We start from the raw sequence: 56,849 nt of genomic DNA, 5'->3' as shown, positions 1-56,849 counted from the left end.
GGTTCCACCGCAGGCCGCGCTCGCGCTTCCACTCCAGCCGTCGCGCCAGCAAGCCCAGCACGAGCGCGGGCGCCACGGGACGGGCCGCGGTAGCCACCGCGCCCAGGAGCACCGCGGCCACCAGGTGCCCACGCTCCAGCAGCAGGAACGCGCTCACCACCAACAGGAGGAACAGCGCGTCCGAGTACATGGGCCCGTAGAGAAAGAAGGCCAAGGGATACAGCGCCAGGATGAGCCCCGCGTCGCGCGCCACGGCCTCGTCCGCGCGCGTGCGAGCCCAGCGCGTGAAGACGAAGAGCGCGGAGATGCCGCACGTCATTCCAATCAGCACGCCCGCCAGGTTCGTGTTCAGCCCGAGCCAGCTCACGGCGCGCACCGTCAACGGATACGCGGGGAAGAACGCCACCGGGCTCTGCTGGCCGGGCGTGTAGCTGTAGCCCACCGTGGCGATGTGGGCGTACCAGCCCGCGTCCCAGCGCACCCAGCCCTTGAAGAGCGCCGAGCCGAACCAGTCCTGCGGCGGCAGCGGCGTCAGTTGCCACGCCATCGCCGCGAGCGTGGCGGTGGCGGTACAGACGAGGAGGGCACCAAGCCCGGTGAGCAACACGGTACGGGAGGCGGAGCGTTCCATGGGCAGGTCTGCCCTTGGTCCACTTCCGCCCCGCCGTCAAGCCACCCGCCCCCTGCCGCGAGGGAAAGCCCTCGCGACGGGGGACATCGCCTCAGCCGCCGTGGAACGACTTGCCTGCGCGGACCTGCTCGATGAGGAACGGCGCGGGCGTGAAGCGCTCGCCGAACTTGTCCTGGTAGTGCTCCAGCTTGCGCAGGAGTTGGGCAGGACCCAGGCTGTCCGCGTACCGGAACGGACCGCCGAGGAACGGCGGGAAGCCCAGGCCGAAGATGGCCCCGACGTCGCCATCGCGCGGGCTGCGCAGGATGTTCTCGCCCAGGCAGCGCACGGCCTCGTTCACCATCTGGAGGGCGCACCGCTCGGCCATCTCCGCGCGCTCCATGGGCTTGCGGTCCTTCCCGTGGGGCAAGAGCGCGTAGACGGTGGGGTCCACGTCCTTCTTCTTGCCGTTCTCGTAGAGGTAGAAGCCCTTCTGCGTCTTGCGGCCCAGCCGTCCGTCGGCCACCACGCCGTCGAGCGCCTTGGGCGCCGCCATCCGCTTGCCGAAGGCGCCCTCCATGATGGGCCCCACCTTGTGGGCCACGTCGATGCCCACCTCGTCGAGCAGGGTAATCGGCCCCACCGGGAAGCCGAACTCCACCAGCGCCTTGTCCAGCTCGGTGATGTCCGCGCCGTCCGCCAGCAGGTACGCGGCCTCGTTCATGTACGGCGCGAGGATGCGCGACGTGTAGAAGCCGGGCCCGTCATTGACGACGATGACCGTCTTGCCCTGCTTGCGCCCCACCTCCACGCACGTGGCGGTGACCCACTCTGCGGTACCGGGGTGGGTGATGATCTCCAGCAGCGGCATCTTGTGCACCGGGCTGAAGTAATGCATCCCGATGAGCTGCGCGGGCCGCTTGCTGCCCTTCGCCAGCTCGGAGATGGGGAGGCTGGAGGTGTTGGACGCGAAGATGCAGTCCTCGCGCGTGACAGCCTCGACCTCCGCGATGATGCGGTGCTTGAGCTTCAGGTCCTCGAACACCGCTTCAATGACGAGGTCCGCGGTCTTGAAGCCGCTGTAGTCCGTCCCCGCGGTGACCATCGCCATCTTGGCGACGGCCTCGCGCGAGGTGAGCGAGCGCCGCTTCACGCGCTCGTCCAGCACGGTCTGCACCTGCTTGAGCGCGCGCCCCGCGCCCGCGTCGTCCTTGTCCTTCACGCGCACGTGCACGCCCTGGAGCGCCGAGGACACGTAGGCGATGCCGCCGCCCATGAGCCCGCCGCCCAGCACGCCCACCTTCTTGACCTCGCGCGCCTTCACGCTCGGGTTCGCGGTGCCGTTCTCCTTCTTCAGCGCCGTGGTGGCGAAGAAGATCTCCACCAGCCGCCGCGAGACATCGGACACCACCAGCTCGCCAAACGCCTTGGCCTCGGCCTCCAGGCCCGCGGCGTGCCCGGACTCCAGGCCCACGCGGATGACCTGCAGCGCCTTCTCCGGCGCGGGGTACTTGCCGCGCGTCTTCTTCAGGAGCTGCTTGCGCGCCTGGTCGAACAGGACCTTGCGGCCCAGCGGGTTGTCCTCGAGGGCGACCTCCGTCCACAGGTCCTTGTTGGCCAGGCCCTTGAGGAAGCCCGCCAGCCCCTTCGCCTTGCCATTCGAGGCCACGGCCTTGAGGCCCTGTCCGTGCGAGCGCGTCACCTTCAGCGTCCCCGCCGCCAGCTCCGCGGCGCGCTGGAGCGCGAGCGAGCGAAGCAGCGGCACGGGCACCACCTCATCCACCAGCCCCAGCTTCTTCGCCTTGGCCGGCTTGACGTTCTTCCCGGTGAGGATGAGGTCCAGCGCCTGCTGCGCGCCGATGAGCGCCGGCAGCCGCTGCGTTCCGCCCGCGCCCGGAATCAGGCCGAGCTGCACCTCGGGCAGACCCAGCGTCGTCTTGGGGCTGTCGGTGGCGATGCGGTAGTCGCACGCGAGCGCCCACTCCAGGCCGCCGCCCAGACACGCGCCGTGGATGGCCGCCACCACCGGCTTGGGAAAGGCATCGAGCTGCTCGAAGCCCTGCTGGCCGTTGCGGCTGAGGGTGGTGGCCTCCTCGGCGGAACGGAGCGTCTGGAGGAAATCGATCTTCGCGCCAGCGACGAAGTTGTCCTTCTTGCCGGAGATGAAGACGACGGCCTTCACGGTCGTGTCGCCCTCCGCGTGGCGCATCAGCGCGGTGAAGGCCTCGCCCGTCTCGGGGGACAGCGTGTTGACCGCCGAGTCCGGCAGGTCGAACGTGATGACCGCGACGCCGCCCTCGACCTCGTAACGGAAGCCCTGCTTCGCCTCGACCTCGTCAAGCTTGATGGCCATCACGCACGCTCCAGAATGACCGCGGCGCCCAGGCCGCCAGCGGCGCAGACAGTGCACATCACCGTGTTCTTGTTGCGACGCTTCAGCTCGTTGAGGGCCTGCGTGACGATGCGCGCCCCCGTGGCGCCGAAGGGATGCCCGATGGCGATGGAGCCACCCGTCACGTTGAGCCGGTCGCGGTCCACCTCGCCCACCGGCGCGCTCCAGCCCGCCTTCTTCGCGAAGGACTTGGAGGCCAGGGCCTGGAGGTTGCTCGCCACCTGCGCGGCGAACGCCTCGTGCATCTCCACGAGGTCGATGTCCGCCAGCGTCAGGCCCGCGCGCTTGAGCGCCACGGGCACCGCGTACGCCGGGCCCTGGAGCAGCTGGTCTCCCGGATCCGTGGCCGCGAAGGCGTGCGAGCGAAGGAAGCCCAGCGGCTCATAGCCGAGCTGCCGCGCCTTCTCCTCGGTCATCAAGAGCAGTGCGGCGGCGCCATCCGTGAGCGGCGAGGCGTTGCCCGCGGTGACCGAGCCGTACTTGCGATCGAACACCGGCTTGAGCTGGGCGAGCGCCTCCAGCGTGGTGTCCTCGCGGATGATGTTGTCCTTGGGCACCACCTGCTCGTACTTCGGCGGCACCACGACGTGCATGACCTCGTTGTCGAAGCGGCCGTCCTTCCACGCCCGGGCCGCGTTCTGGTGCGAGTTGAACGCGATGCGGTCCTGCTCCTCGCGGGTGATGCCGTTCTCCTTGGCCATCTTCTCCGCGCTCTCGCCCATCGTCTGGCCCGTGGAGAACTCGGCGATGGCGGGGGGCACCGGCAGCAGGTCCTTGCCCTTGAGCTTCTGGAAGGGGCGCAGCTTCTCCGGCAGGGTGCGCCCCTTCGAGGACGCCACGAGCGCGTGCGCCAGGGGACGGCTGGTGAAGATGGGCGCGTCCGACATGGACTCGGTGCCGCCCGCGATGATGACGTCCGCCTCGCCCACCGCGATGGCGTTGGCCGCCGTCGTCATGGCCTGGATGGACGTCGCGCACGCGCGCGCCACCGTGAAGGCCTCGATGTGGCGCGGCAGCCCCGAGGCCAGCACCACCTCGCGCGCGATGGAGGGCGCGGTCAACGTGGGGATGACCTGCCCGAACACCACCTGATTGATTTCGTTCGGGTCGAGTTCGGCCCGCTGGACCAACTCCTGGACCACCATGCGGCCCAGGTCCAAGGCCGTCAGCCCCGAGAAGACGGTGCCCGCCTTCACGAACGGCGTCCGCAAGCCGCGGACGATGGCCACCCGGCGGTGGCCGTTTCGCTTCTCGCTTGCCATGTGCCTCACCCTCCTACGACGAGTGAAGCGCATCTAACGAGCGCTGATGCGCCGCGTCAACCTCGGATTGATTCTTGAGTCAACCGGAGGCCCGTTGGCCCTACGGGTTCGCGGACGCCTGGCGGAGCGCGGCGCCGTGGCGGTGCACGGCCTCCACGAGGAACTTCGCGGCCTCGGGGTCGGTGGGGGGAAGGATGCCGTGGCCGAGGTTGAAGATGTGCCCGGTGGGGCCAGCACGACGGAGGATGTCGAGCACGCGGCCCTCCAGCTCGTCGCGCGGAAGGAAGAGGTGGAGCGGATCCAGGTTGCCCTGCACGGCCACGTCGGGACCGAGCACGCGGCGGCCCTCGTCGAGGGGAACGCGCCAGTCCAGGCCGATGACGTCCGCGCCCGTGCGCTTGAGCAACGGCAGGTGCGGGGTCATGCCGGTACCGAAGACGATGACGGGGACGCCCGTGGCCTTCAGCTCGGAGACCATGCGCGTGAGGTACGGGAGGCTGAAGCGCTCGAAGTCCCAGAGGGACAGCTCGCCGCCCCACGAGTCGAAGATTTGAACGACCTTCGCGCCGGCCTCCACCTGCATCTTGAGGTACGGGATGAGGGTGTCGGTCAGCTTCTGGAAGAGGCGGTGCGCCAGGGCGGGCTGCTCGAACATGAGGCGCTTGATGAGGATGTAGCTCTTCGAGCCGCCCCCCTCCACCATGTACGCGGCCAGCGTGAAGGGCGCGCCCGCGAAGCCGATGACGGGCACCGAGTCATTGAGCGCGCGGCGCGTGCGCCGGATGGCCTCGGCGACGAAGCCGGTGCCCTGGACGGGGTCGGGCACGCCCAGCCGGTCGATGTCCGCCCCGGTCCGGACCGGATTGGGGAAGTGCGGACCCTTGTCCCCCAGCTCCAGGTGGATGCCCATGGCCTCCACGGGGATGAGGATGTCCGAGAAGATGATGGCCGCGTCCACGCCCAGGCGAGTCACGGGCTGGACCGTCACCTCGGCCGCCAGGTCAGGGTCCTTGCAGAGGTCGAGGAAGGCGATGTTGCCGCGGATGGCCCGGTACTCGGGCAGGTAGCGGCCGGCCTGGCGCATGAGCCACACCGGGGTGGTGTCGGTCGGCTGGCGGCGCGCGGCCCTCAGGAGTCTGTCGTTCACGTCGTGTCCCTGCTGCGAGGGGGCCCCTGCCTCATGAGGGAGGGCCCGGAAGGTGGCTGCCAGAAGAAGGGGGCCAGAAGAAGGGTGGAAGAAGCCCGGCACGTCACCCGCTCTCGGCCCCCCGCATTCACGGGCGGGTCATACTGGAGCGAAGCGCATCCGTCATGTCCGGCGCGATGCCACGCGGACGATGAGTGCATACCCATGAGGCCATGAGTGTGATCGCGCGGAGACGGGTTCGGAGCCTCCAGAGGAGGATGAGAGGGGGGCCAAGAATTGATGCGAAGGGCCCGCAAACAGGTGCTTGACAGTGTGGGGCAGCGCCTATAAAAGCCCACCTCGTTGCAGCGCGGCGGACCGCCGAGGGCGGATAGCTCAGCGGTAGAGCGTCGCCCTTACAAGGCGAGGGTCACAGGTTCAATCCCTGTTCCGCCCATGGTTATGGGGAGTTAGTTCAGTTGGTTAGAACGCCGGCCTGTCACGCCGGAGGCCACGGGTTCAAGTCCCGTACTCCTCGCCACTCAGACCCCAGCAAGTCTTCGGACTTGCTGGGGTTTTGTTTTTTCTGGCTCCCGCTGACACACCCTTCCTGTCACATCGAACCAGCGCGCTCCGCCTCGCGCAGCGAGCTCTGAGGAGTCCCCACGTCGCATGTAGGACTCTCACAGCAACGGGGGGCCCGTCAGCCTGCCCCAGGGGATGAGGCAGGTGTCCGACTCAGGACATGGGTCCCGGTCGGCGGGTCGACGCCTGGATGCCCGGGGTCGGCTGAGGAGAACCGATGGGGCGAGGGGCAAGGGACTTGAACCCGTACCTCCGCGTGATGGGCCTGCATGCGTCAGGAAGCGGGCCCTCCGACCGCACCTGAAGGCTCCGCCACCGGCCCCTGGTGAGTTCTGACCCACAATTGCTTCTGACTGAAGGCGCTGCCCCAGTTCCGGACCTGCCCGTCCGCCCACTGCCAGCGGTTGCGCGTCGGCATCACCCGCCATCAGCACGCAGTGGGCATCGTGACCGCGATGAAGGAGCTGCGATGCCGTCCTGCCCAAGCGCACGGAGCCCAGCAGGCCCCAGTAACCTTGAGGTTCCAGCAGGCGTCATCCCATCGGCAGCGCCCCGCCTCGTCACAGGGCCGCGAGGGCTCGGTAGATAATGGTCAGGGGTCGCCGGAACGCTGTGTCACCCATGCCCCTCCCAATGCCCCTCCAAGACCCGAGCTTTTCACGGGTCGCCCCCCATGCAGAGCCTCTTGATTCTGGACCTTGATGAGACGCTCATCCATGCGCGCGAGACGCCGCTGGAGCGAGACGCGGACTTCCGCGTGTTCGACTACTTTGTCTACACCGGTCCGCATCTCGCCCAGTTCCTGGCCGAGTGCTCATCCCTGTTCCGCCTTGCCGTCTGGTCATCGGCCTCGGATGACTACGTGAGAGAGATTGTGAAGCGAATCATCCCGAGTGAGACAAGGCTCGAATTCACCTGGGGCCGGAGTCGCTGCACGTTCTCGCTCGATCGCACCCGACTCGAACACGACGGCTACCTCGATCCCTCCTCGCACTACGCCTACGCCAAGAAGCTCCACAAAGTGAAACGTCGAGGGTACTCGCCCGCGCGAACCTTGATTGTCGATGACACCCCGGCCAAGTGCATCCACAACTACGGCAACGCCATCTACGTGCGCGAGCACAAGGGACAAGAGGACGACTCCGAGCTGCTCGACTTGGCGAAGTACCTCGCAGCCCTCTCCTCCGAACCGGATGTCCGGAAGATCGAGAAGCGCGGATGGAAGAACTCTCCGCGATGAACTTCCAGGCGCGACTCGAGGCGCTCACGCACCAACTCCGGCCCTGGGCCCCACTCTGGTCCCGCTCCATCCTCCAGGGCTGGCCCGAGTCCGGCGCCGCCTATCCCGAGGAGTGGTTGGCCTATGCCCGGTCCCTCGATGAAGCAGGCGAGCGGCGGTTGGATCAGGGGGCGCTCATGGGCATCCCGCCGCCTTCGCTGGTCGCTCTCCTGGGTTCACTCAAGGACCTGACGGAGTTGCCCTGGCACGAGGGTCGTCACGCACTCACAGTCACTCAGACGCAGGGCCTCAGCGCCAAGAAGACCCACGAACTGGAGCAGGTGCTCGCCCTGCTCGCGCCGAGGACACACTCCATCCGGCAGGCGGTCGATATCGGCGGCGGCATGGGGCATCTCGCCCGACTCTGTGCGCGGACGTTCGGGTGGACATTCCACAGCATCGACCGGGATGCCGCGCTGCAGGACAAGGGCCGGCAGTGGCTGGCGAGAACCCGCTCCTCGGACGAGGACTCCCTGTGTTTCGTCCAGGCCTCCGTCGCCGACGAGCCCCAACCCCAGGTCGATCCGCTCTTCTCCGGCAGGGACCGGGCTTCCATGGGTCTGCATACCTGCGGGCCGCTCGCCCTCACGCAGATCCGCAAGAGCCAGGAGGCAGGCTTCATCCTGAACATTGGCTGCTGCTACGACAAGCTGGAGGTCCCTCGGGATTACCCCGTCTCCCGCTGCGGGGGCGCGCATCCGCTGCCCTTCACTCCGTATGCATTGGCACTGACGACGCGAGGTCGGCAACACAAGACCGAGGAGGAGTTCTCGCGGATGAAGCGGGTCTACGCGTGGCGATTCGCGTTCCACCTCCTCGCGAGGCGGCACTTTCCCGGGCACAGCTTCGTGAGAGCAGGAGATGCGCCCCGGGCGCTCTATGCCGGGAGGTTCGCCGACTACGCGCTCGATCGGCTGAAGCGACTGGGTCTCAAGCTCAGCCTGACGGACGCCCAACTGGATGCCTTTGAGGTGTCCGTTCGCGCCGAGACACGAGACCTCTTGCTCTGCCATCTGCTGAGGGATCGCTTCGCGAGAGCACTGGAGGTCGTGCTCCTGCTGGACCGCGCGCTCCTCCTGGAGGAATGGGGCTTCCAGGTCGAACTCCTCCAGCTCTTCAACCCGAGTCTGTCTCCGCGCAACCTCGCGCTCATCGCGTCACGGAGCGCATGAACACATACCAAGCCACCCCACGCCCCGAAACATTCACAGACAGCCGAGTTCCATGGCGCGGAGGACGGCGCGGGTGCGGTCCCTGACTCCCAGCTTGGACAGGATGCTGGAGGTCTGATTCTTCACGGTCCCTTCGGCGGTCCCGAGCGCATCGGCGATCTCTCGGTTGGACAGGCCTCTCGCGATGAGGCGCAGCACTTCCACTTCGCGGCGCGTGAGGCCATCGGGCAGCTCCGCGTGAGGGAAGTCTCGCGGCAGCTCCGCCAGCCCTCGCGCCACTCGCTCCGCAACTCCGGGCGGCAGCAAGGTCTGTCCCGCGTGGACTCGGCGGATGGCATCCGCGAGTTCGTCCAGGGAGACATCCTTGAGCAGGAAGCCCTGCACCCCCGCACGCAGTGCCTCAATGATCGCGGAGTCTTCATCGAACGTGGTGAGCAACACCACGCGACGATGTGGACTCTCACGGCGCAGCACACGCAGGGCCTCCAAGCCCGTCATGCGCGGCATGCGCACGTCCATCAACACCACGTCCGGCTCCAACTCCGCGACCTTGCGCAGCGCTTCTTCTCCATCCACCGCCTCACCCACCACCCGGAGGTCCGGGGTGAGGTCCAGCAGACTTCGCAGGCCCTGCCGCACCAGCGCATGGTCATCCGCCAGGACGAGCCGAATCATGCGGTCCCCCTCACACTCGCGGGCAGCCAGGCCTCCAGCTCCCATCCGCTCCCCGCCTCCGCCCGCCATGACACGTCTCCACCCAGTCGCGTGAAGCGCTCGCGCATTCCCAGGAGCCCCGCCCCCGGCGTCGGCGTCGTTGCGCCCCGGCCATCATCTTTCGTGACGACGCGGACTCCACCTTCCGCGGTGGACTCGACGCGGATCCACAGCTGCGTGGCGCGTGCGTGGCGCAGCGTGTTCGTGATGACTTCCTGAACACAGCGAATGAGTGAATGGGTCGCCTCGGACGAAGCGAGCGTGAGGTCTTCCAGGATGTCGAGATGGACCGTCAGGCCCGGCGTATTCCCCACGAGCGCCTGGAGTGAGGCCCTCAGCGGAGGCGGGGTGTCGCGTAAGGCAGACACGGTCTCTCGCACCTCGGAGAGCAGTGTCCGGGCGGCCTCGCGGGCGCGCCGTAAATGATCAGCCGAGGGTGTGTCCTTCGCGGTGTACGCGGCGGCCTCCAGATTGAGGGACAGGGCCGTGAGGTGATGCCCCAGCGAGTCGTGTAGTTCTCGTGCGATGCGCAATCGCTCCCCTTCTCGCTCCCGAGCCGCCAGCAACATCTGCGTGGACTGAAGCTCCGCGTGGAGCCGAGCCAGCTCCCGCCGCGCCTGCGCCTCACGAACCACGACGGTGGCCGAGGCCAGAGTGAACCCCTGAAAGCCGATGAAGATGAGCCCCTGAACCAGGGCCGATGCGAAGGGCAGGATCCACAGATACACCCCTACCAGCACCGCCGACTGCGCGGCGACCCAGAACACCGCGCGACGCTGGGACAACAGCTCGGGCACCTGGGCCGCGACGATGGCGAGCAACGCGCCATCCACTCCCGTGCCACTGGTGCCGACAGCGACCAGCCCCGTGAGACTCTGGAGCACCAGCGCGGGCACGCTGCCGGCATCCTCGGCGATGGCGTTGCGACAGTACGCCGCGCCAAAGCCCACGAAGGCCACCCACCACACCAACGCCAGGGGCGAGGCGTCTCTCGTTCGCACCATCCCCTCGACATGAGGCGAGCCGACGACGGCCCACGTCAGCAGCCCGGCGGTGAGCAGCAGTCGCCGAGTGGAGGGGGATTTCGCAGCGCCATGCCTCTGGGCCATGTGCCTCAGCATAGGGCGCATCACGCGACGAGCATGTGCCGGAAGTCACACGGGCGCGATGTGACTTCCCGCAGATGTGGGCTCGCTCGCCCTTCCGTACCTTGGCCACCGACTCGCCGTTCGTCGGAGGCACACATGACGTTCTACTCGCTTGCCCGTTCGGTCCACATCGCCGCCGGCATCGTCGGATTCATCAGCCTGTGGTTGCCGCTCGTGGCTCGAAAGGGCGGCACGCTGCACCGGCGCGTGGGCTGGGTGTACGTGAGCGCCATGGGTGTTGTTGCACTGACGGCCCTGGTTCTCTCGGGGACGCGGTTCATCGTGGAACCGGCCGCTCGCTCCAGCGCCCTGTTCTTCATCTCGCTCAGCGTCCAGAGCGCGGCGGCGGCCTCGCTGGGAGTTCGGGTGCTGCGCGCGAAGCACCGCACCGCCGCGCATCGGAGCCTCTACGACCTGGGCATTGCCAGTCTCACGCTCGGCATGGGGCTGGTGACCTTGGCCTGGGGTGTGGTGATGCACGCGCCGCTGCTGTGGGGTTTCGCGCCCGTGGGGATCCTCGCGGGTGGCTCGGCGCTGCGCTACTGGCTCAGCGTTCCTGGAGAGCGCATGCACTGGTGGTTCCAGCACATGGGCGCCATGGTGACCTCGGGCATCGGCACGCTCACGGCGGTCCTCGTGGTGAATGCCCGGAACCTGGGCATCGAGGGAATGCAGCTCGCGGTGTTCCTCGGCCCCACGGTGGTCGGGCTCACGGGTCTTCGGCTCTGGGTGCGCTACTACCGACAGAAGTTCTCACCTCCGCCCAGGACGCTGTCGAGCGCCCCCTCCGCCCGCGCCGAAGGCTGAGCACCGCGCACCGCCCCTCGGAATGACTCATGCCCAGCACACACTGGTCATTCCTGAAAAGTCTCGGCACGGTGCAACGCCAGTTACGAGGGGAAATTCATGAATCGCAGCACCTTGATTTCGATCAAGCTGGGGCTCATCGGTTTCGTCGTGCTCGCGAAGGTCTGCTCCCGCCAGGAGCAGCAGGCGCAACAGGCGCAGATCGAACAAGTCCGAGAGGTCGAGCAGGCCCGCCTGATCGCTCGCGGCGCGGTCACGGAAGACGAGGTCGAGGCGGCAGAGATGGGGAGGCCCATGACCCCCATGGAAAAGTCTCTCCTCAAACGCAACCCGACGTTTTATGACTCGCGAGAGCGACATCCGAAGCGCCAAGGCAGTTGCGAAGAGGGACAACGCGCCCTCGGCGGGTCGTGCTGGAAGGAAGTCGTTCCTTTGAAAAGGACCGTCACTCCCAACGACTTCACGGAGTTGGATTGCGGTGAGCAGAATATCCGGTACGGGAATCGGTGCTACACCCGCATCGGAAACGAGCCGCAGGATCCCTGACGCGGCACAAGCAGATGCATCCAGGAGCTCGGACACACGCGGTCCGGGCTCTTTTCATTTGCGCAACAAGGCATCGAGTCTCAGCCAGCGTCTTCAATCTGCTGCACCGCCTGGCAAATGCGGAGCAATCCCTCAGCACACTGACGTGTTTCACGGGCTCGTTCACGAGGCATGGGTATCACCGCGCGACAGCCCCATGCCCTCTCTTGCCGCCAACCTGCCCAGCGGGCTCAACCTGGGAGCGGGCGGGACCTTCGCGCTCCCGACCGCTTCGGACCTGCGACTCGGGGCGGGGAAGCTGTCACTGGGCCCGTCCGCTTTGGGTGTCTATACGCACGGCCCGCTCGTGGCGGGTCTGCTCGCCACCCAGGTCTTCTCCGTCGCCGGAGACTCCGAGCGCTCCGATGTGAGCATCCTGACCCCAAGACGCAACCCCAGGGCTGACGTGCCCGCATGACAGCGCCTCGCGTGAAGGCGCGCACACCACGCGATGGTTTCCCTGGACATGGGAACGCTCCGCGCGGGAAGACGCGTGGCTCTCCCTTTCGACGGGCGCGGAGCCCGTGGTCGGCGCCCATGACCTCTTCCATTGCCATCCGTCCCGAGACGTCCGCTGATGCGCAGGCCATCGAGGCGGTCACCATCGCCGCCTTTCGCGAGGCGCCGCATACGAGCCACACCGAGCAGGACATCGTTCGTGCGCTGCGCGAGGCCGGCGCGCTCACCGTCTCGCTGGTCGCCGAGGACCAGGGAGTCGTCGTCGGCCACGTCGCCATTTCCCCCGTGTCGATCGCCGATGGCGCCTCCGGCTGGTTCGGTCTGGGACCCATCTCGGTGGTGCCGGAACGACACGGCACGGGGATTGGCGCCGCACTGATGCGGGCTTCGCTCCAGCGACTGCGCGACCTGGGCGCCTCAGGCTGCGTCGTGCTGGGAGAGCCCGCGTACTACGGCCGCTTCGGCTTTCGCGCGGAACCTTCGCTCGTCTTCCCCGGCGTGGAGGCCGCGTACTTCCAATCGCTGGCCTTCACGGGGGACCTGCCTCAAGGCGTGGTGACCTACCACCCTGCCTTCTCCGCCTCAGTTCGTTGAAGCGTCAGCGGGCGCGGGCGGCGGGGTCTTGGGCACGACCGAGATCTGCCCATCCTTCTCCTGAAGCGTGTGCGTACTCCCCACGGCGTACTGCTGGAACTCCTCCAGCGTCGCGGGTGTGTACGTCACGGGAGGCTGCCCTCCCCCTTGGAACACGACACGGTACTTCGCGCTGCGCGAGGTGCGCTCCTTCTGTCCCTTCGCCAAGGGCTGCGCGGGGCGAAGCTCCACATCCGATGGCCAGGAGGTCTCGAGCGTGCTCCCGCTCTTCTTCACCGTCCGGTCGTGCGCCCAATCCCATTGCGTCCAGGAGTACCAGGTCGCATTGCGTGGCACGCTTCGATAGTGGGGTTCCTGCCGCGAGCGACGCACGTCGACATAGCGCGGGTTCTTGCGCGTCTTGGTCACGGAGCAATAGCGGGTGGAGCACCGTCGCTCGCCTCCGGTGCAAGACGTCTTGCACGTGGCAAAGCCATTCTTGTTGCTCGTGCACTTCTCACTGCATGAACGCGGCGTGGTGCTGCAGTCCTGCCCGCAGGCCTCCTGCTCGCGATAGGACTCCGTGGTGTATCCGTCTTGCTTCTGCTCCGTGTAGTAGACGGTCTCGTAGCCATCGAGGACCTGCTCGTCGTGATGATGGCGGGAGCCGCGGGACTTCACCTGGATGGCGTTCTCCGGGCGATCCTCCTCGAACCCTTCCTCCTGAGCGGCGCGGTAGCGCTCCACGTCCACCAGGTGCTCCCAGGAGACCTCCTTCACCTGGAGGGCCAGGGCCCAGCCCGCGTCTGGCGTCCCGGCATCCTGGGAACCCGGCGCCGCCTTCTTCACCCCGGTCAAGATGCCGACGCCCATCGGGCAGCAGCACCCGAAGAACGCCAGGCCCAAGAGGACATAAAGACAGCCTCGCATGAACGAGACCGGCTTCTTCTGCGCGCGCGGCAGCACGGCTCCAGCGGGCTCAGGGCTCGGGGGCGCGGAGGCACCGCAGTTCTCGCAGTCTCCGTTCAAGGCCCGCTGGTCGCTGTCGCAATAGGCGCAACGCCAGTTGGGGCCCGCGGTGGCCATTCGCAGGAGCGCCGCGTCGGTCACCGTCGCCGCGGACGCCGTGTCCTCCGGCATCTCGTACGGCTCGCTGCCATCCTTGGCCTTCTTGCAGCGCTGACACACCCTGTGGCGGCCGAGGTTCCTGTGCTGGCAACTCGAGCACCGCCAGAACATCTCAATCTGCCGCGTCGACATTCGTGCGCTCACCCCTGGGACGAACCCGCGCAAGTCGGCTCTGATGTTCAGAGGCTGTCCTCCCCACGAGGACACCTCTTCCCCGCGTCACGCCACCGCGGGGACGAGCCTGGACGTCACAATTCCTGGGCTATTCAATCCGCCGCGCGCGACTCAGCCGTCGAGGGGCTGGAAGTCTGCCTTGTCCGCGCCGCACTCGCCGCAGGTCCACTCCATCGGGATGGACTCGAAGGGCGTCCCCGGAGGAAAGCCGTCCTCCTCGATTCCCTGCTGGGGGTCGTAGACAAAGCCGCAGCCCTGGCACTTGTACTTCCGCATGAACGCCTCCCGTGGTGTGCCGGCACTAGAAGGCGATTCCCCTCGGGCGTCCAGGGAGATTCCTCCCGACGCCCGAGGGGCCATGCTGTCCGACTGGGCGAGCCACGCCATCCGTGCGGCTCATCCCGCGTGATGGGGCGAGCCCCCACCCCGCCGCTCAACGAACGGGGCTCGCTCGCGGGCTCACGGAACGATGAGCCCACCGCTCACGACGAGGCCGTAGTCCGCGTCCACCGCGGGCGTCTCCACGTGGGCGTCCTGGACAATCTCATCGCCGAGCACCTCGACCTTCCACGTGCCCACCGCGGGGTTCTGGATAAAGACGTTCTCCACCGTGTCCATGGTGTTGGACGTGCCCCCGGAGGTGGAGAAGTTCCCCGCCGTCAGGCCGTTGTTGCCCCAGTAGACGGTCCCGTTGGGCGCCGTCACGCGGAGCGACAAGTCATTGACGCGCGCCTGCGCCGCGCCCACGGTGCCCATCGGGTCCGTGTAGACCATCGTGACGTTCAGCTCGGTGGAGCCCGTGGCGACCGAGACGTTGTAGCTCTTGACGCCCAGCGGCGTGATGACATCCGTCTCGTCAATCACGCTCGTCACGGGCGCTCGGTCCAGCAGGCGGCGGAGATCCGACGTGCCCCACCCCTGCTTGTAGCGGTCCAGGTCCGAGTTGGAGCCGCCCGCCAGCCAGTTGTAGCGATAGGCATTGTTGATCATCAGCGCCTTGGCCGTGGCCATCTGCGGACGGCTGGCAAAGACATCCGCCTGGCCCCCGAAGCCACTCCACACGCCCTGATGCCACATCTGGAAGAGCAGCCCGAAGTGCCCCGACGTCTGCGGCGTGGCGGAGCTGGTGCCACCGAACTCCGTGTAGCTCGCGGTGCCGGTGCCCGTGGCCGAGTGGATGTTGTCGTAGAAGAACGACAGGTCCGGCTTGATGCGTCCATCCGCGGCCGGGCCGATGCTGCCGCTGGAGCTCCATCGGTCATCCGTGCGCGCGACGGTCCCCTGGTGATTGAAGCCACCCACCGACACGATGTTCTTCGCCCAGGCCTGGGGCCGCGAGTCCTGGCTGCCCGCGTTGCTCTGCGACTGCGTGCTCAGGATGGGGTACTTGAACAGGTAGTCATCCACCTCGGCGGACAGCGTGGTGTACGTGCGCACGCGAGCGCTGCCCACGCTCGAGGTCTGGAAGACCGCCCGGTACGTCCCGTTCGGATCCGTCAGCTCGCGGTTGATGTCATAGCGAGACTTGGTGCCACCAAACTGGGTGGACTCGCTGTAGCGGAAGAAGATGCCTTGCGCGTCCGGCAGCATGCCGCGGGCGAGCGGATCCACGCCCTTGGCGAAGTTGTTACTGTAGCAACTCGTGCCGTGGTACTCGGAGCCGGTGTTGCCGGTGCTCTGGATGATGGGAGCCTTGCCCCATTCCCGATGCGTGGTGAGCAGCTCCGTGTCGAAGACCTCGCCGCGCACGCCTTGGCCGGTCCACCCCTTGACCGACTGCAGGTAGTTGGCGCCGCCGACCTCGCGGACAATGTCCATGTCGACCTCGCCCGGCCCGCCCCAGCGGTCGATGAACTGAATCGCGTTGGAGCGAACGGTGGACAGGAGCTGGTCAGCGCTCAGGGTCGCCTCGACGCGCAGGCCGCCCGGCTCCACGAGGTCCACCGCGCCACCCAGGCGCTGGACCAGCGCGATGACCTCCGCCTGCCGAGCCTTCCCCGCCTCGCCCAGCATGAGCGAGTAGCGCTGTCGCGGCAGGGCGGGCGCCAGGCCCACGAGCGCGTCACGCAGCTCTCGCTCCAGCCGGTACTCCGGATGGTAGGGCCCCACCCAGCGGACATACGGGAGCGACTGGACGCGCTTCTGGGCGTCCGCGTCCATCTCCACGACGAAGGTGTGGTCCGTGAGGAAGCGCAGCACCTTGCCGCCCGCGCGCTCGATGGCCTCGCGGAACTCGGGCAGCGGCGTCCCGAGGAACTGGACCAACTGCAAGGTGTTGTCTGCATCCGCCGCGAGCAGGTTGGCCGCCAGGGGCTGGGTGACCTGGAGCGGATCGAACTGCGCGCCGTCCAGCCGCACCAGGTAGCTGGTAGGCCGAGCGCGGCCGAGCAACACCGCGCCGTCCCGCGTATAGGCCGTGAATGCCTGACGCGTTCCATCCGCCTGCAACTCCTGCCACGTATGGAGTTGGAGGGTGGTGTCTGGAATGGCGAGGCTGCGCAGCGCGGAGACGGGCTGCCCGGTGCGGTGGATGACGAGTCCGGATGCGGTGGTCAGGACATAGCGCCCCTCACGCTCGGCCACCACGCCGCTCTCTGTCACGAGCTTCGCGGGCACCAACCGGACAGCGCCCGGAGCCGCGGACCGGGTGGGCCCCGCCTCCGAGCTGGCGGCGAGAAGGGACCCAGGCGCGACGAGCGCGCACGTCAGGACGACGGTCTTCAGCGGGCGCCACTGGCCCGCCGACCACGAGGACGTCTTTCGCATGTGTCGGTGCTCCCTGTATTCGAGTGCCTGGAGACGTCTTCCCAAACGTCTCCAGCGCTGCCGCACCTGGACACCCGCTCCCACGAATGACTCGCCGACACCCAGGCGCAAACAGGCCATTCACGACAGAAGCGATTTACCTATATTTCAAGCAAATCAAGAATGCCAATGAAACGGTCGAGCGCGCGCGTTCACTGTTGCGTGCTCGACACAGCGCCGCTGGCGCGCGGCCGTCACGGCTCCAAGGTCGCCAGGCCGTTGCGCACCGCGTCCGCGAGGGCGTCGCGTGAACTCTCGTCCTGGAGCTTCTCGGTTCGCAGGTAGATGCCCATCAAGCGATCGAACAGGCGGACCGGGTTCTTCTCGAGGCCCAGCGCCACGCCCGTCGCGAGCAGGAACTCGGGCGTCCGGAGGAAGCGGAAGCGCGGATCCGTCAGCTCCTCGAACAGTTGCGCGGCGGAGAACAGCGTCGGATGGCGGCGCATGGCCACGGCGCGCTCCTCGTCCGTAAAGGACTTCTGCGACGGATGGATGCCCAGCAGCACCTGCGCGGTGCGGCGGCGCTCGGCATCGGCGCGGACATCCTGCGTGGGCGCGGGCCCGACGCGCACCATCAGCTCCAGAAAGTCATCGGCGAGCTTCACCGGCCTGGCGCCCTCCTTCATGGAGTCGACGCGATAGACCGTGGGGTTCAGCGTGGCGGAGGCGCCGCCCTCGCCTTGTTGCCAGCGTTTGATGCGCAAGACGAGGAGGTCGGACTGCCGACTGCCCACCAGGAGAAGGTCATTCTCGAGCGGATGGTCCTCGCCCGAGATCCACGCGAGCTGCTCGGGCGCGCGGACCTCCACGTACTTGGCCCCAGGCGCGTACTGCTTCCGGTCGAGTGCCCAGGTCCGATACTCGGGCGGGAGCTGCACATGGAGGCGTGACTCGGCGGCCTCCACGGACTCGGCGGGGTTCTTCTTGCTCGAGGCCTTCTTGTCCGCGGGCTTCTTCGCCGCGGGCTTCTTGCTTGCGGCGTCCTTTGGGTTCGTCGGCTCGTCGAACGGCGTCACACCGGACTCGGAGAGGTTGAACAGCTCGAACGTGAGCGGCTTGGGCGCGCCCGAGTCCACCTCGCGAATCCGCTCGCGCATCCGCTCGCGGGACTTCACGTCGCCCTTGGGAAAGATGACGAGCGATTGGCGATGAGGAATGGAGACCAGCAGCTCCGGCGTCTTCAGCACGCGCGCGGAGAAGGTGTGCAGGCGCGGCAGGACGATGCAGGTGGCGACGAGCCACGGCCCCGACAGCACGATGAAAGGCAGGCTCGGGTCGTCCGAGTAGAGGCGGGCCTGGACCTCCTTCGAGAAGAACGTGTCGAGCTGCGCGAGGGCCTGTTTCCATGCGGCTTCGATGGAGTCCGCGCCAAGTGACGCGAGGTCCGCCGGCTGGAGTCCCGTGACCATCCCATCCAGGTCCTGGACGAGCACCGCCCAGATTCCATGCCCGAGTTCTCGGGCCAGCCCCGGGACGATGGGGTACGTCGAGGGCACCACATAGGGAACGATGCGGGTCGCGCTGTCTTTCTGTTCCACACCCCATCCGTAGCACAGGCGTGCTGCGCCTACAGCCGATTCCTTGGAATCCGGACTCGCGACTGCCCCTCGGCGCGTTCTTGGAAAGCAGGACTCGCGTACGAAAATGGGACGTCACGCCCATGGGGCAAGGTGGCTGGGCAATTCCGCACGACTCCGGGGAAAACTGTCATTTCCAGACCGCGCTTACCTGAGCTGCGCTGGCGACCGCGGCCCGCAATGACAATCATTGTCATGGAGGATCAAGGCTCGGGTCCTCCGAACTCCCCCAGAGCCTCCCCCGAGGTCCCATGACATCTTGCTTCAAAGGACTCTGCCTGCTCGCGGTTGGGAGCGCGCTCGCATGGGGTTGTGGCCCCGCGACGCCGCAAGACGAAGTCGCCTCCGATGAATCCGAAACCTCCTGGGCCGCGGCTCCTCAGGAGGACGAGGTCGAGGACAGCGCCATCTGCTGCAACGTCCAATGCAATGGGACCTGGTATGGCCCCTTCCCCAAGGTCAAATACAATCTCTGCGCTGAGTACGGAAATTATTTCTGTGGTCAGAAGCACCTCCCCTATCGCGGCAACGTCTGGAAGAAGTGCTGAGTCCTCCATGAAGACTTCCTATCGTGACGTGGTGGTGATTCTCGCGAGCGGTGTCTCGCTGTTCGGCTGTGGCGGCGAGGCACCCGACTCCGCCGTGGCGCAAGGGGAGCCATCCTCCCGACTCGAAGTCCTCCTCGGGCGGCCGTCATCGGCTCCGGACGACGCGTCGAGCACGGGCGAAGTGGGTGAGTTCAAGGCGTGTTGCTACATCAAGTGCAAGAACCAACCGTTGGCCGGGCCCTACCCGAATGTGGAGTACGGCAACTGCACCACCTTCGCGAAGTATCAGTGCCGAGTCCGAAACTCCGTGTACGAGAGCGCAGCCTGGAAGGACTGCTGAGCACACGAACACGGAGCCCTTCGGCGGGTGACTCAGAAGCCCACGTAGGTGGGGGGCGTGGTGCTGGTGAAGAAGTTCGCGTACGTGGCGATGTAGTAGGTGCCGCCCGTTCCCGTCTGTCCCGGGAACGGGCCCGTCTTCGTCCCCGAGGCCGTCAGCGTCGTCCCATCCCCCGAGATGGAGAGGCTGCACGAGTTGACGTTGCCCGCGCCGAAGTTCACCACGAGGTCCGTGTCACGCACGATGCTCAGCGTGTCCGGGGCAACATGCTTGACCTTGCACTGGATGTTGCCGGCCGGGCTCGGGCTGCCTCGGTAGGCGAAGCTCACCGCCACTCCCAGGTCATTGGCCGCCAACGAGATGACCGGTGTGGTGTACGAATAGCCCAACGTCACCGTGTCCGCCGTGCACGTCGCCGAGGCCGCGCGCGCCAGGTCCACCCGGTAGTACGGCGGGCTCATCGACAGCGCGGTCGAAGCGATGGTGAAGGAACAGCCCTGCGATGTCCCGGTCGTCAGTCGCTGCGACTGGGCCGCCAGTGTCTGGGAATCCTGCGGCTCGCCCTCGGAACCACAGGCGGACAGAGACAGGACGGCGAGCAGACCCACTGCGCACTTGAATCCTTGCATGGCATGACTCCGTGTCTGGGATGAGCACTGGAACCCAAGGAACTGTCCCTGATCTCCTTTTGAGAAATCAACTTCACGGCGCGCCTTCGTGCGCGCGGTCCCGCGCCCCCTCCTTCCTTGGAGGCATGGACCGCTCGCCTTGCGCCACCGCGCCGCAGGGCCATCGAGCAAGTGTTGTCATTCATCGCCCAGGCGGGGCCGCGCGCACCCGTGTCCTTTCGGCCAGGGTCCGGCGCACCCGGGCCCGGCGCACGGTGGGAGGTCCGCTCTCACAGGAGCGCCCCGCCCCACCTCTGGGCACTCGGCCTGGAGCCCCCCGCGACGACGCGCCTCAGGATGAGGCCTCTCTTCAGGGGTTCCCTGGGCGCTCGGCGGCGGCGTTCCCTTGCGTGAGACGTCGCGCGAGCACGCACGGCTGCTCGTTTGCGACTGATTCCAGACGGGGTTGATGGAAGACAGCGTGGACTGAGCAGCAAATTCCAGGTGTGTCCACGTCTCGCGGCAAGCATTCCATCTCATTCTGTGTCGAGCACCCGATAGGGAGGCTTTCCTCGTGAGACCGTGACGCCTCGACTCGGCGATGAAGGGCCCGGGATGAGGCTCCTCCACAGAAAAGGCTCACACCCAGCCGCCCCATCCCATCCACCGGGTGAATTGGAGTCCACATGAGCAAGCGTCAGAGCATCACGCTGTCACGTGTCCTGGGTCCCCTCCTGGCCGCTGGCTTGCTGGGTGCGTGGGACAGCAGTCCCGCCGAGCAGGATTACGTGTCCGATGCCCCGCCTCCCGAGGAGTCCAGCGAGGCGTTCTCCCTCACTCCGGGTGGCGATCCCTACGCGGACGCCATCTCCCCCGCGACGACGTCCGTCGTGCTCAACGCGTTCAACGTCCTGGGCGCCCCCGACGGCCTCACCGCCACCGTCGTGGGCCTGCTCAATACTGCGCTCGTGCTCGACATGGGCGCGGGCGAGGAGGGCAACGGCAACCTGAAGATCTACTACAACGGCCTCAACGTGGCGGTGTTGGCGCAGGTGGACTTCATCAGTGCGTCAGGCCACGTGCTCGCCACCACGCCTGCGAATCTGCTGGAGCTGGGGCTGGGCTCCCATGTCGCGGTGGTGCACTACCCGGCGTCCCCCCAGGCGTATCGGTACGTGCGCATCCGGGGTGTGGTGGCCTCGGTCTTCACGATCGACGCGGTGGAGACGGTTCGCCCCGTTGTTTGCGGTGACGGCTACACCTCGGGTGCCGAGCAGTGCGACGACGGCAACCAGCTCTCCGGCGACGGCTGCAACAGTGTCTGCGAAATCGAGTCGGGCCACTCCTGCCACGGGCAGCCCAGCATCTGCGGTCTCGGTACCCGCTGACGCATCCTCCCCCTCCCCCCAAAGCCCCCCGGTTTGACGACCGCCTTCCTTGCCCCATTCCTGAATCTGGGTTGAATGGGCAGCAGGCGCCCGCGTCAAGGCGCTGACTCCGCGGATGCGCTCGCGGAGTCATTTCCACCAAGGAGCATGCATCCATGATCCGCCTCATCCGGGGCCTGGCCCTGTCGTCCCTGTGTCTGTCGCTGGCCGCGTGCGGCGCCAGCAAGTACTACTCGCTGCCGGTCGACTCCAGCCGCGCCACCGAGACCCGCTCGAACCTCGCCGCCTGTGCCACCCAGCAAGGTCTCGAATCACAGCCCATGGACCCGGACGGCGTGAGCGTCCGCTACGACGCGGCCTCCACGCTCTACTATCGCTACGACGGCAGCGACACCTACACCCTGCAAGTCGTGGTGGATGACAAGGCGGTCCCCGCCCCCGAACTGGATGCCCGGTTCACGGCGGCGCGACAGAAGGGCGAGGCGCTCTACGCCTGCGCTCAGGACCAGCTCAACACCCGACTGCTCGTCACCGCCGCCGCCCCCACCGAGCCCACGGCCACCGCGTCCGTGACCGCGGGCACCGCGACGGCGTCCATCACCGGCGGATCCGCCACGGCGTCTGTCTCGGGCGCTTCCACCTCCGCCTCCGTGCATGTGAACGGCGGCACCTGCGCGCAGGCCACCGAGTGCTACGCGCGACTGGCCCGAAGCGTCTGCGAGGGCGCCCAGGAGTGCAGCTTCAAGGTCAGCATCCAGGGCAACGACGAAGCGAACTGCCGTGACGCCCTCCTGCGCGTCCCGGATCTCCTCCAGCCGTTCAAGCTGATGCGGCCCGACCTCGCCGCGCCCGCCATCTGCAAGGTTGATTAGTCCCCCGTGCCTCCCCCACCCGCCCCCGGATCATCGCCGGGGGCGGGACGGGCCCAGGTGATAGAACCCCCGCCATGCCCTCCCTCGGCGCGCGCGCGGCCCGCTGTCCCTCCTGCAAGGCCCCCTTCCCCCTCGTCGCGGGTCAGACGCTCTACACTTGCGGCTACTGCGGCGCCTCCATCGACCTGAACGGCGCCCCAGCTCGGGCGCCCCGACCTCCACCCCCCTCGTCGTCGTCCGTCATGGGAGTAACGGTCGCTGCGATCGTGTTCGTCGTGGGCGGCGCTGGCGCGGTGGCGTTCCTCATCCAGAGCCCCGGCAACCCTCCTCCGCGGGCAACTCCACCTCGCGTGGCGACGCGCCCCGTGCCTCCGCCCAAGGAGCTCCCCGTGGAGAACATCCACTGGGACGCGGCCAACGGCCCTGTCGCCATGGACCTCAACGGAGACGGGACGGAAGACATCATCGGACCCGTGCGCGCCATCCCGCTGCAGGCCGGTGGGACCCTGCGCGAGCTGGTGGCCGCGTTCGACGGAAAGACCTTCGCGAAGCTGTGGGAGGTGGCCCCAGAAGGACCCGCCTCCGACGTGATGTCGAGGACCTGGGTCGCGAAGCAAGCCGGGCGGCTGGTGATGACCGAGCCCGGAGCGCTGCGCATCTTGGAGCCAGCGACGGGCCGGACCCTCGGGCGCGTGCCGCTGTCAGACAAGCCGAGCTACCTGTGCGTCCCCGCGGGCGACCTCCACTCCCTCTGGGTGGAGGTGGAGGATGGTCAGCATCTCCAGCTCGACGTGCCGAGCGGCACGTCCCGTCCCGCGCCCAAGCCCCCGCCGTCCTGCGCGAAGCAGCCCCTGGGAGAGATGACCTGCTCCATGTTCCGCCCGCGCGCGCTGTCCACTCGCTGTGAGGCGCCGCGCAAGGTCCCCGACATCGCCGGCTTCGAGCCTCGGATGGTCTACCGGGTCGGAGACCTTCGACTGGTGATGGGCTCTCGCTCCCCCGGCTCCTCGGTCCCCATGGCGGCCGTGTTCGAGGCGCAAGCGCCGAAGCCCCTGTGGCATGGACTGGTCGCGGACATGAATCCGCTGCTGCTCGCGGAGAGTGTCTCCGAGGCGGTGGAAGTCACGCCGGACGCGCTCTACCTCGGGTACGGCCTCAAGGCGGGAGGCATGCGACTGACTCGCCGAGACATCCGGACCGGCGCCGTGGTCTGGGATGTGCCCATCCCGGGCTCGAAGGACGGCACCCCGCCCAACGCGCTGTGGCTCCAGGGGGGGCGCCTGTACGTCCCCCATTGGACCTGGCTGGACGTCTTCGACATCCAGACAGGTCAGCTGCTGGGCACGATCGGGAAGTGGATGTGAGCGTGCCCCACCGAGGCCGCGTCAGTTGCGCAGCATCTGGTTGGCGGACTCCTTGAGCTGTTGCATCAGCTCGGGCTGGCGCAGCGCCGTCTGGTCGGCGCGAATCGCGGCGTTGAAGCTCCACGGCTGGCTGGACAGGTAGAAGATGCGCTCCTGTCCTCCCGACACCACCAGGAGGAGCTTCGCCTGCGTCTGGGCCTGGAGCACGAAGCGCAGCCGCGCGCCCGGCTGGGCATACTTGGCCGACAGCCCATCCAACGCGGTGGCCAGGTCCGACTGGCCAAAGCCCGCGAACTGCCAGACGCCGTCCAGCTTCGCCAGCCACATCACCAGCCGCGTCTTCCCATTCACCTTCACCGGGAAGTACAGCTCATCCATGGCGGTGAGCAGCGGCGCGATGGCGGCGCCGGGCGCATAGGCATTCAGTCCCGCGGGGTCCAACCGGAACGCCTCGACGGGCGCCCCGACGCTCAGCTGCTCCAACTCGCGGGCGTCCTTCAGGCCGAACTCGGCCAGTCCGGACGTGTCGCGAGCGAGGACGCGCTGCATCTCCTTGAGGCCGTACCCCACCTGCTCATCAATGCGGGACTGCTCGGCCCCGGCCGCCAGGCTGGGCACACCCGCCAGCATCACCAAGCTCACACACGTCGACAGGAAGGTCTTCATCGCGTTCATGGGTCTCACCTGTGAGTGATGGGAGGACTACTTGTGGATGTTCCAGACGGTGTGCGTCCAGGTCCAGCTGCTGTTGCTCTGGAAGTACGCATACGTCACCCAGCTGGAGACTCCACCCGAGCCCACGGGCAGCGGGTTGTTGTAGCGCACGTACTGCGGCCCCGAGTCATCCACGGCGCGAATCACCATCAGGTGGCCGCCGCCGCTCGTCCAGCCAATGCGCGGGATGAAAGGCCAGCCGGAGCTGTACACGTTGGAGAAGGACTGGGCGAACGTCAGCGGCGCGTACGCCACGCTGCACGCGTACCCCATGGACTGCAGGCCCGTGCACGTCTGGCCGATGCTCGCGGTGGGGCTGTTCGGACACGTCGTGCCGCCGAACTCGCGCTTCACGATGTCACACTGGGTCCAATAACTCTCACCCCAGTACGTGGCAATCATGTCAATGGAGGCCGCGTGACACCATTGGTCATACTGCTGGCCAATCAGCGGCACCGACAGGTCCGTATAGGCCGCGGAGGCCGTACCAGACACCAACAGGGCAGCCAGCCACATCTTTCTTCTGAGCATGGAATGACCCTTTCAAGGGCGCAGGGCAAGACGCTGCGCCCGCCGCATCATGCCAGGAATTAAATGTGGATAATTGGTAATTCGCGAATGCTTCACGAAATTGACAAAGGCCTCTCAGCCCGAGGAAGCGGTGCGGGAATGTCGCCGGGGACGAGGTTCGCGCGTGACGCGGAGCGCCGGGCCCCGCAGAGTGCGCCGCGTGTCACGACGCACCTGTGAGTTCATCTTCGGAGTCATCGCGGCCCTGGCGCTGGGAGCTTGCGCCACGGTCCGCCCACCACCGCCGCCCCCCGGTCCCGCCGACGCGGCCCAGGCCTATCTCCAGGTCTGGAGCACCGGAGACCTGTCGCGGCTTCGCGGTGCGGTGCTCGCGCCTCCCGCGGACTTCGAGGCCCAGCACGCGCGCTTCCGCGATGGGCTGCGCATCGTCTCCTCGCGCTTCGAGTTGGGCGAGGTGACGTGGCAGGGAGGAGACAGCGCCGTCGCGCATTTCCGCGCGTACCACTGGCTGCGAGGCCTGGGCGAATGGCCGGTGGACGGGGCCTTGAGGCTCTCGCGCCGCGAGGGTCGCTGGGGGGTGCGCTGGACACCCGCGGTCCTCCATCCGGACGTGCAAGGCGGCGAGCGGTTCTCCCGCACGCGGGCCTGGGGGGCGCGCGCCGACCTGCTCGATGACGCGGGCCGGACGCTGACGCACCTGGGCGACGTCATCACCATCGGGGTGAATCCCGCGCGCGTGCGCTCACGCACGGCGGTGACCTCCGCGCTGGAGACCCAGCTCGGCATTTCCCCGGAGCGAGTGGAACAAGCCCTGGGGCCCGCGGGCGCCACCGTGACCGACGGGTTCGTGCCCATCGTCGACGTGCGGCCCGAGCGCTATCAGGTGGCTCGGCCCGCGCTGGCGCCGGTGCCGGGCATCTTCTTTCGTCGCAAGAGCGCGCGGCTCACGCCCGCGGAGGGCTTCGCGGCGCACACCCTGGGTCGCGTGGGTGAAGTCACCGCCGAGGCACTCGCGCAGTTGGGCCCGTTGTATCAACCGGGTGACGTGGTCGGGCTGTCTGGACTGGAGCGGGCCTATGAGCGGCAGCTGGCCGGCAGCCCCTCCGGAGACGTGACGGTGACACGCGCGGCGGGCGACACGCGCGTCCTCTTCCACTTCGAGGGAACCCCGGGGGCGCCCCTGCGCACCACCCTGCGCCCCGAGGTGCAGGCCGCCGCCGAGGCCGCCCTCGACGGGGTGGTGGAGCCCGCCGCGCTCGTCGCGGTGGACAGCGCCACGGGCGCCATCGTGGCGATCGTCAGCCGCCCGCTCGCGCAGCCCGCGCACCGTGCCCTCACGGGCCGCTATCCGCCTGGCTCCACGTTCAAGATTGTTACCACCGAGGCGCTGCTCGCCGAAGGGCTGGAGCCCCGCACCCCGGTGGCCTGCCCCCCCACCGTGACGGTCGGAGGCAGGACCTTCCGCAACTTCGAGGATGAGTTCCTGGGCACCACGTCCTTGCGTCTGGCTTTTGCCCACTCGTGCAACACGGCGTACGTGGCGCTGGCGGAGCAACTGGGCCCGGAGCGACTGGCCGCGGCGGCGCACCGCTTCGGCTTCGACGTGCCGTACCGCGCGGGGCTCCCCACGCCGGGCGCGTCCTTCCCGCCGCCGCGCGACGTGGCCGAGCTGGCGTCCGCCGCCATCGGACAAGGCCGGGTGCTGGCCACGCCGCTGCATCTGGCATCGGTGGGAGGGGCCGTGGCAGCCGGCCAGTGGCGCGCGCCCTATCTCGTGAAGGAGCAGGAGCCGGGGCCTCGCGAGTCACTCGCGCCCGGCACCTCGGGGCCGCTCGCCGCGATGATGCGCGCGGTCGTCACCGAGGGTACGGGCCGCGCATTGGCGAGCGTGCCTGGCGCGGGCGGCAAGACAGGCACCGCGGAGTTCGGCACCACGCCGCCGCTGCCCACCCATGCCTGGTTCGTGGGCTTCCACGCGGGCCTCGGCTTCGCGGTCTTGGTCGAGGGCGGAGGCGTGGGTGGGCGTGTCGCCGCGCCCATTGCCGCGAGGTTCGTGAGCGCCGTGAAGTAATCGCCGACCCCCCGGAGGCGAATATCTACCCATGCAATCATTTCCGAAGAATCTGCTTACTCACAATTCAACGGAAGACAAGTGTTGGATACACTCCAAGTGCGACCTCGGGACGACTCGTTCCGGGCGCATCTGGGGGTGCCAATGTACAGAAACATCCGTCATGCCGTGACAGCATTGTCGTTGGCTGGAATGTTTGTTGTCACAGCGGGCTGTAACGCCGGCGCTGAGCAGGGAACAACTCCCGCGTCGGCTCAAACACAACCACAACAGAATAATCCTGACTCGACGGCGCAAGCCGCGACGAACGAGGACCCGGAGCCAGAGACCACCATCGAGGCGATGTCGACACTGCCGATGGTGGACGCCGCGAAGTCCGCGGACACGCTCATCCAACGGCTGAGTGACAAGACGGCGCTCAGCGAGAACACGGCCGTGCACGTCCGGCTGCCGGCGCCGTCCAACGACAAGCTCAAGGACAGCCTCATCCGCATCGTGGGCTCCGAGTCGAGCCCGGTGGTGATGTTCCGCTCGGACGCGCTCGCGCAGATGGGCCTCATCAAGTCCAGCCCGGGGCCGGAGTTCTTCACCTCGCTGTCGAACTTCGACGACAAGGAGATCGACACCCGCCTGGAGAACGAGGCGGGGCTGCTGTCAGGCAAGTTTGGTGAGACGACCCCGGAGACGGTCCTGTTCGAGGGGCGCTCGCCGGTATCGATGGCCAAGGGCCTGTCCTTCGACCTGGCCTCGCTCAACGCGGGCATCGCGGTGCCCGCGATGCTGTGCCCGGTGACGCCCGCGTCCACCACGGCCGCGTGGGGCAAGTCGCTGCTCATCACCGCGCCGCAAGTGGTGCAGGACCCCACGCGCACGTGGGACCCGTGCACGGGCGCTGGCACGCAGGGCGGTGTCTGGACGTTCGCGCACCTGATGCGTCAGCTCGCGACGAACTCGGGCAACACGCCGGACATCTTCGTGCAGCGCTGGCTGGAGACGTGGCTCAACCCGCAGGTCATCAACAATGACTCGGTGGCCCAGCGCCTCAACATGTTCAACCAGGTCATCCAGCCGTGGGCCACCGCCAGCGGTGGCACGGCGACCCTGGTGGTGGACGGGTCGGGCCGGCTCGGCGTCAGCCTCACGGCGCCGCTCAACCTCAACATCGCGCCCTTCCGGCTGCTGGCCATCGTGAACCGCGTGGACCTGGGCCGCACGGTGAACGGCCCGGCGGGCTACGGCGGCGGCACGACGAGCCAGCCGGTGAACGCGGGCGAGCTGCGCTTCATCTTCGGCGTGACGCAGAAGGTTTCCGCGACGAACTGCGGCCTGAAGCAGTTCACCACCATCTTCGAGTACGGCGTGCCCATCACGGGCTGCTCCAACGTGGTGGCCTGGGCGCGTGACTGGCTCAACCTCAACAGCTTCGCCACGTTCAACAGCGGCTACCTGACGGCGCTGCAGGGAATCACGCAGCGCGTGGTGATGGCCAACCTGGCGCCCACCAAGGGCAACAAGAACGCGCTGAACCAGATTCGCACCAACGAGATTTCCCTGGCGACGGACGGCAAGTGGGAGCTGCGTGAGTTCACCTTGAGCGCGGAGAACTTCGTGACCGGCACGGACACGCCGGTCAGCGGCCTGTTGCGGCCGCACACCGTGGCGCAGAGCCCGGATGACGGCCTGCACCCGGCGGCGAGCAGCCCGCTGGTGGACCAGTACGTGCGCAACGTGGTGCTGCCCACGGTTCCGGCGGGCTCGGGCCCGGCGCCCGCGCAGTGCTCGTCCAACTACACGGTGCCCTACTCGTTCCTGAGCACGCGCTTCCGCGGTGGCAACTCGCTCATCCCGCCCAACTTCTGGAAGGCCACCAGCATCAACCCGGCGCTTCCCAAGGAGCTGTGCGCGCGGCATGACTTCTCGCTCAACACCTGCCAGGGCTGCCACCGCAGCGACACGGCCACCGTGTTCACCCACGTGAAGCCGACGACGGGCATCCCCGCGGCGCTGTCCTCGTTCCTCACCGGCGGTGGCCCGGGCTCGTTCATCTCCGTCTCCGACACGCAGTTCCCGGCCAGTGGCGCCAAGTGGCGCTTCGCGGACCTGGACCGTCGTTGGCGCCGGCTGAACCAGCTGGCCACGTGCACGTTCTGCTCGCGCTTCCCCGTCTTCTCCGGCGGGCTGGTGGACGCCGTGGGGCAGCTGGCCGGCGTGGTGCCCATCGATCCGGTGGGCCCGCTCAGCTCGGATCCGAAGTTCGAGGTCGGCCCCATCACCGACTTCGCCGTGGTCAAGAAGGTGCTGGACACCCGCGCGCAGTTCTTCGTGGGTGAGACGGAGGAGCCGCTGAACGTCGTCCGCCCGGCGGAGTCGTTCACGCACTGACGTCTGGCCGCACCACCGCTGCGCGCACGGGGCCTTCTTGCCCGTGCGCGCGCGGTCCCTAGCGGGGCTCGGGTCCGGGCATGAGGAGCCGGATGCTCACATCGAGCTGGCTCTGGAGCTTCTCGAGCAGGCTGCCCAGCTCCGCGACCTCCGTGCCCACCCGCGCGGCGAAGCGCTGTCGCGTCTGGAGGAGCAACCACTCGCGAGCGCTCGCCAGCCAGCGCTTCACCGAGGAGCGATCCACGCCATAGAGGCGGGCAATCTGCTGGGTCGTCAGCCCCTCCACCACCTGCATGCGCAACAGCGTGCGGGAGCGCGGCTCCAGGTCCGCCAGGGACGCGCGAAACGCCTCGTTGAAGTCCGCGCCGTAGCGGTCCTTGAGGTACCCCAGCTCCACGTCCTCCGCCGCCGTGGCCAGGGCTTGCAGCCGCGAGTCGTCCGGCAATGCGACCGCGCGGGGCTCATGCGCGAGGCTCCAGGCGAGGCGCAGCGCCGTCATCCGGAGCCACGCGGACAAGGGACCTCGGCCTCCGTACTCGGCGATGCGCGGCGGCCCCTCGCCGTCCTTCACGAGCACGTGCGAGCGCAAGCGCTGGACGACCTCGTCGACGTGGGCGGGTGCCACGCCTCGCCGCGACAGGGCCGAGCGCACCTGCGGGACGAAGCGCGCCTCGAACTCGGCGAGCGCGACGGCGTCGCCTTGGGCGCAGGCCTTCGCGAGCCGCAAGTCGTCGAGGTGGTCCCCGGTCTCGGGTGCCTTCGCCATCTCGACGAGCCTACACTGGCGGTATGGCGTGTCCCAGCACCGAGACCCTGCTCGCTTTCGTCCGCGGGCTTCTCCCCGAAACCGAGGCGGCGCCTCTGCGGGCGCACCTGGACGCATGCGCCCAGTGCCGCACGCTCGTCGCCGAGGGCGTGGCCTCGGAGGATGGACACTCGTCGCCGTCCTCCGATGGCGTGACCGCGTCCAGGTTCTTCTGCGCGGGAGCGACCCTCGGGCGCTACGTGGTGCTCGAGCGCATTGGGGCGGGCGGCATGGGGGTCGTGTATGCCGCGAGGGACCCCGAGCTGAACCGCCGTGTGGCGCTCAAGCTCATCCGGGTGGAGGTCCACGCCCCCGAGCGGCGCGCGGAGGCCCAGGCGCGACTGCTGCGTGAGGCCCAGGCCACCGCGCGCATCGACCATCCCAACGTCATCGCCATCCACGACGTGGGCCGCATCGACGACATGGTCTTCCTGGCCATGGACCTGGTCGAAGGCACCACGCTGGGCGCGCGCATGCGCCAAGGCCTCCTTCCCTGGCGCGAGGCGCTCGAGCTGTTCATCCAGGCCGGACGCGGCCTCTCCGCGGCGCACGAGGCGGGGCTCGTGCATCGCGACTTCAAGCCCGACAACGTCCTCATCGGGCCATATGGGCGGGTGCGCATCACCGACTTCGGGCTGGCGCGGCTCGTCACCAGCGCGGAAGAGGCCGTGGCGCAGAGCCCAGGTCTCCCCTCTCCCACCGCGCAGGGTGAGGCCATCACCCAGACAGGCACGTTGCTTGGGACGCCCGGCTACATGTCGCCGGAGCAGGCGCGCGGCGAGTCTCCTGACGCGCGGAGCGACCAGTTCAGCTTCTGCGTCGCGCTCTACGAGGCGCTGTATGGCAAGCGCCCCTGCGTCGCGCCCGGGCCCGCGACGGCGCGCAATCCACGCCCCCTGTCCCGAGAGCCAAGCATCCCGGGATGGCTCCATCGCGCCGTCATGAAGGGGCTGTCGCCCGAGCCCAGCGCGCGCCATTCGTCGATGTGCGCGCTCATCCAGGCACTGGAGCAGACGCCCCGGCGACACTGGCGCAAGCTGGCGGTGGCGCTCGCGGTGGCGACGCCGCTGGTCGCGGTGGGCGCGGTGCGACACCTCCTCCCGCCGAGGGACCCGTGTGGTGGCGCCGAGGTGGCCTTCGCGGGGACCTGGGATGCGCCGCAGCACCTGGCCGTGAAGACCGCGCTGACGCACAGCCCGCTGCCCATCGGCGGCGCGGCGTGGAGCGAGGTGGAGCGAGCGCTCGACGCCTATGCCACGAGGTGGAGAGGCGCGCACCGGCAGGCGTGCGAGGCCACGCGCGTGCAGGGGCGCCAGACCGAGGGCATGTTCGAGCGACACCTGCTCTGCCTGGACCAGCGCAAGAAGGACGTGGCCGCGCTGGTGGAAGTGCTGAGCGCGGCGGACGACTCCGCCGTGCGCAACGCGGTGCGCGCGGTGCATGGCCTGGAGGACGTGGCGCGCTGCGCGGATCTGCAATCGCTCACCTCGCCTCGGCCCCCGCCCACGGATGCCGAGTCCCAGCGGAAGATGGAGGAACTGCGTCGCGACCTGGGCCGCATGCGCGCGCGCTTCGAAGCAGGCCAGCCGATGCCCGCCCTGGAGCTCGCCAACGCGGTGCTGCCGCACATCGATGGACTGGGTTATCCCCCGCTCGAGGCCGAAGCCCTGCTGGGGGTGGCCGAGGCCCAGGGCCGGGCCACGCAGGACCGAGACGCCGTGCAGACCTTGCATCGGGCCATCCAGGTCGCGGAGGCAGCGCGGTTGGATCGGCAAGCCGCCGAGGGCTGGGTCCAGCTGGTGCGATTGACGAGCTTCCTGGACGCCAAGGACGCGGACCCCAGCAATCAACTGCCTCAACACGCCGCCGCCGCGATCCAACGACTGGGGGGCGATGCGCAGCTCGAGGCCATGCTCGCCGCGAACACCGGCAGTTTGTTGTTCGCCCAGGGCAAGCTCCCGGAGTCACTCGCCCAGTCCCTGCACGCCGTCGAGCTGGCTCGAAAGGCCTTTCCGCCAGGCGATCGACGCACCGGCACGGCGCTGCTCGGCGCGGGTCAGATGATGGCACGCGCGGGCCGCCACGCCGAGGCCATCCCCCTGCTTCGCGAGGCCGAGGCCCTCTACACGGCGGCCATGGGCTCCGAGCACCCGAACGTGGCCATCGTCGTCGAGTCCATCGCCGTCCAGGAGATCTACACCGGCAAGCCCGAGCAGGCGCTCGTCGATCAACGACGCGCCCTGGCCCTCTTCGAGCGCGCGTTCGGCGCGGAGTCCGCCGAGGTGGCGTCCTCCCTGAAGAACGTGGGCAACATGCTCGGAGACCTGGGCCACCACGCCGAAGCCGTGGCGACGTACGAGAAGGCGGCGGCGATCCAGGCCAAGGTGCTCGGCCCGCAGCATCCCGACCATGCCTCCACCCTCTCCAGCATGGGGCAGGCCCTGCTCCGGCTCGGGCGCCATCGCGAGGCCGTGGACACACACCGGCGCGCGCTCGCCATCCGCGAGGCGGCCCTGGGCCCCGAAGCGCTGGAGGTGGCCTACGACCTGGCGATGCTGGGCTCGGACTTCTTGACGATGGCCGAGCCGCGTCAGGCCCGCGACTACCTGGAGCGCGCGCTGCGAACCTACGAGCATGACGCCGTGGGGCAGGACGAGCTGGTGCTCGCGGACATGCGCTTCCTGCTGGCCGAGGCCCTGGTGAGCGAGCCCAGCCAGCGGGCCCGGGCCCTGCGGCTCGCGAACTCCACGCTCGACATCTACCGGCGCTTCCCGGGCGCGCGAAACAAGGAGACGACCGAGGTCGAGCAGTGGCTGGCGAAGAGACACTGAGCGCCAGGCACCGCGCCGCTCACGGAGGCGCGCCGCCCGACTCCGTGGAGGGTCGCACCGCGGCGTGCGCGCGGACCGGGAGCGAGACACGAAAGGTGGAGCCGCGCCCCAGCTCGCTCTCCACCCAGATGCGACCGCCGTGGCGCTCGACGATGTCGCGGCAGATGTAGAGCCCCAGGCCCAGCCCCCCGAAGCCCGACACTGGCGAGTTGTGCGCGCGGAAGAAGCGATTGAACAGGCGCGCCTGCTCCTCGGTGGGAATCCCGATGCCCGAGTCCGTCACGGACAGCACGGCCGCGGTCCCCTCCCGAGTCAGCGTGATGCGCACCGCGCCGCCCAGCGGGCTGTACTTGATGGCGTTCTCCACCAGGTTGGACAGCACCTGGGTCAGGCGGCCTCGGTCACCCTGGACGATGAGTTCTTCGCTGGGCGCCTCGTACGTCACCACGTGGCGCTCGCTCGCGTCGCGGAAGTCGGACGTCACCTCGCGCACGACGTCCTGGAGCGGCACGGGACCACGCTGCATCTCCAGCCGACCGGCCCCCACCAGGGACGCGTCCAGCAAGTCATTGACGAGCGACGCAAGCCGACGCACCTGCCCGAGCGCCTTGTCCACGCGCTCGGGAGTCACGGGCTGGCCGGCGACGAGCGCGTTGCGCAGGGACTGGAGCAGCAGGCGCAATGGCGTCAGCGGCGTCTTGAGTTCATGCGAGGCGATGGAGAGGAAGTCGTCGCGCACCTGGATGGCCTCGTGCGCTTCACGCAGGAGACGCTCGCGCTCCCGGGCCGCGCGCACTCGCTGGGTGACATCCCGGAAGCTCCACACCCGCCCCGTGATGACACCGCCATGGCGCTGTGGCTGAGAGGAGCGCTCCATCACCCGCCCGTCGTTCAGCTCGATGATGTCGAAGCTGTCCGCGTCCGGCGTGTCGTACAGCGCGCGCACGCGGGCGACGAACTGCTCGGGGTCCTTCACCTGCTCACTCGCCGTCCGCAGCATCCGCGCGTCCTGCCCCCCCTTCAGCAGCTCCTCGGACACCCCCCACATCCGTTGGAAGCGGCGGTTGTAGGCCGTGAGTCGCCCCTCCCGGTTCACCACGAGGAGCCCGTCCGTCGTGGCATCGAGCGTGGCCTCCAACAGCGACACCGTGCGCTCCAGACGCTCCTGCGCGCCGCGCTGCTGGGTGACGTCCACCATGATGCCGCGCAGCCGATGGGGCCGGCCCGCCTCGGTCAGCACGGTGACCAGGTCGCGCAGCCACACCACGCGGCCATCGGCCGTGAGCATCCGATACTCGAACTCGTGCGGCAGACACCGCTCGGCCGACTCACGACAGAACGACGAGGCCCAGTCCCGGTCATCGGGGTGCAGGTGCTTCACCCAGAAGCCCGGGTCCTCGACCCACTGGCGCGCGGGATATCCGAGCAGACGCTCTGCCTGCTGACTCACGAAGGTGAAGCGGAAGCTCGCATCGGCCTCCCACACGATGCCGTCGATGCTGTCGATGAGTTCCTCCAGCTCGCGCCGCGCACGCGTGAGCTGAAGCTCGGCGACCTCACAGCGCGCCGTGGCGGGGTCGGGATCCAACGCCGTGTCCCCCGCCCCCAGCACCTGCACCGTGCCCAGCACCTGTCCCGCGTCGTCCGCCCCTTCCACGAGACTGAGCGCGATAGAGAGCCGCAGCACGCCGCCCTCGGGGCACGTCACGCGAGCATCCACCGTCGCCGGAGCACGCGAGTCCACGACCGAGCGCCACGCGTCTTGCAGCCCAGGCAGGTCCCTGGGGTCCACGATGCGTTCGAGCAGCGAGGGCTCCCAGGCCTCGCCCTCACGGCGGCCGAGCACCTGGGCGAGCGACCGACTCAGCCAGCGCAGGCGCGGCGGCTCGCGCTCCCCCATCCAGAGGAGGGGCGCCACCGGCAGGAACGGCTCGGAGGGGCTCGCGCGGTCCGACGGTGTTCGGCTCATGGCCCCTCCTTTCCTGGGACGTGGTGTCCGGTGGCACGGGCTCCATGAAGAAACACCGCACACCCCCTGGGCGCACCGACGAACCCGAGGCTCCGCGCGCCGCGCCGGGGCCCAGGCGGGCGGCCTTCAGCGGAAGGCGTCCGGGTCGCCGGCGTAGAGCCGCAGCTCCTCTTTGAAGAGGCGCGACTCATACCCAGGCACGATGCGGCCCCCAAAGTCAGTGATGGGGACTCCGTCATACGTGACGTGGGCCCGCTGCTTCTTGGCCTGCAGCTCATCGCGCGCAGCGGCGTCCTTGCCGATGTCCTTCTGGACGAAGGTCACGCGCTGGGTCGTGAGGAAGGTCGCGGCGTCCCGACAAATCTCACAGCCTCCTCGGACGTAGAGGATGATGGGGTACGGGCTGGGGGCCGCCGCAACGGTCTCCGGGCGCTGCGACTTCGGCGCATCCGCCGCGGCGCCCTGGGCCGCTGCGAGGTGAGCGTCCATTGCCTCCAGTTGCCCGCGGGCCTTCTTGCTGGACGCTTCTTGCTGGGCCGCGTCCTTGCGGAGCGCGCGCCACTTCGACTGAGCCGGCTTGGCCAGCGACGCGGGCACCTCCGCCGACAGCAGCGTGAGGACGCGAGACCACTCCGCCTCGCCGCTGGCGATCTCCGCGCGCAGCAGGCGCGCCGCGGGCGCGGAGTTCGTCACGCGCAACCACTTCTCGCAGGTGTCCTCCGCGGAGGAGATCTGCTTCTCCGCGAAGTAGGCGCGCGAGGCCACCTCGAGCGCGGCGGGCTGCTCCGCGTCGTAGCGCAGCGCCATCTGCGAGAACTGCAGCGCGAGCATGGTGTCCTTCTTCGCGAGCGCGGCGCGGCTCGCGTCCGCGAGGACCGCCGCGGCGGGAGCGCGCTCCTCGGCGGACACGTTCTGTCCATCCAAGGCGAAGAGGACTTCGTCGAGGTGCCCCTTCTTGAGGTGACCCCGGGCAACCTCCACGGGCGAGGCCGCGAGCGCGGGAGCAGCGAGCGACAGCAACAGCACGAGTGCAAGGCGCATGGCGTGCGCAGCCTAGGCCAGCGCCTCACCTCGCGCAGCAGGCACGTGGGCGGCCGCGGCCAGGTCCGTCGTCACCCCGAGGAAGTCCTGGGAGTGCGCCTGGCACCAGGCCTCGAAGCTGCGCGGACGCTGGCCCGTCATCTGTTCAACGGTGGGCGTCACCACCGCTGCCTTGCCTGCTCTGACCTGAGCGGAATCCTGCACCACCGCCTCAGCGACCAGAGGAGGGCAGCCCGTCTTGCGGATGAGCGAAGCGGCGGCCTCCACCGACAGGTTCACCCCTCGCAGCGGACGGCCCAGCACCGAGGACAGGATGCGCACCTGCTCGCCCACGCTCAACAACTCCGCGCCGGTGAGTTCGTATGTCCTGCCCTCGTGGCCCGGCTGCGTCAGCGCGGTGACCGCCACCCGAGCGATGTCGCTCGCATCGATGGGCGCGACCCGTCCGTCTCCCGTGAAGTGATACACCGCGCCCTCCGCGCGAATGGAGGCCGCCCACTGGAGCGCGTCCGACATGCAGGCGCCGGGGCGGATGGCGGTCCACGCCAGACCCGAGGTCTCCAGGAGCTGCTCGCGGTCGCGGTGCCATTGCCCCAAGAGGGACAGCGGCGCCATGCCCGCCGACAGCGCGGACAACGTCACCACGTGACGCACACCCGAGTGCTTCGCCGCATCCAGCGCATGCGCCGCGGGCACCAGCGTGGGCCCCGGAGTCTGGAGGAACAGGCGCTCCACGTCGCGCATGGCGGCGGGCAGCGAGTCCGGCTGGCCCAGGTCACCCCGCACCACCTCCACGCGCGCATCGAGCCCCATCGGCCGCACGCCCTCCCGAGAGAGCACGCGGACGTGCTCACCCGCCGAGAGCAACTGCGTCACGACGGCGCGCCCCACGCGGCCCGTCGCGCCCGTTACGAGAATCATCGTCCACCTCGCAGCTTGTCCACGCCGGCATCCTCGGGGGCGTGCATGAAGCCAACCCCCTGGGGCGTGTGAAGAAGTGCAAAGCAGCGGGCGTTCTCAGCTGAAGCCCAGGCGCGGGCCCCTTCAGAACGCGAAGGTGTGCGCGATGATCTCCTTCATGACCTCGGACGTGCCGCCCCCGATGGTGAGCATGCGCACGTCGCGCCACGCGCGGGCCACCGGGGTCTCCTCCACGTAGCCCATGCCGCCGTAGAACTGCTGGCAGTCATAGGCCACGCGCTGGGCCAGCTCGCTGGTGAGCAGCTTGGCCATGGAGATTTCCTTCACGGGCTTGGCCTTGCGGCTGCGCTCGTACAGGTCCACGGCGTGGTACGTCAGGCGCCGCGCGGCCTCGAGCATCGTCAGGTGCTCCACGAACTTGTGGCGCCACACCTGGAAGTCGATCAACCGCTGACCAAAGGCCTCGCGCTCGCGGCCGTACCGCAGCGCGTCCTTCAAGAGCCACTCCATCACCGCCACCGTGTTGAGCGCCGTCACCAGGCGCTCCGAGTGGAAGCTGCTCATGATGTACGAGAAGCCGTCGTTCTCACGGCCGAGCACGTAGCGCGCCGGAATGCGGCAGTCCTCGAAGTAGAGGATGGCCATGTCCGATGCGCGCTGCCCCACCTTCTCCAGCTTGCGCGACACCTGGAAGCCCTTCACGTCCGTGGGGAACGTCACCAGCGAGATGCCCGGCGCACCCGGGCCTGCCGTGCGCACCGCCAGCACGAGGAAGTCGGCGCTCGCGCCGTTGGTGATCCACGTCTTGGAGCCATGGATGACGTAGTCATCCCCGTCCCGCCGCGCGGTGGTGCGCAGCTGGGCCAGGTCCGAGCCCGCGCCCGGCTCGCTCATCGCCAGCGCGGCGATGCGCTCGCCCCGAAGCGCGGGTGCGAGGAACTCGCGCTTCTGCTCCTCCGTGCCCAGCTCGTTGAGCACCGGCGTGGCCATCTGCCCTTGCACCAGCAGCGCCATGCTCACGCCCGCGTTCTGGCTGCGCGCCAGTTCCTCCGCGAACGCCGCCACGTACCAGTAATCCAGCCCGCTGCCCCCGTAGCGCGGATCATGGTTGATGCCGAAGAACCCCAGCGCGCCGCACTTCGTGAAGACGTCGCGGGGAAAGCCCCCTGCGCGCTCCCACTCCAGCGCGTGGGGCGCCAGCTCCCGCTCCACGAACTGCCGCACCGTGCGGCGGAAGGCGTCGTGCTCGGGGGTGAACCGCTCGTGCATGGTGCGAGTCCTCGGGAACTGGGTCCGCCCGACTCGCACGATACTAGTCGTGTCTAACGGGTTCGTCAGGACTTGACGGACCCGCCGCCCTGGCACCCGTCATGGGGTGCCGAGGGCAGGATGGCCCGCCTCAGAAGAACGGGAGCCAGACGAAGCGCACGCCCATGGTGAAGGTGGCGTGGAAGCCGTCCTTCACGGCGGACACCTGGCTCTCGATGGGCTCGGTGTTGGGGACGCTCAACGTCACGGTCTGCGTGCCCGTGCGCACGGTGTAGCTGCCCACCGACGCGGTGAAGGCAGGGCCCGCCGCCACGTAGCGACCGAGCCGGAAGTCACCGCCGAAGGAGAGCCGCGCGAAGGTGGGGCCTCGGTCCGTGACATGCGTCTCCAGCTTCCCGGGCACCGCGCCCACGCCGGCCACGGGCACGGAGATGTCTCCCTTCACGCGGCTCTTGAGGAACTCCATGCCCACGCCCAGGCCCACCCAGGGGTCGAACATGCCGAGCGCGAAGTGGTAGCGGGCCTCGACACCGAAGCGCCATTGCCACGTCGCGCAGTCGAAGTTCTCGGGACAGGAGAGTGGGTTGCGCTTGGTGAAGACCTCCTCGTAGGAGCCGTAGGCACCGCCGTACAGGTGCGGCGTGACGCGATAGCCCACTTCCAGGATGACGGGCAGCGAGGCCTTGGCGGCGTCGGTGATCTTGAGGTTCTCCAACTGGCCCGTGCGCGACGTGCCCTCTTTATAGACGAAGCCCGCGCCCAGGCCGCCGTTCACGCTGAGCGCCATCTGGAAGCCGGTGGTGTTCTTGACGGCCTCGATGCGCGCCGCCTTCATCCGGGCTTCCATGCTCGCTGCATCGGATTCGGGTGGAGCCCCTTGCGCCTCCGGGCTCTCTTGGGCCGCCGCGGGTGCGGCGAGTCCCAGCGTGAACAGCACCGACAGCGTCCAGCAAAGCCTTGCAGTCCTCAGCATGCGCCCCTCCGTGAGCAGAGCGGCGGCGACTGTGGGCGCGGCGCAGAGGGCAGGGAAGGCGAAGAAGGGCACAGCGTTGGAGGACGACAGTGGCCGCGCTCGCAACGTCAAACACTGTAGCAATTCGGCCCGCAAAACCAACGGGTTGACCTGCGCCGGCCCAGAGGTCACCTTGCGCGGCCGACGCGGAGCCCAGGCACGACGCCTGTGCGCTCGCCGTCGCGAGGAGCAGACCATGGGCCAGCCCGAGCACGAGCTCTCCGTGGAGGATCGCGCGCTCATCGCGGAGGAGGAGGCGCTGCTGGAGCGCGTGCGACAGGCCATTGGCGTCGCGCGGCAGGCGGCGGCGGGACGGGCGCTGGACACGCGCGGCCTGGTGGCCCAGCTCGCGGTGCTCCGCGACGATGCGTCCACGGCCCACGAGGCGGACCTGCCGCACATCTTCACGCAGATGAACGAGGCCCGCGCGCTGATGGAGCGCCAGACGCCCGTCACGCTGCCGGACCCGCAGGCGCCCTACTTCGCGCACTTGCGCCTCGACGGCGTCACCGGCGAGCGCGACTACCTCTTGGGCCGCACCACGTTCGCGGATGTGAGCGCGGGCGTGCGCGTCATCGACTGGCGCTTCGCCCCCGTGGCGCGCGTGTTCTACGGCTACGAGGAAGGCGACGCGTACGAGGAGTCCTTCGGTGACCGCCTGTCCGAGGGCACCGTCACCGCGCGGCGGCTGGTGGTCATCGAGCGCGGCGTGCTGACGCGCGTGAGCCTGGGCGCGCGGGTGCTGGAGCGCACGCCGGACGGCGCATGGCGGCGCGCGGGGATGAGCGCGTCGTCGCTGCTCGCGGGAGGCACGGGCAAGGCAGCGCGCCCCGAGTTCCTCGGCGTGGGCAAGGGCACCGCTCCCAACGCGGATGCCTTCGGAGTGACCGCGCTCCTCGACGCCGAGCAGTATGAGGCCGTCAGCACCGGCGCGGACGAGCCCCTCCTGGTGCTGGGCAGCGCTGGCAGCGGCAAGACGACGGTGGCGCTGCACCGGCTGGCGAAGATTGCCTTCGACGCGCCCGCGAAGTACCCGCCCGCGCGCACCCAGGTCATCGTCCCCGAGGAGGGCTTGGCGCGGCTGTCGCGGCGACTGCTCGCGCCGCTCGGGCTGGGACGCGTGTCCGTGCAGACGCTGGAGGCGTGGTCGCTGGCGACGGCGCGCTCGGTGTTCAGCGTGCCGGGCATCAAGCTGGCGCCGGAGACGCCCGCGCTCGTCTCACGGCTCAAGCGCCACCCGGCCCTGCGCCGCGCGCTCGCGGCCCGCATGGGCGTGCCCAAGAAGTCCACCTCGGTGACGCTGGACCGCCTGCGCACGCGGTTGACGGACGCGTACATGGACCGCCGCTTCCTGGAGAGCGTGGTGAGCGCGGCCCGGGGCGAGCTGCCGCTCACGGCCATCAACGAGACGCTCGAGCACACCAAGCTCCAGCTCGCGGTCCCGCTCTCGCGCGCGCTCAAGGACTATGACCCGGAGAGCCTCGTCACCGTGGACGGCAAGTCCATCGAGGCGGACACGCCGGACGCGCTCGCCGAGACGCTCGACCTGGACGACCTGCCCATCCTGATGTTCCTCAAGGGACAGCACGGCCCGCTGGGCGCGGACCGGGTGGCGCACATCGTGCTCGACGAGGCCGAGGACTTCTCCCTCTTCGAGCTGTACGTCGTGGGCCAGCTGCTGGGCGCGGGGCGAAGCTGCACGCTGGCGGGCGACGAGATGCAGCAGACGACCTCGGGCTTCGCGGGCTGGTCCGCCGCGCTGGGCGAGCTGGACATCCGCGACGCCGCGACGTGCCGCCTCCAGGTGTCCTATCGCTGCCCCAAGCCGGTGGTGACCCTGGCGCAGCACGTGCTCGGGCCTCTGGCTCCAGCCGCGCCCGCGCGCCCCGGTCGAGATGGCGCGCCCGTGGGCTTCCACCACTTCCCGGACGAGGCGCAGACCTGGCTCTTCTTGGGCGACGCGCTGAGGGACCTCGTGCTGCGCGAGCCGCACGCCTCCATCGGAGTCATCGCCAGCAGCCGCGACGCCGCGGCGTCCTTCTATCGCGTCATCGCCGACATGCCCTGGGCTCGGCTGGTGCGCGACGGCGAGTTCTCCTTCGAGCCGGGCGTGGACGTCACGGACGTGGACAACGTGAAGGGGCTGGAGTTCGACTACGTGCTCCTGCCCGACGTGACGGCGCGCGCCTACCCCAGCGAGGACGATGCCCGCCGCCGGCTGCACGTGGCCGTCACCCGCACGTCCCACCAGCTCTGGGTGCTGTCCTCCGGCGTCCGCTCCCCGCTCGTGCGCAGCTTCGCCCCCTGAGCCGCCCGTCCGGGCAGGCGTGCGCCCGACGTTCCGATGCACAAAGACGCGCCCAAACAGTCCAGGCCATGCACAATCCCGGGGCATGAACGTCACGCTCGAGCAGGCCCGCGCGCTGGACGCGCTCGCCCGCCACCAGACCTTCGCCGCCGCGGCCGAGGCGCTGCACAAGGGCCACACCGCGGTGCTGTACGCGCTGCGGACCCTGGAGGAGCAGACGGAGTTGGTGCTGTTGGATCGGCGTGGCTATCGGACCCGGCTGACGCCCGCGGGAGAGCGGGTGCTGGAGCACTGCCGCCGGCTCTTGGCGGCCGAGCGTGAGCTGGCGGCGGCCTGCGCGGAGATTCGCTCCGGCTGGGAGCCCAGCCTGCGCGTCATCTTCGACGGCATCTTCCCCGCCGAGCCCGTGCTGCGCGTGGTGAAGCAGCTTCGAGCCGAGGGCGCGGGCACGCGCTTCCACGTGTCCACCGAGTTCCTCGCCGGCGTGGAGGCGGCCTTCACCCGCGACGAGGCGGACCTCATGGTGTCGCTGCTGCCGCCCGCGCTCCCCGGCCTGCGCTCCTACGCCCTGCCCGTGCTCAAGGCGGTGCTCGTCGCGCACAAGGACCACCCGCTGGCCCGCCGTCGCGGCCCGTTGCGCGACGAAGACCTGGAGCCCCACCTGCTGCTCACCGTGCGCGGCTCGGACCCGCGCCTCCAACTGAGCACGGGCCCGCTGGAGACGCGCTCCACGGTGCACCTCAACGACTTCGCGTCCAAGAAGGCCGCCATCATGGAGGGCCTTGGCTTTGGCTGGCTGCCGGAGCACCTGGCCGGGCGCGAACTCAAGCGCGGCGTGCTGCGCGCGCTCAAGTTGCCCGGAGGCGCCATCCACGCCTTCCAGCCTCGGTTGCACCACCGCGCGGCCACGCACCCCGGGCGCGCCGCCAGCCGCATGGTGCGCGCGCTCACCGGCGTGGACCCCGTGGTGTGACGCGGACGCGCGCTCAGTTCCCGCCGCGCTGACGCCACTCGCGCTGGCGCTTCGCCGTCGCCTCGTGGCGCGCGAGCGCCTCGTCCGTCTGCCGCGGCATCTCCTGCAGCCGCGTGGTGTGCATCCGGATGCTCAGCTCGTAGAGGCCCCGGTCCTGAGCCGGCAGCGAATCCCCGTACTCCCCCAGCACGCCCTGGGCGAACGCGATGGAGTCCTCCGAGAGCTTGCGGCGGTAGTCGAAGTAGCGGTGGATCTCCTCCTCGGTGGCCTCGCCCGTCTGCACCTTGCCGAAGACGACGTTCCACTGACGCTCCGCCTCGGCCCGCTTGCGCAGCACCTCGGGGTCCTTCGTCGGGACGCCCACCTCCCAGTAGAGGTTGTCCGGCATGCGCGCGCGCAACCGCTCCAGGTCCACCAGCGTTCGCGCGGGCCCCTCGGGATCCTCGGGCAGGTTCGCCACCGCCGCCGCGACCAGGTCCGGCCCGCCACCCCTCGCGCGAGGCGCCACCGCCGTCGACGCGGGCGCCGGAGCGGGCTCGGACGGCCTCGGGGCCTCGCTCGGGGGGACAGGCGCGTGGCCAGGCGGCGCGCGCAGCGTGTCCACCGCCACGAACACCCCCGCCACCAGCAGGACCGACGCGGCGAGCAGCGGCAGCTTCCAACGGGCCTTGTCGCTCATTCCGACTCAGATTGCCCGCGCGCCCCGCGCCACGCAACCCACGCGCCAATCCATGCCGCATCGCATCAACAGTCGTCTCCCCGGAAGTCGATGCGCAACCTACATTTCTGAACTTACCGGACCTACAAATATTCCTGCTTTCCGCTGATACATTGTATCATCAGGGGCTTCACCCAACCCGAAGTCCCCTGGAGAAGCTGGATGCGACGCACTCTGTTGATGAGTCTCCTGGCGCTGATGGCGCCGCTGAGCGCCGCGCGAGCCGAGGTCATCGTTTCGGGCATCGTCGATGTGCTCGTGGACGGCGGCAACAACTACAACTGGCAGAAGGTGGAGCTGCCCGGGACGAAGTGTGGCAACGGCTCGCAGTACAAGTTCTTCATGCGCAAGACGAGCTCGCCCAACCTGCTCTTCCTCTTCGAGGGCGGCGGGGCGTGCTGGGACTACGACACGTGTAGCGGGCGCGCGGGCGTCCTGGGCGCGGCCAATCCCAATGGCATCGCCGACGACTACATGACGCAGTTCACGGCGAAGTACGTGTCGCCCATCGTGAACGGCGCGGATCCGGGCCTGCCGGGCCGCAGCAAGAAGGACCTGGTCACCAAGGACTGGAACATCGTCTACATGCCGTACTGCACGGGCGACGTGCACATCGGCAACAACACCGCGACCTACGTGGACCCGACGGGCGCCAACCCGCCGCTGACCTGGTCGCACTCGGGCTACACCAACACGCTGGCGGCGGCGAACTACGCGAAGACGCAGTTCCCCTCCGTGCAGAAGATGCTGGTGACGGGCTACAGCGCGGGCGGCACGGCGACGTCGTCCTCGTACTACTTCGTCCGCAAGATCATGAACCCGGCGAAGGGCTACTTCATCAACGACTCCGGCCCCATCTTCCTGGCGCCGAACGTGGATGCCCTGTCCCGCCCGCTGCACGACAAGATTCGCCAGTCGTGGGCGCTCAACTCGGTGTTCAGCCTGCTGCCCTCCACGTTCAACCAGAACGACTTCGGCAGCATCAACCGCATGGTGGCCCTGGAGTTCCCGAACGATCAGCTCGCGTACACGGGCTACACCATGGACTACAACTACTCGCGCTTCTCCTATGAGCGCTTCCGCACGCCGAACGACGAGGCGGCCATCCACGCGTACTGGAAGGTGGACCAGGACAAGCTGGTGACGGAGCTGAACAACTACAACAACTTCAGCTACTTCATCCCCCACCAGCGCGCCATCAACGCCAGCCACTGCAGCACCATCATCACGTTCATTGGCAGCCACGCGTGCCAGCGCATGGAGAAGAAGCACTACTGGTACGAGTACATCCCGGAGCCGTGGCAGAGCTACAAGTGCTACAGCGAGTTCGTCCCGATGGAGACGTTCCTCGCGCGCTTCATCAATGACAATCAGCGCGTGCGCATCTACGAGCCCGCCAACGGCTACAACGCCGAGGACCCGGGCATGGGCATCGTGGCGCCGCTCATCAACGGCGCCATCGGCGGCTAGCCACTCCGGCTGACGCACCACCGACGGGAAAGGACGGGAGCGGGGTTCGCCAGCAGCCAGGGCACCCGCTCCCGTTCGCTTTTCCAGGGGACTACGTCAGGCCCGACAGCGTGCCCGTGTAGTCCGGGTGGCCGAAGCGGTCCACCTGCACGCCGAACGCCTGGGCAATGGAGGTCAGCAGCTTGTTGTGGGCGACGGCGCCGGGCAGCGGCTCGCCCACGCCCTGCCAGTGGGCCAGCGGATCCGTGCCCGGGCGCAGGCGCAGGAAGCGGCCCATGCGGAACTTCCCGCCCGCGCCGCCCGCGAGCACCGTGGGGATGGCCACGTTCATGTGGCCCGAGGCGTCTCCCAGCTCGTTGCCCCAGAGGATGAGCGTGTTGTCCAGGACGGAGCCGCTGCCCTCGGGCGTGGCGGCCAGCGTGTCCATCAGCCGGGCCACCTGCTCGGCGTACCACTGCTGCACGCGGACCATCTTGAGGCGGATCTCCGTGCGCAGCGGCTCGGAGCTGATGTCCGTGCGGTGGGCGATGTCGTTGTGGATGTCCTCGGAGATGCCAATCCACGGCATGGTGGGCCCGGGAATGGTCATGGTCACCACGCGCGTCAGGTCACACGCGAAGGCGCGGGCCACCAGGTCCAGGTGGAGCTGGGTGAACTCAGGCATGCGGTCCACGTCGCCCAGCTCGCCAATGCCATACGCCTGCGGCTCGTCTGGCTTCACACACCCGAGCGCGCCCGCGTTGGTCAGACGCCGCTCGATGTCCCGGAGCGCGGCCATGTGCGTGTCCAGCTTCTGCCGCTCGGTGCTGCCCAGCCGGTTCTTCAGGCGGGTGGCGTCCTTGATGAGGTAGTCCATCAAGCTCTTGCGCCGCGCGAGCTGCTGCTTCGCCTCGTCGCTGGAGCCCGCCATGGAGCCGAACAGGCGCGTGTAGACGTTGGCCGGGTTCAGCTCGAAGGGCACGCGCGTGCCGTTCGCCGTGAAGCTGATGCTGTTGTAGACGTGCTGCGCCCCGTACTGCTCGAAGGCGTGGAGCTGGAGCGAGCGGAACTGGGTGGCGCCGCCGATGTTGTCGCCCAGCACCTGATCCAACGAGGCGCCCGAGGGCAGCTCCTCGCCGCTGTCGGCCACCACCTGGCTGCCGGTGAGGAAGGTGACGGGACCGCCCTCGTGGCCGGTGCGGCCGTGCTCGTAGAGGACCTTGTAGTCCAGCCCGTCCAGGACGAGCAGCTTCGAGCGGTGGCGGTCCAGCGGGGACAGCACCGAGTTCTCGAAGGAGATGTCGAAGTCCGTCTCGCCGCCGCGCGGGGTCCAGTACTCCGGCAGGCTGCCGTGGGGCGTGAAGAGGGCGATGAAGCGCAGGGGGCCCGCATCCGCGGCCTCCGCCGCCGAGCTGGTCAGCAGGTGCGCGAAGGGAGCGGTCAGCGCCGTGCCAGCCAGCGCCCTCAAGATGCTGCGTCGGGAGAAGTCACGAGCCATGGTCGAAGTGCTCACCGGGAAGGAACGCGTCGCTGGGTGAAGGAGGGGGCCCGAACGAGGCTGACGAGCGCCTCGGTCACCTTCAGGCGCTCCGAGCGGAACGCGCCGCCTCGCATGGCGGTCAGCGCATCCGCGTCCGAGGGCCGCTCCTCACGGCCCATGGCGTAGCGGAACAACTGCAAGGGCACGCAGTCCGCCACCTCGTTGCTGGTGGACAGGTAGCGCGAGAGCTGCGCGCCACCGGAGAACGAGAACCGCGTGCCGTCCGGAGCGTCGAGTCCGCCCGACGCGTCCACGGGGAAGCCGTTCTCCTCCGTGCGGTGCGCCCCCAGGCCATCGAAGTCCTCCATGCCGAAGCCGATGGGGTCGATGACCTTGTGGCAGCCCGAGCAGGCGGGGTTGTTCGTGTGCGCGGCGAAGCGGTCGCGTGTGGTGGTGTCTGGCCGAGGCGACGGCGAGATGATGACCACCGACGGAGGCGGCGGTGAGACCGTGCGGCACAACAGGCGCGTGAGGATGAACTTGCCGCGCTTGATGGGCGAGCTGGAGTCGAAGTGCGCGTAGGTGGCCATGACGCTGGCCTGGGTGAGGATGCCCGCGCGATCCGCCGGCAACGTGATGCGGCCAACCCCTGACGCATCCAAGGTCGTCGGCGCGGACACGCCATAGAAGTTGGCCATCCGCTCGTCCGCCACCGAATAGCCCGCGCCCAACAGCTCCGTCACCGAGCCGCCCGTGCGCGACAGCACATCGTCGATGAAGGCATCTGTCTCAGCTTGAGCGGACTCGCGGAACTCCACGCTGAAGTCTGGATAGACCTGGTTGTTCTTGTTGATCTTGCTGACACCCGTCAGCCCCAGCCACTCCAAGACGAACTCGTGAAGCTGGCGGCGCGCCGCGGGGGTGGCGAGCAGGCGGCGCACCTGTCGCTCGCGCTCGTCGGCGGAGGACAATGCGCCGGAGTCAGCGGCGGCGAGGAGCGCGTCATCGGGGGGACCCGCGGTGACGGCATAGGACAGCGCGGAGGCGACCTCGTAGGGCGTCATCTCCACGAGCTGCCCGGGGCGGCCACGCTCCGGCCCCAGCTCCGTGCGATAGACAAACGAGGCCGAGGAGAAGATGCCCTGGAGCACGAGCTTGGCGCCATCGGTCGCGGTGGCCCCGGTGGCCCCGGCGTTGTAGAGCGCCAGCAGGTCGTTCTCCTCCTCGGTCGTCACGGGACGTCGGAACGCGCGGGCGCCCACCTTCCGGATGAAGGCGCGCGCGCACGCCTCGGGCGTCTGCCCCGGACACGTGAGGAGGCCCTTGAGCTGCGTGACGCCCACTTCGCTCAGGTTGACCGCGGCGGTGTCCAGCTGATCCGCCAGCAGCGATGTCACCTGGAGGCGCTCATGCGTGGAGAATCCGAGGATGGAGTCCTCGGCGGCGAAGCCTTGACCCACGGTCTGCGGCGACCCCAACACCGCGGACACCGAGTTGTCGTACTCGTCCCGAGTCAATCGGCGAACGCGCGCGGGTGCAGCGGCGCTCTCCGGGGCTTCATCCTGCCCGCCGATGTTGCCCGTCATGCAGGCACCAGAAGACAAGGCAAGCGCCGAGGCCAGCAAGAACCGACGGAATCTCATAGGTGTTCGAATTCCTCGCACCCGCGCGCGGCGACCGGCCTGTCACTCGGGCCTCCGCAATCTATACGGCCCCGTCCCGGGTTTCAGTGAGGAATTCGTTTCCTGCCCTTCAGGGAGGCACCGTCATTCCCCGAGCAGACCACCATGCCTCACCGTAGCTCACGCATATCTGTTCGCCTGGGTAGATGTCGCGCAATGCGTGGAAGCGGAAGACATCGCGATCCGAGGCGCGCGTGTAGACGGCGTTGGGCTCGTTGGAGTGGTTGTAGATCATCCCGTACCCCATCACGAGGGCGACCCAGTTGCCGGGGCGCGGCTCCTCGTGGCGGTTCCAGCGGATCTCGAAGACGTAGTCATCGAGCGGCTCTCCGCGGCACTGCTTCTGCGGGACCTTCAGGTAGTGGCACTCCTCGATGAGCGCGCCCGCGGCGATGGGCTCGTCGGCGAAGACCCCCATGCCCCATTCGCAGGGACGAACCTTGACCCCCGGGTGAAGAAACAACGCGGGTCCCAGGTTGTTGACGTCGTACTCCATGGCATTCAACCCCAGCGGCGAGAGAAACCCCGATTGAGCCCCGCCGCGGCCAGCAGGTAGAGCATCACCAGGCCCATCAAGGCCAGGAGGACCTGAGGGGGCAGCGGCACAAAGCCGAACGAGCGCCCCAGCGGGAGATACGGCAGCGCGAGCGCCACGCCCACCGCGCCCAGCGAGGACGCAATCAGCCACCCCGAGGGCCGACTGCGCCACGGCACGCCCCGCGTCCGGATGATGAAGATGACGAGCACCTGGGTGATGAGCGACTCGACGAACCAGCCCGTCTGGAAGAGGGGGGCGTCCGCGCGGAAGACGACGAGCAGCAGCACGAAGGTGGCCGCGTCGAACACGGAGCTGAGCGCGCCGAAGAGGGCCATGAACCAGCGCACGTGTCGCAGGTCCCACCGGGTGGGACGCGAAAGCTGCGCGTCGTCCACGGTGTCCAGGGGGATGGCCAGCTCGGACACGTCATAGAGCAGGTTGTTGAGGAGGATCTGCAGGGGCCGCATGGGCAGGAACGGCAGCACCACGGACGCGCCGGCCATGCTGAGCATGTTGCCGAAGTTGGAGCTGGTGCCCATGCGGATGTACTTCATGACGTTGCAGAAGGTGCGTCGCCCCTCGAGCACGCCCTCGTGCAGCACGCCCAGGTCCTGGCGCAAGAGCAAGAGGTCCGCGGCCTCGCGGGCCACGTCCACCGCGCAGTCCACCGAGATGCCCACGTCCGCCGCGCGCAGGGACGGTGCGTCGTTGATGCCATCCCCCATGCAACCCACCACGTGGCCCGCCTGCCGCAACGCGCGCACCACGCGGCTCTTCTGGGCCGGGGACACGCGCGCGAACACCGTGGTGCGCTCCGCGCGCGCGCTCAGGCCCGGCTCGTCCAGTCGCGACACCTCCTCGCCCGTGAGCACGCCCTCCACGGTGAGGTCCAGCTCGCGGCACACCTGCGTGGCCACCCGCTCGTTGTCGCCCGTCACCACCTTCACCGCCACGCCCGCCTGGATGAGCGCGGCCAGGGCCTCGCGCGCGCCCTCCTTGGGCGGATCCAAGAAGGCGGTGAAGCCCGCGAAGACGAGCCCCGACTCATCTCCCACGTCCGCGCGCTCGACCTCTGGGGCGGCGTCGCGCCACGCCACCGCGAGCACCCGGTAGCCCTCCTCGCCCAGCGCACCGAAGCGCGCGAGCAGCGCCCTCCGCCGCCCCGCGTCCATCTCCCGGACCTGCCCCGCGGATTCCTCCAGGTGGACGCAGCGGGTGAGCAGCTCCTCCGGCGCGCCCTTGACCACGAGCACGCGGCGCCCCGCCCGCTCCAGGAGCACGGAGACCCGCCGGCGCACGAAGTCGAACGGCACCTCGTCCACCTTCCCCCAGCCATCTTCGGACAGCTCCGTGTGCGCGAGGATGGCCTCGTCCATGGGGCCGCGCAGGCCCGACTCGAAGTGGCTGTTGAGCCAGGCCCAGCGCAGCACCGAGTCGCTCCGCGCCCCCGACGCATCCTCGTAGCGCTCCAGGTGGATGCGCGCCTGCGTGAGCGTGCCCGTCTTGTCCGTGCACAGCACGTCCATGCTGCCCAGGTCATGCACCGCGCTCAGGCGCTTGACGATGACCTCGCGCGACGCCATCCGCAGCGCGCCTCGCGCCAGCGTCACCGACACCACCATGGGCAACAGCTCCGGCGTCAGCCCCACCGCCAGCGCCACCGCGAAGAGGAACGACTCCAGCAGCGGGCGATGCGCCGTCACGCTCACCAGCAGGACGAAGAGCACCAGCAGCACCGTCAGCCGCATCAACATCAGGCCAAAGGCACGCATGTCCCGAGCGAACGCGGTGGACACCGCGGGCGCATCCAGCCCTCGCGCGATGTCCCCCACCGTGGTGCGCGCCCCGGTGGCGAAGACGAGTCCCCGCGCGGTGCCACTGATGACCGCCGTGCCCGCGAACACCGCGTTGCGTGCCTCGGTGAGGCGAACGTCCGGAGAGACTTCGCCGGTCTCCTTCTCCACCGGATAGGGCTCGCCCGTCAGCATCGCTTGATTGACGTAGAGGTCGCGCGAGGCGAGCAGCCGCAGGTCCGCCGGCACCAGGCTGCCCGCCGCCAACAGCACCACGTCCCCGGGCACGAGCGTCGCGGCGGGGACCTCGCGCTCCTCGCCATCGCGGAGCACACGCGCGCGCAGGGCGGCCCGGCCTCGCAGGCGCTCCGCCGCGTTGCCCGCGCGGTGCTCCTGCACGAAGTCGAGCGCCACGCTCATCAGCACGATGGTCGCGATGATGGCGGAGCTGGTCAGGTCATGAACCACCGCCGACACCGCGCTGGCCAGCAGCAGCACCAGCACGAGCGGATTGCCGAAGCGCGCGAGGATGTCCCAGGCGAGCGACCGGCGATGGGGCTCTGCTCGATTCGGGCCGAGCCGCGCCAAGCGCGCCTGGGCCTCCGGCTCGCTCAGCCCCACCGGCGCGCTGCCCAGTCGCGTCAGCAGCGCCGCCTCCGTTCCACTCCAGGGAGGTGGACCCTCGGTCCTCGCGCGTGTCTCGCGCCGCTTCACGCCCCTGCCCTCCTCAGTCCGGTTGCTTCTCCATGCCCGGCGGGGACCCGGCCTCGGTGGGCGTGCGCATCTCCGGAGGGTGCGTCGTGAACGTGCGCCGCAGCAGGTAGAGCCCCGGCACCATCGGCAGCCACAGCGTGAAGCCCCGCAGGAGCAAGGTGCCCGCGAGCGAGACCTCCACGGGCACGCCCATGAAGTTCAGCATCCCCACGGACACCGCCTCGTAGGTGCCCACGCCGCCGGGAATGATGGAGACCGTCTCCGCCATCGACGCCACCATGAAGCTGACGAACACCGTGCTCGGCGGCACCTCCTGCTGCCCGAGCGCGCGCAACATCGCGCCCAGGGTGGCCGCGTCCAGCACGTAGACGGAGAGCTGCAGCGCGATGCCGCGCACGAGGAGGCTCGGGCTGCCCAGCAGACCGGGCGGGACTTCGGCCAGGGCCTTCACCAGCGCCTCGAGCCCGGGGACGCGGCGCAGCCAGCGGCCCGGCTTCCAGTTGCGCCGCCGCGACAGCCCCAGAATCAGCACCGGGACGACGATGGCCAGCGCGCCGAAGGCCGTCACCAGCATCTGCACCAGCGGGCTCAGCTCCGAGCGCGCCCACAGGAAGACGATGCTCGCGCCGACCCCCAGGGCCTGTGCGGCGTAGAAGCACAGCACCGTCAGCAGCACCGCGCCGGCCGCGACCCCGGGCGCCGCCCCCTCGCGCCGCAGCCCGCGCGCCACGACCAGCGTGCCGCCGATGCCCGCCGTGGGGATGACCTGATCGAACGCCAGCTTCATCACCGACAGGCGCGACAGCGACCACACCGAGACGCGCACGCCCGTCCGCCCCAGCACGATGTGCCAGATGCCGGCCACGCACAGGTAGGTCGCCAATTGCAGCCCCAACGCGACGAGGAGCCAGACGGGCCGGGCCGCGCGCAGCAGGCGAAGGAACTGCTGCTCCTCCGAGTGCCGCGAGAACACGAACGCGAGGAAGGCCACCAGCAGCACCGCGCCAGGGACCCACCACCATCGACGACGGCGCACGAGGGGGCCGTCCCATGCCTCATCCTGCTCGGAAACCTCGTCCTGGCGGGTGCCTTCCATCGTGCTCCCTTCCGCTCTGGAAACGATGCGCCCTGCCGCCCCCCAGCGCAGCAGCGGACGCCCGACTGCCCGACCGCCCCACCACCATCCAGCCCGCCCCACCCCGCGGACTCACCGAGTCAGGAGTTGGAGCGCTCGCATGTACTGCGGATCATCCACGCTCGGGACGGCATCCAGCGGCCCCTCCCAAGGGACGACCACTTCAGGCACCAGGGGCTCGTCCTGAAGCTCGCGTCCTCGCGGCGTCCGCAGCGTGCCCAGCGACACCATCAACGCCGAGCCGTCCACGAGGGGAAACAGCCCGTGCACCAACCCCTTGCCATGCGAGCGTCGGCCCACCAACACCGCTCGCCCATGCGCTTGCAGCGCGCCCGCCAACAGCTCCGCCGCGCTCGCCGTTCCTCCATCCACGAGCACCACGAGCGGCCAGTCCACCTCGCGCGGGCCCTCGGCCAGGACCGGGACACCTTCCGAGGAACGGCCCGCCTGCGCTCCGTCGCTGTCCGCCTTGCCCGCGCCAGGCGAGCGACTCGCGGCGGGACCCGTGAGCGGCGCGTCACCTTGGGCACGACTCACGCGCCGGCCCGCCTCGATGGGGCCGAGAAAGAGCCCCGCGACCCGGAGCACCTCGTCCACCCGGCCCCCTGGATTGTGCCGCAGGTCGAGCATGAGCCGATCGGCTCCCTCTTGGCGCAGCGCCGCGAGCGCCGCGCGCACTTCGTCGGCCGTCCCGGAGGAGAACATCTCCACCCGCAGGTACCCCACGGCTCGCCCGCCTTCTCGCAGGATGCGCCACTGCACCGGACGCAGCCAGGTGCCGCGCTGCTCGCGCACCAACGTCACCGTGCGAACCTGCGTGCCGTGACGAATCTCCAACGAGACGGGCGTGCCCGCGACGCCTCGTAGGAGCGAGCCCGCCACCTCCAACCGCATGCCCCGCGCGGGTCTCCCGTCGATGGACTCCACGATGTCCCCGGGATGAATCCCCGCTCGCGAGGCGGGTGAGTCTCGCAGCGGCGTCACCACCATGAGCGTGCGCGAGCGCGAGTCGACATCCAGGCACAGCAGCTCCGGCAGGCCCACGCCGACCCCCGCCGCTCCCGTCAGCTCGCGCTCCAGTCCCGCGCGCTGCTCGGGCTCCAGCAGCCGCGTGGCGGGCTCGTTCAGCACGGTGGTGAGGGCGCGGATGCGCGCCCAGGCCTCGCTCTGCGTCGCGGGCGGCGTCCCCGCGAGGCGCACGTCCTCGCCGCGCTTCACGGCCTCGGGGTTCATGAACTCGCGCAGGAGGACACCCCAGGCCTCATCCACCAGCGACTCGGGAGTCCCCGAGGTGTTCGCGGCCGTCGAAGTCACCGGCGCGGGCAGGGTGCGCGTCGCGCACGCGGAGAGCGCCAGGCCCAAGACGAGGAGAAGGGGTCTCATGGGGCGCGAGCATACATAGGTGCCCACCTGCTGGATGGGCCTCTGGTAGAAGCCGCGCATGGCCAAAGACGTCCTGTTGCTCGAGTATTCGGGCTGCGATACCTGCCGCAAGGCTCGCAAGTGGCTGGATGCCCAAGGGGTGACCTACACGGTTCGCCCCATCGTCGAGTCCCCTCCCACCGCCGCCGAGCTTCCAGCGTGGATCGCCCGCAGCGGCCTCCCCGTCCGCAAGTGGCTCAACACCAGCGGGCAGAGCTACCGGGCCATCGGCAAGGCCGCGGTGGACGCCGCCTCGGAGGCGACGCTCCGCGAGTGGCTCACGCAGGATGGCAAGCTGGTGAAGCGGCCCGTGCTCGTCACGGCGGACCGGGTCCTCGTGGGCTTTCAGCCCGAGGCCTACGGCTCGCTGTTCTCCGCGCGCGGATAGGGCGCCAGCGCCGCGGCGAAGAACGCGCGGAGCTGGTGTGCGTAGCCCGTTGGATCCACGCGCGCGTATTCGCCATGAGTCGCGCCGGGGACGCGCCACAGCGTCCTCGGCTCACGCGCGGCGCGATAGAGGCTGCCGTCCAGCTTGGTGGGCCCATCCGGATCCGTGTCGCCGTTGATGAGCAACAGCGCGCGCCCCTCCAGCCGAGCCATCCCATCCAACGGTCGCACCGCGTCCACCGCCACGCCCGCGCGGCGCAGGCTCCACACGACCGGCAGCGAGTTGAGCCGCCCCAGGCGCCCGCCGTAGCAGGAGTGCACGTCGGCCTCCAGCACGGGGAAGGCGCCCACCGCCGCCACGGCGCGCACACGGGATTCTTCCTGCGCCACCAGGAGCGCGGTGGTGCCGCCCATCGAGAACCCCAGCAATCCCAGACGTGAGGCATCCACGTCGGAACGCGAAGCGACGAACGCCAGCGCGGCCCGGACATCTCCTCGCTCACGGTCGCCCCAGGTGACAGCGTCACCGTCGCTCTCGCCCTGGGCACGCAGGTCGAAGAGCAGGACGCCATGGCCAGACTCCGCGAGCGCGCGCGCCTCGAAGAGGAGCTGGGTCCGGTTGGCCGCGAAGCCGTGCACCAGCACCACCGCGGATCCGTCACGCGAGGGCACGTACCAGCCTCGGAGGACCTGGCCCTCCGGTCCCTGGAAGGACACATTCTCCATGCCCTCCAACGCACCCGTGGCACCTGGATGGACCACGGGCACTCGTGCTGGGTGGAGCATGCCTTGAGCGGTGCGCCACCCCTGCCATCCCAGGATCGCCGGAGCACCCAACCCGCCCAAGGCCAGGCAGAGCGCGACGAGGCGAGGCAGGACAGCGCGAGCAGAGGTCGTCATCGGAGGAGCCCGGCGAGAAGGAGCACGCCAGCGTAGCCGAGACCCACTCGATTCACGCCGCGAACCCGAAGCCGCGTGAGAGGAGTCAGCGCGATTCGAGCGCCAACACGCGGGCGTACGGCCTGGGCCTCCCGGGAGCGCGGGCACCCGCGTCGATACGCACCAAGCCCAGCCGATGCCTCCCCGCGTGGAGACGGACAGGGCGGTGGCTCCCCTGCCCGCCCGTCGTCGCGCGGGCCGACCGTTGCCAGACTCAAGGGTCATGGAGATGGGAGCCAAGCGGCCCCTGGGAGAGATCCTCCTGGAGATGGGCGTGGTCGATAGGGCCCAGCTCCGGCTCGGGTTGGTGCATCACCACGAGGTGCACGTCCCGCTTGGCCGGGCGCTGGTGCGGGAAGGCGTGTGCACGGAGGCGGACGTCCTGCGAGGCCTTGCCGCTCAAGCAGGCGTGGACTCGGTGGACCTGGATCACGAGCCCTTGGACCGAGCCCTCACCTCGCTCGTCCCGGCCCGCATCGCGCGGCAGTACCGAGTCATTCCCTTGCGCATCGAGCAGCGCGACGAGCGCGAGGTGCTCCATCTCGCCCTGCCCGCGCCTGTATCGCTGGAAGCCGTGGACGATGTGCGTGCCATCTCCGGCAAGGCGCGCGTCGAGCCGCACCTCGCCGCGGACAGCGCCCTGACCCGCGCCCTGGGCACGATGTACGGCATCCACGAGCCCGAGGAACACACCCCGCCCCCCGAGCACCCTCCAGCCCCCGAGACTCCGCTCCTGCTCTACGGCTGGCCGCCCGTGACGGCGGTGCTGATCTCCCGGGCACTGGCGCGACACCGGATTCCGTCACGGACCGCGACGCCGTTGGAGGTGCTGCACACGCGCGTCGGCGACATCGTCATCGCGCCCATCCAGGCCATGGAGGGGCTGCTCGCGGGAGAGGTCCGCATCGCGGGCGGGCTCATCGTCCACGGCACCTCGGACGACGAGGGCTTCGAGCGCGCGCTGCGTCTCGGGGCCCGCGGCTTCCTCGCCAATCCGCGCGACGAGGAGCTGCTCCTGCGCGCCGTGCGCAGAGTCCTCCAAAGGCAGCGCGAACCCGAGCCGCGAGCCCCAGGCATCCGGTGAGTGGCGTGGCTGTGGACAGGCCGCCCTGAGGCGTCGCTCAGGGCGTGGCGACCACGGGCTCCGCGGTGTGCGCTGCCGGGGTTGCTGCGTGTCCACTGGTGCTGTGTGCCGCGCCATGCGCGGGCGCGATGGCGTGTCGCGGCGCGGGCTCGAGGCCGAGCACGCCGAGCACCTCGGGATAGACCTTGTCCGCGAAGTAGCGCCCGCCCGCGACGGTGAAGTGGACGCCGTCCGTCATCCGCAACCGCATGGGCTTGCGGAAGCCCTCCACGTGGGCCTCCTGCAGCGCTCGGCCTCGCGCGTCGGTGAAGAACGGGTGCGTGTCCACGTGCACCGCGTCCTCGCGCGCGGTGATGACTTCGCGCTGGAGTCCTCGGATGAGCGCCAGCTTCTTCTCGAAGCGGCGCAGGCCCGTCGTAGGCAGCTCCAACCAGACGATCTTCCGGCCCGGCGCCGCGATGACGCCCAGGAAGTCCTGCACCCGCTGACGGTAGGCCGTCTCCCACTCGGTCTGCCCCCAGGAGATGGCCGAGCCTCCCTCCTTGTCGCGCAGCGCCTGCCCGTCATTGCCGCCCAGGATGACGACCACGACCTCCGGCTGGTGCCGCTCCACCTCCTGACGGCCCGCCTCCATCCAGTCGAAGAAGTCCGGGCGCGACAGGCCCGTCGAGGACTTCGCCTTGCGGCGGCAGCGGATGCTCGGATGCGCATCCAGCTCGGCTTGAAGGGTGTCTCCGAAGCCCGTGGCGATGAGGCTGTCGCCCAGCAGGAGCACCGTGTGCTCGGCGCCGGGCGCGGGCGCAGGACGTGGCGAGGGCTGTGCGGGGACCGCCGGCAGCACGGGAGCCGGGGACACGGCGCCCTCCGCGGGAGATGCCGCCCGCGAACCCACCGCGAACAGGGAAACGAAAAGGAGGAGCGAGCGCGTGAACCGGTTCCGCATCGGCGCCCGCAACCTACTCGGCCCCACGTGGTGACGTCACCCCTTCGTCGCGGCCATCGACCGAGACCACTCGGGGCTTGACTCCACGGCTAGCGAAGCCAACCACGGACGCAGAAGCCGCGCGCACGCGTCCGGGTGGCTGAAGTAGGGCACGTGGCCCGCGCCACGCAGCAGATGTCGGGGCGTTCCCGGTGGCAGTGACTCGGCCAGGCGACCCAGCGT

47 protein-coding genes and 2 tRNA genes (2 of these 49 cut by a window edge) are annotated in these 56,849 nt (G+C 69.1%); 20 read left to right on the top strand and 29 right to left on the bottom strand.

Features of this window, described 5'->3' with window-relative positions; translation table 11 throughout:
- From JGU66_13130 to hemE, 4 genes are all read right to left on the bottom strand, one after another.
- A protein-coding gene (locus JGU66_13130; protein MBJ6761711.1) for a hypothetical protein crosses the window boundary here: on the bottom strand, nt 1-631 show its 5' portion. It extends 497 nt beyond the left edge of the window; the window shows 631 of its 1,128 coding nt (coding positions 1-631); it begins with the start codon at nt 629-631; its stop codon lies beyond the left edge, outside the window.
- 91 nt (nt 632-722) lie between these two features.
- The gene (gene fadJ / locus JGU66_13125) at nt 723-2,963 is read right to left on the bottom strand and encodes a fatty acid oxidation complex subunit alpha FadJ (GenBank protein ID MBJ6761710.1); all 2,241 of its coding nucleotides are present in this window, start codon (nt 2,961-2,963) and stop codon (nt 723-725) included.
- Nucleotides 2,963-4,264: an acetyl-CoA C-acyltransferase FadI gene (fadI, locus tag JGU66_13120; protein MBJ6761709.1), complete on the bottom strand. Its 1,302-nt coding sequence runs from the start codon at nt 4,262-4,264 to the stop codon at nt 2,963-2,965. Before fadI ends, fadJ begins: the two co-directional genes overlap by 1 nt.
- A gap of 100 nt (nt 4,265-4,364) precedes the next feature.
- Nucleotides 4,365-5,411 carry a uroporphyrinogen decarboxylase gene (gene hemE / locus JGU66_13115; GenBank protein MBJ6761708.1) on the bottom strand — a complete coding sequence of 349 codons (1,047 nt, stop codon included), beginning with the start codon at nt 5,409-5,411 and terminating at the stop codon, nt 4,365-4,367.
- A gap of 364 nt (nt 5,412-5,775) precedes the next feature.
- Between hemE and JGU66_13110 the strand changes: the two genes are divergently transcribed.
- The 4 genes from JGU66_13110 (at nt 5,776) to JGU66_13095 (ending at nt 8,426) form a co-directional block, all read left to right on the top strand.
- A tRNA-Val gene (locus JGU66_13110) sits at nt 5,776-5,847 on the top strand.
- A gap of 7 nt (nt 5,848-5,854) precedes the next feature.
- Nucleotides 5,855-5,931, top strand: a tRNA-Asp gene (locus tag JGU66_13105).
- A 717-nt stretch (nt 5,932-6,648) separates the two neighbouring features.
- Complete coding sequence (locus JGU66_13100; GenBank protein ID MBJ6761707.1) at nt 6,649-7,215, top strand: HAD family hydrolase; 567 nt, start codon at nt 6,649-6,651, stop codon at nt 7,213-7,215.
- Nucleotides 7,212-8,426: a methyltransferase gene (locus JGU66_13095; GenBank protein MBJ6761706.1), complete on the top strand. Its 1,215-nt coding sequence runs from the start codon at nt 7,212-7,214 to the stop codon at nt 8,424-8,426. The genes JGU66_13100 and JGU66_13095 overlap by 4 nt, the downstream gene beginning before the upstream one ends.
- A 33-nt stretch (nt 8,427-8,459) precedes the next feature.
- On the opposite strand, the gene JGU66_13090 is transcribed toward JGU66_13095, so the two are convergent.
- Both JGU66_13090 and JGU66_13085 read right to left on the bottom strand, forming a co-directional pair.
- Nucleotides 8,460-9,101: a response regulator transcription factor gene (locus JGU66_13090; protein MBJ6761705.1), complete on the bottom strand. Its 642-nt coding sequence runs from the start codon at nt 9,099-9,101 to the stop codon at nt 8,460-8,462.
- Entirely contained in the window at nt 9,098-10,249 is a 1,152-nt protein-coding gene (locus JGU66_13085; protein ID MBJ6761704.1) for a sensor histidine kinase, read from the bottom strand. The genes JGU66_13090 and JGU66_13085 overlap by 4 nt, the downstream gene beginning before the upstream one ends.
- Before the next feature lie 135 nt (nt 10,250-10,384).
- On the opposite strand from JGU66_13085, the gene JGU66_13080 reads away from it, so the two are divergent.
- The 4 genes from JGU66_13080 to JGU66_13065 all read left to right on the top strand — a co-directional run bounded on the left by JGU66_13080 (nt 10,385) and on the right by JGU66_13065 (nt 12,733).
- Nucleotides 10,385-11,095: a hypothetical protein gene (locus JGU66_13080; GenBank protein MBJ6761703.1), complete on the top strand. Its 711-nt coding sequence runs from the start codon at nt 10,385-10,387 to the stop codon at nt 11,093-11,095.
- 99 nt (nt 11,096-11,194) lie between these two features.
- Nucleotides 11,195-11,641 (top strand): hypothetical protein, encoded by a 447-nt coding sequence (locus JGU66_13075; GenBank protein MBJ6761702.1) that lies wholly within the window; start codon nt 11,195-11,197, stop codon nt 11,639-11,641.
- A 196-nt stretch (nt 11,642-11,837) separates the two neighbouring features.
- Nucleotides 11,838-12,098 carry a hypothetical protein gene (locus JGU66_13070; protein ID MBJ6761701.1) on the top strand — a complete coding sequence of 87 codons (261 nt, stop codon included), beginning with the start codon at nt 11,838-11,840 and terminating at the stop codon, nt 12,096-12,098.
- Nucleotides 12,099-12,217: 119 nt separating this feature from the next.
- Entirely contained in the window at nt 12,218-12,733 is a 516-nt protein-coding gene (locus JGU66_13065) for an N-acetyltransferase (GenBank protein ID MBJ6761700.1), read from the top strand.
- On the opposite strand, the gene JGU66_13060 is transcribed toward JGU66_13065, so the two are convergent.
- From JGU66_13060 to JGU66_13045, 4 genes are all read right to left on the bottom strand, one after another.
- Nucleotides 12,722-13,972 carry a hypothetical protein gene (locus tag JGU66_13060; protein MBJ6761699.1) on the bottom strand — a complete coding sequence of 417 codons (1,251 nt, stop codon included), beginning with the start codon at nt 13,970-13,972 and terminating at the stop codon, nt 12,722-12,724. The two genes, JGU66_13065 and JGU66_13060, sit on opposite strands and share 12 nt — an antisense overlap.
- A gap of 153 nt (nt 13,973-14,125) precedes the next feature.
- Nucleotides 14,126-14,290, bottom strand: a complete 165-nt coding sequence (locus tag JGU66_13055; protein ID MBJ6761698.1) for a rubredoxin — start codon at nt 14,288-14,290, stop codon at nt 14,126-14,128.
- A gap of 183 nt (nt 14,291-14,473) precedes the next feature.
- Nucleotides 14,474-16,780, bottom strand: coding sequence for a S8 family serine peptidase (locus JGU66_13050; protein MBJ6761697.1), 2,307 nt, complete (start codon nt 16,778-16,780; stop codon nt 14,474-14,476).
- Nucleotides 16,781-17,013: 233 nt separating this feature from the next.
- Nucleotides 17,014-18,357 carry a hypothetical protein gene (locus JGU66_13045; protein ID MBJ6761696.1) on the bottom strand — a complete coding sequence of 448 codons (1,344 nt, stop codon included), beginning with the start codon at nt 18,355-18,357 and terminating at the stop codon, nt 17,014-17,016.
- A 594-nt stretch (nt 18,358-18,951) separates the two neighbouring features.
- On the opposite strand from JGU66_13045, the gene JGU66_13040 reads away from it, so the two are divergent.
- On the top strand, nt 18,952-19,284 hold the full coding sequence (locus JGU66_13040) for a hypothetical protein (protein MBJ6761695.1): 333 nt from the start codon (nt 18,952-18,954) through the stop codon (nt 19,282-19,284).
- A 32-nt stretch (nt 19,285-19,316) separates the two neighbouring features.
- Here the strand turns inward: JGU66_13040 and JGU66_13035 are convergent, their stop codons facing one another.
- Nucleotides 19,317-19,913, bottom strand: a complete 597-nt coding sequence (locus JGU66_13035; GenBank protein ID MBJ6761694.1) for a hypothetical protein — start codon at nt 19,911-19,913, stop codon at nt 19,317-19,319.
- A gap of 665 nt (nt 19,914-20,578) precedes the next feature.
- Here JGU66_13035 and JGU66_13030 point away from each other — a divergent pair.
- From JGU66_13030 to JGU66_13020, 3 genes are all read left to right on the top strand, one after another.
- On the top strand, nt 20,579-21,280 hold the full coding sequence (locus JGU66_13030) for a DUF4215 domain-containing protein (GenBank protein MBJ6761693.1): 702 nt from the start codon (nt 20,579-20,581) through the stop codon (nt 21,278-21,280).
- Between the two features lie 155 nt (nt 21,281-21,435).
- Nucleotides 21,436-22,152, top strand: coding sequence for a hypothetical protein (locus tag JGU66_13025; GenBank protein ID MBJ6761692.1), 717 nt, complete (start codon nt 21,436-21,438; stop codon nt 22,150-22,152).
- A 242-nt stretch (nt 22,153-22,394) separates the two neighbouring features.
- Nucleotides 22,395-23,516, top strand: coding sequence for a hypothetical protein (locus tag JGU66_13020; GenBank protein MBJ6761691.1), 1,122 nt, complete (start codon nt 22,395-22,397; stop codon nt 23,514-23,516).
- Nucleotides 23,517-23,537: 21 nt separating this feature from the next.
- Here the strand turns inward: JGU66_13020 and JGU66_13015 are convergent, their stop codons facing one another.
- Together JGU66_13015 and JGU66_13010 are read right to left on the bottom strand one after the other, a co-directional pair.
- On the bottom strand, nt 23,538-24,191 hold the full coding sequence (locus JGU66_13015) for a hypothetical protein (protein ID MBJ6761690.1): 654 nt from the start codon (nt 24,189-24,191) through the stop codon (nt 23,538-23,540).
- Nucleotides 24,192-24,218: 27 nt separating this feature from the next.
- Nucleotides 24,219-24,761: a hypothetical protein gene (locus JGU66_13010; protein ID MBJ6761689.1), complete on the bottom strand. Its 543-nt coding sequence runs from the start codon at nt 24,759-24,761 to the stop codon at nt 24,219-24,221.
- Between the two features lie 244 nt (nt 24,762-25,005).
- Here JGU66_13010 and JGU66_13005 point away from each other — a divergent pair, with 244 nt between their 5' ends.
- Nucleotides 25,006-26,832 (top strand): penicillin-binding protein, encoded by a 1,827-nt coding sequence (locus JGU66_13005; GenBank protein ID MBJ6761688.1) that lies wholly within the window; start codon nt 25,006-25,008, stop codon nt 26,830-26,832.
- A 342-nt stretch (nt 26,833-27,174) separates the two neighbouring features.
- Nucleotides 27,175-29,214 (top strand): hypothetical protein, encoded by a 2,040-nt coding sequence (locus JGU66_13000; GenBank protein ID MBJ6761687.1) that lies wholly within the window; start codon nt 27,175-27,177, stop codon nt 29,212-29,214.
- A 58-nt stretch (nt 29,215-29,272) separates the two neighbouring features.
- Here the strand turns inward: JGU66_13000 and JGU66_12995 are convergent, their stop codons facing one another.
- Nucleotides 29,273-29,980, bottom strand: a complete 708-nt coding sequence (locus JGU66_12995) for a sigma-70 family RNA polymerase sigma factor (protein ID MBJ6761686.1) — start codon at nt 29,978-29,980, stop codon at nt 29,273-29,275.
- A gap of 23 nt (nt 29,981-30,003) precedes the next feature.
- Between JGU66_12995 and JGU66_12990 the strand changes: the two genes are divergently transcribed.
- Nucleotides 30,004-32,850, top strand: coding sequence for a tetratricopeptide repeat protein (locus JGU66_12990; protein ID MBJ6761685.1), 2,847 nt, complete (start codon nt 30,004-30,006; stop codon nt 32,848-32,850).
- 19 nt (nt 32,851-32,869) lie between these two features.
- Here the strand turns inward: JGU66_12990 and JGU66_12985 are convergent, their stop codons facing one another.
- The 5 genes from JGU66_12985 to JGU66_12965 all read right to left on the bottom strand — a co-directional run bounded on the left by JGU66_12985 (nt 32,870) and on the right by JGU66_12965 (nt 39,023).
- Nucleotides 32,870-34,750 (bottom strand): PAS domain-containing protein, encoded by a 1,881-nt coding sequence (locus JGU66_12985; protein ID MBJ6761684.1) that lies wholly within the window; start codon nt 34,748-34,750, stop codon nt 32,870-32,872.
- Between the two features lie 195 nt (nt 34,751-34,945).
- On the bottom strand, nt 34,946-35,860 hold the full coding sequence (locus tag JGU66_12980; GenBank protein MBJ6761683.1) for a hypothetical protein: 915 nt from the start codon (nt 35,858-35,860) through the stop codon (nt 34,946-34,948).
- A 12-nt stretch (nt 35,861-35,872) separates the two neighbouring features.
- Nucleotides 35,873-36,781, bottom strand: coding sequence for an SDR family oxidoreductase (locus JGU66_12975; GenBank protein ID MBJ6761682.1), 909 nt, complete (start codon nt 36,779-36,781; stop codon nt 35,873-35,875).
- A gap of 123 nt (nt 36,782-36,904) precedes the next feature.
- Nucleotides 36,905-38,050 carry an acyl-CoA dehydrogenase family protein gene (locus tag JGU66_12970; GenBank protein MBJ6761681.1) on the bottom strand — a complete coding sequence of 382 codons (1,146 nt, stop codon included), beginning with the start codon at nt 38,048-38,050 and terminating at the stop codon, nt 36,905-36,907.
- A 130-nt stretch (nt 38,051-38,180) separates the two neighbouring features.
- Nucleotides 38,181-39,023, bottom strand: coding sequence for a hypothetical protein (locus JGU66_12965; GenBank protein MBJ6761680.1), 843 nt, complete (start codon nt 39,021-39,023; stop codon nt 38,181-38,183).
- Between the two features lie 235 nt (nt 39,024-39,258).
- Between JGU66_12965 and JGU66_12960 the strand changes: the two genes are divergently transcribed.
- Nucleotides 39,259-41,370 carry an ATP-binding domain-containing protein gene (locus JGU66_12960; GenBank protein MBJ6761679.1) on the top strand — a complete coding sequence of 704 codons (2,112 nt, stop codon included), beginning with the start codon at nt 39,259-39,261 and terminating at the stop codon, nt 41,368-41,370.
- An 85-nt stretch (nt 41,371-41,455) separates the two neighbouring features.
- Nucleotides 41,456-42,343: a LysR family transcriptional regulator gene (locus tag JGU66_12955; protein MBJ6761678.1), complete on the top strand. Its 888-nt coding sequence runs from the start codon at nt 41,456-41,458 to the stop codon at nt 42,341-42,343.
- A 13-nt stretch (nt 42,344-42,356) separates the two neighbouring features.
- Here JGU66_12955 and JGU66_12950 read toward each other — a convergent pair whose 3' ends face one another.
- A complete protein-coding gene (locus JGU66_12950; GenBank protein MBJ6761677.1) occupies nt 42,357-43,022 on the bottom strand; it encodes a hypothetical protein in 666 nt (221 codons plus the stop codon).
- A gap of 201 nt (nt 43,023-43,223) precedes the next feature.
- On the opposite strand from JGU66_12950, the gene JGU66_12945 reads away from it, so the two are divergent.
- Nucleotides 43,224-44,531, top strand: a complete 1,308-nt coding sequence (locus JGU66_12945; protein MBJ6761676.1) for a hypothetical protein — start codon at nt 43,224-43,226, stop codon at nt 44,529-44,531.
- 91 nt (nt 44,532-44,622) lie between these two features.
- On the opposite strand, the gene JGU66_12940 is transcribed toward JGU66_12945, so the two are convergent.
- The 6 genes from JGU66_12940 to JGU66_12915 all read right to left on the bottom strand — a co-directional run bounded on the left by JGU66_12940 (nt 44,623) and on the right by JGU66_12915 (nt 53,235).
- The gene (locus JGU66_12940; protein ID MBJ6761675.1) at nt 44,623-46,008 is read right to left on the bottom strand and encodes a DUF1552 domain-containing protein; all 1,386 of its coding nucleotides are present in this window, start codon (nt 46,006-46,008) and stop codon (nt 44,623-44,625) included.
- An 11-nt stretch (nt 46,009-46,019) separates the two neighbouring features.
- Nucleotides 46,020-47,633 (bottom strand): DUF1592 domain-containing protein, encoded by a 1,614-nt coding sequence (locus tag JGU66_12935; protein ID MBJ6761674.1) that lies wholly within the window; start codon nt 47,631-47,633, stop codon nt 46,020-46,022.
- 109 nt (nt 47,634-47,742) lie between these two features.
- Nucleotides 47,743-48,168, bottom strand: coding sequence for an SET domain-containing protein-lysine N-methyltransferase (locus tag JGU66_12930; protein MBJ6761673.1), 426 nt, complete (start codon nt 48,166-48,168; stop codon nt 47,743-47,745).
- Between the two features lie 5 nt (nt 48,169-48,173).
- Nucleotides 48,174-50,717 (bottom strand): magnesium-translocating P-type ATPase, encoded by a 2,544-nt coding sequence (gene mgtA / locus JGU66_12925; protein MBJ6761672.1) that lies wholly within the window; start codon nt 50,715-50,717, stop codon nt 48,174-48,176.
- A 13-nt stretch (nt 50,718-50,730) separates the two neighbouring features.
- Entirely contained in the window at nt 50,731-51,813 is a 1,083-nt protein-coding gene (locus tag JGU66_12920) for a flippase-like domain-containing protein (GenBank protein ID MBJ6761671.1), read from the bottom strand.
- 111 nt (nt 51,814-51,924) lie between these two features.
- The gene (locus JGU66_12915; GenBank protein ID MBJ6761670.1) at nt 51,925-53,235 is read right to left on the bottom strand and encodes a PDZ domain-containing protein; all 1,311 of its coding nucleotides are present in this window, start codon (nt 53,233-53,235) and stop codon (nt 51,925-51,927) included.
- A 58-nt stretch (nt 53,236-53,293) separates the two neighbouring features.
- Here JGU66_12915 and JGU66_12910 point away from each other — a divergent pair, with 58 nt between their 5' ends.
- The gene (locus tag JGU66_12910; GenBank protein MBJ6761669.1) at nt 53,294-53,662 is read left to right on the top strand and encodes a Spx/MgsR family RNA polymerase-binding regulatory protein; all 369 of its coding nucleotides are present in this window, start codon (nt 53,294-53,296) and stop codon (nt 53,660-53,662) included.
- On the opposite strand, the gene JGU66_12905 is transcribed toward JGU66_12910, so the two are convergent.
- Nucleotides 53,632-54,561: an alpha/beta fold hydrolase gene (locus JGU66_12905; protein MBJ6761668.1), complete on the bottom strand. Its 930-nt coding sequence runs from the start codon at nt 54,559-54,561 to the stop codon at nt 53,632-53,634. The two genes, JGU66_12910 and JGU66_12905, sit on opposite strands and share 31 nt — an antisense overlap.
- A gap of 262 nt (nt 54,562-54,823) precedes the next feature.
- On the opposite strand from JGU66_12905, the gene JGU66_12900 reads away from it, so the two are divergent.
- Nucleotides 54,824-55,684, top strand: coding sequence for a general secretion pathway protein GspE (locus JGU66_12900; protein ID MBJ6761667.1), 861 nt, complete (start codon nt 54,824-54,826; stop codon nt 55,682-55,684).
- A gap of 37 nt (nt 55,685-55,721) precedes the next feature.
- On the opposite strand, the gene JGU66_12895 is transcribed toward JGU66_12900, so the two are convergent.
- Both JGU66_12895 and JGU66_12890 read right to left on the bottom strand, forming a co-directional pair.
- Nucleotides 55,722-56,627, bottom strand: a complete 906-nt coding sequence (locus tag JGU66_12895) for a DUF459 domain-containing protein (protein ID MBJ6761666.1) — start codon at nt 56,625-56,627, stop codon at nt 55,722-55,724.
- A gap of 36 nt (nt 56,628-56,663) precedes the next feature.
- Nucleotides 56,664-56,849 carry the end of an alpha/beta hydrolase gene (locus JGU66_12890; GenBank protein ID MBJ6761665.1) on the bottom strand. The gene runs 594 nt beyond the window's last position, so 186 of the gene's 780 nt are visible here — the last part of the coding sequence; its start codon lies off the right edge, out of view — the gene reads right to left on this strand; it ends in the stop codon at nt 56,664-56,666.

The organism is Myxococcaceae bacterium JPH2 (assembly GCA_016458225.1).
Taxonomy (GTDB): domain Bacteria; phylum Myxococcota; class Myxococcia; order Myxococcales; family Myxococcaceae; genus Citreicoccus.
This window is presented reverse-complemented; position numbering and strand designations above follow the sequence as displayed.

Excerpts from the sequence above, each read along its gene's own strand:
- JGU66_12970 (MBJ6761681.1), bottom strand. The coding sequence starts at position 38,050 with ATGCACGAGCGGTTCACCCCCGAGCACGACGCCTTCCGCCGCACGGTG.
- JGU66_13040 (MBJ6761695.1), top strand. The coding sequence starts at position 18,952 with ATGAAGACTTCCTATCGTGACGTGGTGGTGATTCTCGCGAGCGGTGTC.
- JGU66_13085 (MBJ6761704.1), bottom strand. The coding sequence starts at position 10,249 with ATGGCCCAGAGGCATGGCGCTGCGAAATCCCCCTCCACTCGGCGACTG.
- JGU66_12895 (MBJ6761666.1), bottom strand. The coding sequence starts at position 56,627 with ATGCGGAACCGGTTCACGCGCTCGCTCCTCCTTTTCGTTTCCCTGTTC.
- JGU66_12950 (MBJ6761677.1), bottom strand. The coding sequence starts at position 43,022 with ATGAGCGACAAGGCCCGTTGGAAGCTGCCGCTGCTCGCCGCGTCGGTC.
- JGU66_12905 (MBJ6761668.1), bottom strand. The coding sequence starts at position 54,561 with ATGACGACCTCTGCTCGCGCTGTCCTGCCTCGCCTCGTCGCGCTCTGC.
- JGU66_12980 (MBJ6761683.1), bottom strand. The coding sequence starts at position 35,860 with ATGCGCCTTGCACTCGTGCTGTTGCTGTCGCTCGCTGCTCCCGCGCTC.
- JGU66_12915 (MBJ6761670.1), bottom strand. The coding sequence starts at position 53,235 with ATGAGACCCCTTCTCCTCGTCTTGGGCCTGGCGCTCTCCGCGTGCGCG.
- JGU66_13015 (MBJ6761690.1), bottom strand. The coding sequence starts at position 24,191 with ATGAACGCGATGAAGACCTTCCTGTCGACGTGTGTGAGCTTGGTGATG.
- JGU66_13100 (MBJ6761707.1), top strand. The coding sequence starts at position 6,649 with ATGCAGAGCCTCTTGATTCTGGACCTTGATGAGACGCTCATCCATGCG.
- JGU66_12945 (MBJ6761676.1), top strand. The coding sequence starts at position 43,224 with ATGCGACGCACTCTGTTGATGAGTCTCCTGGCGCTGATGGCGCCGCTG.
- JGU66_12960 (MBJ6761679.1), top strand. The coding sequence starts at position 39,259 with ATGGGCCAGCCCGAGCACGAGCTCTCCGTGGAGGATCGCGCGCTCATC.
- JGU66_13075 (MBJ6761702.1), top strand. The coding sequence starts at position 11,195 with ATGAATCGCAGCACCTTGATTTCGATCAAGCTGGGGCTCATCGGTTTC.
- JGU66_13030 (MBJ6761693.1), top strand. The coding sequence starts at position 20,579 with ATGAGCAAGCGTCAGAGCATCACGCTGTCACGTGTCCTGGGTCCCCTC.
- JGU66_12900 (MBJ6761667.1), top strand. The coding sequence starts at position 54,824 with ATGGAGATGGGAGCCAAGCGGCCCCTGGGAGAGATCCTCCTGGAGATG.
- JGU66_12975 (MBJ6761682.1), bottom strand. The coding sequence starts at position 36,781 with ATGATTCTCGTAACGGGCGCGACGGGCCGCGTGGGGCGCGCCGTCGTG.
- JGU66_13035 (MBJ6761694.1), bottom strand. The coding sequence starts at position 19,913 with ATGCAAGGATTCAAGTGCGCAGTGGGTCTGCTCGCCGTCCTGTCTCTG.
- JGU66_13055 (MBJ6761698.1), bottom strand. The coding sequence starts at position 14,290 with ATGCGGAAGTACAAGTGCCAGGGCTGCGGCTTTGTCTACGACCCCCAG.
- JGU66_12990 (MBJ6761685.1), top strand. The coding sequence starts at position 30,004 with ATGGCGTGTCCCAGCACCGAGACCCTGCTCGCTTTCGTCCGCGGGCTT.
- JGU66_13060 (MBJ6761699.1), bottom strand. The coding sequence starts at position 13,972 with ATGTCGACGCGGCAGATTGAGATGTTCTGGCGGTGCTCGAGTTGCCAG.
- JGU66_13070 (MBJ6761701.1), top strand. The coding sequence starts at position 11,838 with ATGCCCTCTCTTGCCGCCAACCTGCCCAGCGGGCTCAACCTGGGAGCG.
- fadI (MBJ6761709.1), bottom strand. The coding sequence starts at position 4,264 with ATGGCAAGCGAGAAGCGAAACGGCCACCGCCGGGTGGCCATCGTCCGC.
- JGU66_13050 (MBJ6761697.1), bottom strand. The coding sequence starts at position 16,780 with ATGCGAAAGACGTCCTCGTGGTCGGCGGGCCAGTGGCGCCCGCTGAAG.
- JGU66_12935 (MBJ6761674.1), bottom strand. The coding sequence starts at position 47,633 with ATGAGATTCCGTCGGTTCTTGCTGGCCTCGGCGCTTGCCTTGTCTTCT.
- JGU66_12940 (MBJ6761675.1), bottom strand. The coding sequence starts at position 46,008 with ATGGCTCGTGACTTCTCCCGACGCAGCATCTTGAGGGCGCTGGCTGGC.
- JGU66_13065 (MBJ6761700.1), top strand. The coding sequence starts at position 12,218 with ATGACCTCTTCCATTGCCATCCGTCCCGAGACGTCCGCTGATGCGCAG.
- JGU66_13095 (MBJ6761706.1), top strand. The coding sequence starts at position 7,212 with ATGAACTTCCAGGCGCGACTCGAGGCGCTCACGCACCAACTCCGGCCC.
- JGU66_13025 (MBJ6761692.1), top strand. The coding sequence starts at position 21,436 with ATGATCCGCCTCATCCGGGGCCTGGCCCTGTCGTCCCTGTGTCTGTCG.
- JGU66_13090 (MBJ6761705.1), bottom strand. The coding sequence starts at position 9,101 with ATGATTCGGCTCGTCCTGGCGGATGACCATGCGCTGGTGCGGCAGGGC.
- JGU66_13010 (MBJ6761689.1), bottom strand. The coding sequence starts at position 24,761 with ATGCTCAGAAGAAAGATGTGGCTGGCTGCCCTGTTGGTGTCTGGTACG.
- JGU66_12985 (MBJ6761684.1), bottom strand. The coding sequence starts at position 34,750 with ATGGGGGAGCGCGAGCCGCCGCGCCTGCGCTGGCTGAGTCGGTCGCTC.
- JGU66_12955 (MBJ6761678.1), top strand. The coding sequence starts at position 41,456 with ATGAACGTCACGCTCGAGCAGGCCCGCGCGCTGGACGCGCTCGCCCGC.
- JGU66_12995 (MBJ6761686.1), bottom strand. The coding sequence starts at position 29,980 with ATGGCGAAGGCACCCGAGACCGGGGACCACCTCGACGACTTGCGGCTC.
- JGU66_12910 (MBJ6761669.1), top strand. The coding sequence starts at position 53,294 with ATGGCCAAAGACGTCCTGTTGCTCGAGTATTCGGGCTGCGATACCTGC.
- JGU66_13020 (MBJ6761691.1), top strand. The coding sequence starts at position 22,395 with ATGGGAGTAACGGTCGCTGCGATCGTGTTCGTCGTGGGCGGCGCTGGC.
- fadJ (MBJ6761710.1), bottom strand. The coding sequence starts at position 2,963 with ATGGCCATCAAGCTTGACGAGGTCGAGGCGAAGCAGGGCTTCCGTTAC.
- JGU66_13080 (MBJ6761703.1), top strand. The coding sequence starts at position 10,385 with ATGACGTTCTACTCGCTTGCCCGTTCGGTCCACATCGCCGCCGGCATC.
- JGU66_12965 (MBJ6761680.1), bottom strand. The coding sequence starts at position 39,023 with ATGCTGAGGACTGCAAGGCTTTGCTGGACGCTGTCGGTGCTGTTCACG.
- JGU66_12920 (MBJ6761671.1), bottom strand. The coding sequence starts at position 51,813 with ATGGAAGGCACCCGCCAGGACGAGGTTTCCGAGCAGGATGAGGCATGG.
- JGU66_13000 (MBJ6761687.1), top strand. The coding sequence starts at position 27,175 with ATGTCGACACTGCCGATGGTGGACGCCGCGAAGTCCGCGGACACGCTC.
- JGU66_12930 (MBJ6761673.1), bottom strand. The coding sequence starts at position 48,168 with ATGGAGTACGACGTCAACAACCTGGGACCCGCGTTGTTTCTTCACCCG.